The 55,859-nt window shown below is 64.6% G+C and carries 55 protein-coding genes (2 of these 55 running past the window's edge); 38 read left to right on the top strand and 17 right to left on the bottom strand.

Annotated elements, in window-relative coordinates; genetic code table 11:
* A protein-coding gene (locus IB235_RS03975; protein ID WP_192335686.1) for a peptidoglycan-binding domain-containing protein crosses the window boundary here: on the bottom strand, positions 1-1,113 show its 5' portion. 354 nt of this gene lie to the left of the window's left edge; only the first 1,113 of its 1,467 coding nucleotides appear in the window; it begins with the start codon at positions 1,111-1,113; its stop codon lies off the left edge, out of view.
* Between the two features lie 86 nt (positions 1,114-1,199).
* Here IB235_RS03975 and IB235_RS03970 point away from each other — a divergent pair, with 86 nt between their 5' ends.
* From IB235_RS03970 to glmM, 8 genes are all read left to right on the top strand, one after another.
* Complete coding sequence (locus IB235_RS03970; protein ID WP_192335684.1) at positions 1,200-2,162, top strand: glycine--tRNA ligase subunit alpha; 963 nt, start codon at positions 1,200-1,202, stop codon at positions 2,160-2,162.
* Position 2,163: 1 nt separating this feature from the next.
* Positions 2,164-2,634: a DUF6446 family protein gene (locus IB235_RS03965; RefSeq protein ID WP_192335682.1), complete on the top strand. Its 471-nt coding sequence runs from the start codon at positions 2,164-2,166 to the stop codon at positions 2,632-2,634.
* Positions 2,634-4,691 carry a glycine--tRNA ligase subunit beta gene (gene glyS / locus IB235_RS03960; RefSeq protein WP_192335680.1) on the top strand — a complete coding sequence of 686 codons (2,058 nt, stop codon included), beginning with the start codon at positions 2,634-2,636 and terminating at the stop codon, positions 4,689-4,691. The genes IB235_RS03965 and glyS overlap by 1 nt, the downstream gene beginning before the upstream one ends.
* Before the next feature lie 135 nt (positions 4,692-4,826).
* Positions 4,827-7,388, top strand: coding sequence for a putative PEP-binding protein (locus IB235_RS03955; RefSeq protein WP_192335678.1), 2,562 nt, complete (start codon positions 4,827-4,829; stop codon positions 7,386-7,388).
* A 217-nt stretch (positions 7,389-7,605) separates the two neighbouring features.
* Entirely contained in the window at positions 7,606-8,088 is a 483-nt protein-coding gene (locus IB235_RS03950) for a cell wall hydrolase (protein WP_155038292.1), read from the top strand.
* 69 nt (positions 8,089-8,157) lie between these two features.
* Complete coding sequence (locus IB235_RS03945; RefSeq protein ID WP_192335676.1) at positions 8,158-8,940, top strand: dihydroneopterin aldolase; 783 nt, start codon at positions 8,158-8,160, stop codon at positions 8,938-8,940.
* Positions 8,941-8,984: 44 nt separating this feature from the next.
* Positions 8,985-9,959 carry a dihydropteroate synthase gene (gene folP, locus IB235_RS03940; RefSeq protein ID WP_192335674.1) on the top strand — a complete coding sequence of 325 codons (975 nt, stop codon included), beginning with the start codon at positions 8,985-8,987 and terminating at the stop codon, positions 9,957-9,959.
* Positions 9,956-11,299 (top strand): phosphoglucosamine mutase, encoded by a 1,344-nt coding sequence (glmM, locus tag IB235_RS03935; protein ID WP_192335672.1) that lies wholly within the window; start codon positions 9,956-9,958, stop codon positions 11,297-11,299. Before folP ends, glmM begins: the two co-directional genes overlap by 4 nt.
* On the opposite strand, the gene IB235_RS03930 is transcribed toward glmM, so the two are convergent.
* Together IB235_RS03930 and dksA are read right to left on the bottom strand one after the other, a co-directional pair.
* Positions 11,296-12,435 carry an FAD-dependent monooxygenase gene (locus IB235_RS03930; RefSeq protein WP_192335670.1) on the bottom strand — a complete coding sequence of 380 codons (1,140 nt, stop codon included), beginning with the start codon at positions 12,433-12,435 and terminating at the stop codon, positions 11,296-11,298. The genes glmM and IB235_RS03930 overlap by 4 nt on opposite strands.
* Positions 12,436-12,511: 76 nt before the next feature.
* Positions 12,512-12,934, bottom strand: a complete 423-nt coding sequence (gene dksA / locus IB235_RS03925; RefSeq protein ID WP_155038287.1) for an RNA polymerase-binding protein DksA — start codon at positions 12,932-12,934, stop codon at positions 12,512-12,514.
* A 161-nt stretch (positions 12,935-13,095) separates the two neighbouring features.
* Here dksA and IB235_RS03920 point away from each other — a divergent pair, with 161 nt between their 5' ends.
* A complete protein-coding gene (locus IB235_RS03920) occupies positions 13,096-13,935 on the top strand; it encodes a MoxR family ATPase (RefSeq protein WP_192335668.1) in 840 nt (279 codons plus the stop codon).
* A complete protein-coding gene (locus IB235_RS03915; protein ID WP_192335666.1) occupies positions 13,932-14,372 on the top strand; it encodes a GNAT family N-acetyltransferase in 441 nt (146 codons plus the stop codon). Before IB235_RS03920 ends, IB235_RS03915 begins: the two co-directional genes overlap by 4 nt.
* 53 nt (positions 14,373-14,425) lie before the next feature.
* Here IB235_RS03915 and IB235_RS03910 read toward each other — a convergent pair whose 3' ends face one another.
* From IB235_RS03910 to mdh, 10 genes are all read right to left on the bottom strand, one after another.
* Positions 14,426-14,920, bottom strand: coding sequence for a lytic transglycosylase domain-containing protein (locus tag IB235_RS03910; protein ID WP_192335664.1), 495 nt, complete (start codon positions 14,918-14,920; stop codon positions 14,426-14,428).
* 154 nt (positions 14,921-15,074) lie between these two features.
* Positions 15,075-16,469 (bottom strand): dihydrolipoyl dehydrogenase, encoded by a 1,395-nt coding sequence (gene lpdA / locus IB235_RS03905; RefSeq protein WP_192335662.1) that lies wholly within the window; start codon positions 16,467-16,469, stop codon positions 15,075-15,077.
* Between the two features lie 46 nt (positions 16,470-16,515).
* Positions 16,516-16,908, bottom strand: a complete 393-nt coding sequence (locus IB235_RS03900; protein WP_192335661.1) for an MAPEG family protein — start codon at positions 16,906-16,908, stop codon at positions 16,516-16,518.
* Positions 16,908-17,165 (bottom strand): hypothetical protein, encoded by a 258-nt coding sequence (locus IB235_RS03895; protein WP_192335659.1) that lies wholly within the window; start codon positions 17,163-17,165, stop codon positions 16,908-16,910. The genes IB235_RS03900 and IB235_RS03895 overlap by 1 nt, the downstream gene beginning before the upstream one ends.
* Before the next feature lie 137 nt (positions 17,166-17,302).
* Positions 17,303-18,826: a 2-oxoglutarate dehydrogenase complex dihydrolipoyllysine-residue succinyltransferase gene (gene odhB / locus IB235_RS03890; RefSeq protein ID WP_155038280.1), complete on the bottom strand. Its 1,524-nt coding sequence runs from the start codon at positions 18,824-18,826 to the stop codon at positions 17,303-17,305.
* Between the two features lies 1 nt (position 18,827).
* The gene (locus IB235_RS03885; RefSeq protein WP_155038279.1) at positions 18,828-21,794 is read right to left on the bottom strand and encodes a 2-oxoglutarate dehydrogenase E1 component; all 2,967 of its coding nucleotides are present in this window, start codon (positions 21,792-21,794) and stop codon (positions 18,828-18,830) included.
* 20 nt (positions 21,795-21,814) lie between these two features.
* Entirely contained in the window at positions 21,815-22,978 is a 1,164-nt protein-coding gene (locus tag IB235_RS03880) for a glycosyltransferase family 2 protein (RefSeq protein ID WP_192335657.1), read from the bottom strand.
* 181 nt (positions 22,979-23,159) lie between these two features.
* A complete protein-coding gene (gene sucD, locus IB235_RS03875) occupies positions 23,160-24,044 on the bottom strand; it encodes a succinate--CoA ligase subunit alpha (RefSeq protein ID WP_192335655.1) in 885 nt (294 codons plus the stop codon).
* 6 nt (positions 24,045-24,050) lie between these two features.
* Complete coding sequence (sucC, locus tag IB235_RS03870; protein ID WP_155038276.1) at positions 24,051-25,244, bottom strand: ADP-forming succinate--CoA ligase subunit beta; 1,194 nt, start codon at positions 25,242-25,244, stop codon at positions 24,051-24,053.
* Between the two features lie 252 nt (positions 25,245-25,496).
* Positions 25,497-26,459, bottom strand: coding sequence for a malate dehydrogenase (mdh, locus tag IB235_RS03865; RefSeq protein ID WP_155038275.1), 963 nt, complete (start codon positions 26,457-26,459; stop codon positions 25,497-25,499).
* 224 nt (positions 26,460-26,683) lie between these two features.
* On the opposite strand from mdh, the gene IB235_RS03860 reads away from it, so the two are divergent.
* The 11 genes from IB235_RS03860 to IB235_RS03810 all read left to right on the top strand — a co-directional run bounded on the left by IB235_RS03860 (position 26,684) and on the right by IB235_RS03810 (position 33,839).
* Entirely contained in the window at positions 26,684-27,418 is a 735-nt protein-coding gene (locus tag IB235_RS03860) for a sulfite exporter TauE/SafE family protein (RefSeq protein WP_155038561.1), read from the top strand.
* Between the two features lie 73 nt (positions 27,419-27,491).
* Complete coding sequence (locus IB235_RS03855) at positions 27,492-28,331, top strand: CoA ester lyase (protein WP_192335653.1); 840 nt, start codon at positions 27,492-27,494, stop codon at positions 28,329-28,331.
* Positions 28,332-28,373: 42 nt separating this feature from the next.
* Entirely contained in the window at positions 28,374-28,925 is a 552-nt protein-coding gene (locus IB235_RS03850; RefSeq protein ID WP_192335651.1) for an NnrU family protein, read from the top strand.
* A gap of 1 nt (position 28,926) precedes the next feature.
* Positions 28,927-29,133, top strand: a complete 207-nt coding sequence (locus tag IB235_RS03845; RefSeq protein ID WP_155038272.1) for a DUF1737 domain-containing protein — start codon at positions 28,927-28,929, stop codon at positions 29,131-29,133.
* Positions 29,134-29,417: 284 nt separating this feature from the next.
* Positions 29,418-29,810, top strand: a complete 393-nt coding sequence (gene sdhC / locus IB235_RS03840; protein ID WP_155038271.1) for a succinate dehydrogenase, cytochrome b556 subunit — start codon at positions 29,418-29,420, stop codon at positions 29,808-29,810.
* A 14-nt stretch (positions 29,811-29,824) separates the two neighbouring features.
* Entirely contained in the window at positions 29,825-30,214 is a 390-nt protein-coding gene (locus IB235_RS03835) for a succinate dehydrogenase, hydrophobic membrane anchor protein (RefSeq protein WP_155038270.1), read from the top strand.
* A gap of 9 nt (positions 30,215-30,223) precedes the next feature.
* Positions 30,224-32,026, top strand: a complete 1,803-nt coding sequence (gene sdhA / locus IB235_RS03830) for a succinate dehydrogenase flavoprotein subunit (RefSeq protein ID WP_192335649.1) — start codon at positions 30,224-30,226, stop codon at positions 32,024-32,026.
* Positions 32,026-32,385 (top strand): hypothetical protein, encoded by a 360-nt coding sequence (locus tag IB235_RS03825; RefSeq protein WP_155038268.1) that lies wholly within the window; start codon positions 32,026-32,028, stop codon positions 32,383-32,385. The genes sdhA and IB235_RS03825 overlap by 1 nt, the downstream gene beginning before the upstream one ends.
* Positions 32,385-32,693, top strand: a complete 309-nt coding sequence (locus tag IB235_RS03820) for a hypothetical protein (RefSeq protein WP_155038267.1) — start codon at positions 32,385-32,387, stop codon at positions 32,691-32,693. Before IB235_RS03825 ends, IB235_RS03820 begins: the two co-directional genes overlap by 1 nt.
* Before the next feature lie 66 nt (positions 32,694-32,759).
* A complete protein-coding gene (locus IB235_RS03815) occupies positions 32,760-33,542 on the top strand; it encodes a succinate dehydrogenase iron-sulfur subunit (protein WP_155038266.1) in 783 nt (260 codons plus the stop codon).
* A gap of 132 nt (positions 33,543-33,674) precedes the next feature.
* Positions 33,675-33,839 (top strand): hypothetical protein, encoded by a 165-nt coding sequence (locus IB235_RS03810; protein WP_155038265.1) that lies wholly within the window; start codon positions 33,675-33,677, stop codon positions 33,837-33,839.
* A gap of 163 nt (positions 33,840-34,002) precedes the next feature.
* Here IB235_RS03810 and IB235_RS03805 read toward each other — a convergent pair whose 3' ends face one another.
* Entirely contained in the window at positions 34,003-34,695 is a 693-nt protein-coding gene (locus IB235_RS03805) for a metal-dependent hydrolase (protein WP_192335647.1), read from the bottom strand.
* Positions 34,696-34,835: 140 nt separating this feature from the next.
* Here IB235_RS03805 and gatC point away from each other — a divergent pair, with 140 nt between their 5' ends.
* Genes gatC through IB235_RS03785 form a run of 4 tightly spaced genes read left to right on the top strand, consistent with a single transcriptional unit; the run spans position 34,836 to position 37,813 of the window.
* Positions 34,836-35,123 carry an Asp-tRNA(Asn)/Glu-tRNA(Gln) amidotransferase subunit GatC gene (gatC, locus tag IB235_RS03800; RefSeq protein WP_155038263.1) on the top strand — a complete coding sequence of 96 codons (288 nt, stop codon included), beginning with the start codon at positions 34,836-34,838 and terminating at the stop codon, positions 35,121-35,123.
* Positions 35,120-36,604, top strand: coding sequence for an Asp-tRNA(Asn)/Glu-tRNA(Gln) amidotransferase subunit GatA (gene gatA / locus IB235_RS03795; protein WP_192335645.1), 1,485 nt, complete (start codon positions 35,120-35,122; stop codon positions 36,602-36,604). Before gatC ends, gatA begins: the two co-directional genes overlap by 4 nt.
* A 25-nt stretch (positions 36,605-36,629) precedes the next feature.
* Positions 36,630-37,190, top strand: coding sequence for a hypothetical protein (locus tag IB235_RS03790; protein WP_155038261.1), 561 nt, complete (start codon positions 36,630-36,632; stop codon positions 37,188-37,190).
* The gene (locus IB235_RS03785; protein WP_192335643.1) at positions 37,187-37,813 is read left to right on the top strand and encodes an N-acetylmuramoyl-L-alanine amidase; all 627 of its coding nucleotides are present in this window, start codon (positions 37,187-37,189) and stop codon (positions 37,811-37,813) included. Before IB235_RS03790 ends, IB235_RS03785 begins: the two co-directional genes overlap by 4 nt.
* On the opposite strand, the gene rlmJ is transcribed toward IB235_RS03785, so the two are convergent.
* Positions 37,804-38,574 (bottom strand): 23S rRNA (adenine(2030)-N(6))-methyltransferase RlmJ, encoded by a 771-nt coding sequence (gene rlmJ / locus IB235_RS03780; RefSeq protein WP_192335640.1) that lies wholly within the window; start codon positions 38,572-38,574, stop codon positions 37,804-37,806. The genes IB235_RS03785 and rlmJ overlap by 10 nt on opposite strands.
* Before the next feature lie 545 nt (positions 38,575-39,119).
* Positions 39,120-39,347, bottom strand: a complete 228-nt coding sequence (locus IB235_RS03775; protein ID WP_155038258.1) for a DUF1127 domain-containing protein — start codon at positions 39,345-39,347, stop codon at positions 39,120-39,122.
* A 320-nt stretch (positions 39,348-39,667) separates the two neighbouring features.
* On the opposite strand from IB235_RS03775, the gene IB235_RS03770 reads away from it, so the two are divergent.
* The 9 genes from IB235_RS03770 (at position 39,668) to murD (ending at position 50,613) form a co-directional block, all read left to right on the top strand.
* On the top strand, positions 39,668-40,783 hold the full coding sequence (locus tag IB235_RS03770; RefSeq protein WP_155038257.1) for an Mrp/NBP35 family ATP-binding protein: 1,116 nt from the start codon (positions 39,668-39,670) through the stop codon (positions 40,781-40,783).
* 688 nt (positions 40,784-41,471) lie between these two features.
* Positions 41,472-41,981 carry a division/cell wall cluster transcriptional repressor MraZ gene (mraZ, locus tag IB235_RS03765; RefSeq protein WP_192335638.1) on the top strand — a complete coding sequence of 170 codons (510 nt, stop codon included), beginning with the start codon at positions 41,472-41,474 and terminating at the stop codon, positions 41,979-41,981.
* Position 41,982: 1 nt separating this feature from the next.
* On the top strand, positions 41,983-42,957 hold the full coding sequence (gene rsmH / locus IB235_RS03760; protein WP_192335636.1) for a 16S rRNA (cytosine(1402)-N(4))-methyltransferase RsmH: 975 nt from the start codon (positions 41,983-41,985) through the stop codon (positions 42,955-42,957).
* Positions 42,957-43,358 (top strand): cell division protein FtsL, encoded by a 402-nt coding sequence (locus IB235_RS03755; protein ID WP_192335634.1) that lies wholly within the window; start codon positions 42,957-42,959, stop codon positions 43,356-43,358. The genes rsmH and IB235_RS03755 overlap by 1 nt, the downstream gene beginning before the upstream one ends.
* Positions 43,355-45,160 (top strand): penicillin-binding protein 2, encoded by a 1,806-nt coding sequence (locus IB235_RS03750; RefSeq protein WP_192335632.1) that lies wholly within the window; start codon positions 43,355-43,357, stop codon positions 45,158-45,160. Before IB235_RS03755 ends, IB235_RS03750 begins: the two co-directional genes overlap by 4 nt.
* A 29-nt stretch (positions 45,161-45,189) precedes the next feature.
* Complete coding sequence (locus tag IB235_RS03745; protein ID WP_192335916.1) at positions 45,190-46,659, top strand: UDP-N-acetylmuramoyl-L-alanyl-D-glutamate--2,6-diaminopimelate ligase; 1,470 nt, start codon at positions 45,190-45,192, stop codon at positions 46,657-46,659.
* Positions 46,656-48,041: a UDP-N-acetylmuramoyl-tripeptide--D-alanyl-D-alanine ligase gene (gene murF, locus IB235_RS03740; RefSeq protein ID WP_192335630.1), complete on the top strand. Its 1,386-nt coding sequence runs from the start codon at positions 46,656-46,658 to the stop codon at positions 48,039-48,041. Before IB235_RS03745 ends, murF begins: the two co-directional genes overlap by 4 nt.
* Positions 48,041-49,123 (top strand): phospho-N-acetylmuramoyl-pentapeptide-transferase, encoded by a 1,083-nt coding sequence (mraY, locus tag IB235_RS03735; protein WP_155038251.1) that lies wholly within the window; start codon positions 48,041-48,043, stop codon positions 49,121-49,123. Before murF ends, mraY begins: the two co-directional genes overlap by 1 nt.
* An 89-nt stretch (positions 49,124-49,212) precedes the next feature.
* Positions 49,213-50,613 carry a UDP-N-acetylmuramoyl-L-alanine--D-glutamate ligase gene (gene murD / locus IB235_RS03730; protein ID WP_192335628.1) on the top strand — a complete coding sequence of 467 codons (1,401 nt, stop codon included), beginning with the start codon at positions 49,213-49,215 and terminating at the stop codon, positions 50,611-50,613.
* 108 nt (positions 50,614-50,721) lie between these two features.
* On the opposite strand, the gene IB235_RS03725 is transcribed toward murD, so the two are convergent.
* Positions 50,722-51,852 carry an OmpP1/FadL family transporter gene (locus IB235_RS03725; protein WP_155038249.1) on the bottom strand — a complete coding sequence of 377 codons (1,131 nt, stop codon included), beginning with the start codon at positions 51,850-51,852 and terminating at the stop codon, positions 50,722-50,724.
* A 261-nt stretch (positions 51,853-52,113) separates the two neighbouring features.
* Between IB235_RS03725 and guaB the strand changes: the two genes are divergently transcribed.
* The 4 genes from guaB to IB235_RS03705 all read left to right on the top strand — a co-directional run.
* Positions 52,114-53,562 (top strand): IMP dehydrogenase, encoded by a 1,449-nt coding sequence (gene guaB / locus IB235_RS03720; protein ID WP_155038248.1) that lies wholly within the window; start codon positions 52,114-52,116, stop codon positions 53,560-53,562.
* Between the two features lie 95 nt (positions 53,563-53,657).
* On the top strand, positions 53,658-54,464 hold the full coding sequence (locus IB235_RS03715) for a hypothetical protein (protein WP_192335626.1): 807 nt from the start codon (positions 53,658-53,660) through the stop codon (positions 54,462-54,464).
* A gap of 54 nt (positions 54,465-54,518) precedes the next feature.
* A complete protein-coding gene (locus IB235_RS03710; protein WP_192335624.1) occupies positions 54,519-55,667 on the top strand; it encodes an RsmB/NOP family class I SAM-dependent RNA methyltransferase in 1,149 nt (382 codons plus the stop codon).
* Between the two features lie 52 nt (positions 55,668-55,719).
* Positions 55,720-55,859, top strand: partial view of an ATP-binding protein gene (locus tag IB235_RS03705; RefSeq protein ID WP_225612030.1) — the start only. 1,897 nt of this gene lie beyond the right edge of the window; only the first 140 of its 2,037 coding nucleotides appear in the window; the start codon lies at positions 55,720-55,722; the stop codon falls past the right edge of the window.

Below are 55,859 nucleotides of genomic sequence, written 5' to 3'. Positions count from 1 at the left end.
GATCAGCGCCGCGCCCGAGCCATCCTTGGGACCATAGATCGACAGCGCACGCTCGGCCCGGTCGAATTGCAGCCGGTCCATCGGTGCAGGCATGGCCAGCCCGGTATGGGTGTCGCGCAGCTCGGTCAGGCCCATTTCCGCCCGCCATGCCTCGCGGCGGCGGATGAGTTCATGCATCGCAGACGCGGTATCGGGCGAGGCGCGCAGCCGCACGATTTCCTCGGCGATGGCCGTCTGGGTCATCGGCCCGTCCTTGCCGTCGATGGCACCGTCGTAATGCCCGGCCCAACGCAGGGCGCGCTGGATATCCTCAAGCGCGGGCATTTCGGGCTTGGGGGCGTCTTCGGCAGGGGGCGCGCCCAGTTCGGGGGCGTGACCGGGAACGGCCGGGTCGCCCATGTCCGCAAGCGGGGCAAGGAAGGCGTCCTTGGGCACGGCGTTGGCGCGGCGGAAGGCGGCAAGCCATGCCTTGCCGGTCGCCTCATCCATCGGGCCAATCGCCACCGCCGAGCGGCCATTGGACAGGGTCCACAGCCCGGCCTCGGGCAGGGTCTCGCGGCGTTTGGCCAGCAATTCCTCGGCCTTGTCGCGATCGGGAGAGGATTCGATCCGCAGGTAATACTCGACGGGCGCTGGCTCCGGCATGGGTTCGGCGGCGATCACGGGGGCGGCGGCAGCGGCATCCGTGGGGAAGGTCGAGGCCGAACCGACCGCAGGTGCGGCTTCCGGCACGGCGGGGGCCGCGGGCGTGGGGGTCGCTTCCAGCGCGGCGGTCGGCACGGCGGCGGCGGGCTGGCCGCCGACCTGCGTGACATCGCGACCGGCAGCGGGCGAAATGAAGCTGTCGCCGGGAACCTTGCCGTCCGACTTCAGTGTCTGCAGGCGCGAGGTGGCCTGTTCGCGGGGCATCGGCCCCAGCGCGATTCCCGTCCAGCCGTCGCCCAGCGGGAAGGTCACGACATCGTCGAACTGGGCACGCCAGCGCTCGGCCGAGTTGCGGGCGACTTCGGTGCCGCGCTTGGCCTCGATACGGATGAGCACATCCTCGGCCAGTGCGGGCAAGACGCCGACAAGCGGCAAAGTCGCACCGAAGATGAACGCAAAGCGCCGCATGGGCAGTTCCCTCTCATTGACCCTGCGCCGCCCTCTGCCTAGAAGGCGGCTGACCTTACTTGCCAGTTATGCAAAAGGATGCAGCGATGACCAGCCCCCAGGACAATCAGACGGCGAAACCCGTCTGCTTTCAGGACGTGATCCTGCGCCTGCAGTCCTATTGGGCCGCACAAGGCTGCGCCGTGCTGCAACCCTATGACATGGAAGTTGGCGCGGGCACTTTCCATCCGGCGACCACGCTGCGTTCGCTGGGGGCGCGCCCTTGGGCTGCGGCCTATGTCCAGCCCTCGCGTCGCCCGACCGATGGCCGCTATGGCGAGAACCCGAACCGGCTGCAGCATTACTACCAGTATCAGGTCATCATCAAACCGTCGCCCGCGAACCTGCAGGATCTGTATCTGGGTTCGCTCAAGGCGATCGGTCTGGATCCGATGATCCACGACGTCCGCTTCGTCGAGGATGACTGGGAAAGCCCGACGCTGGGCGCATGGGGCCTTGGCTGGGAGGTCTGGTGCGACGGCATGGAAGTCAGCCAGTTCACCTATTTCCAGCAGGTCGGCGGACATGATTGCCGCCCGGTCTCGGGCGAGCTGACTTATGGTCTGGAGCGTCTGGCGATGTATGTGCTGGGCGTCGAGCATGTCATGGACATGCCGTTCAACGATCCCGCCAGCGCGATCCCGATGACTTACGGCGACATCTTCCGTCAGGCCGAGCGCGAATATTCCCGCTGGAACTTCGAGCAGGCCGATACCGAGATGCTGCTGACGCATTTCAAGAATGCCGAGGCCGAATGCGCCCGCATCCTTGATGCCGCCGAAACCGACAGCGCGGGCCGCAATATCCCGATGGCGCATCCGGCCTATGATCAGGCGATCAAGGCCAGCCATCTGTTCAACCTGCTCGACGCGCGTGGCGTGATCTCGGTCACCGAGCGTCAGGCCTATATCGGCCGGGTGCGCGCGCTGGCGAAGCGCTGCGCCGACCTGTTCGTGACCACCTCGGCCGCGACCGGCGCGCCGCTGCCGGCCTTCCCGGCTGGGGCGTGACGTGAACGGCCGCATTCCCGCGCTGCTGATCCTTGGCGCCGCAGTCTTTGCGGGCGTCGGGGTCTGGTATGCGCAGGAATACGGCTTTTACGACCAGCTTGACCCGGCGGGTGTCACGATCACCGTCATGGCGAACGGTCAGGCTGTCCCGCTGCAGGCTGGCGAGCTTGAGGCGATCGACGCCTCAAGCTCGCCCATCCGCTGGCGCGGCTGCTTCCGCGTAGACCAACCCTTGCCCGAGGGTGCCGAACCCTTTGCCAATCCCACGCCGCTGGTCGGCCCGAACTGGTTTTCCTGCTTTGACGCCGGACAAATCGGGGCCGATCTGCAATCCGGCGTGGCCAAAGCCTATCTGTCCCAGCCCGAGATCCGCCCTGACGTGGATCGCGTGATCGCCGTCTATCCCGACGGCCGCGCCTATGGCTGGCACCAATTCAACGACAAGACCCCCGAACGCGGAGTGATGGACTGATGCCCGACCTTCTGATCGAGCTTTTCTCGGAAGAAATCCCGGCGCGGATGCAGGCCCGCGCGCGTGAAGACCTGAAGAAACTGGTAACCGACGGGCTGGTCGGCGCGGGGCTGACCTATGCCTCGGCCGGTGCGTTTTCGACGCCCCGCCGCCTGACCCTGACCGTCGAGGGCCTGACCGCCGAAAGCCCGACCACCCGCGAAGAACGCAAAGGTCCCCGCACCGACGCGCCCGAGGCGGCGCTGGAAGGCTTCCTGCGCTCGACCGGACTGACCCGCGATCAGTTGGAAGCCCGCGACGACAAGAAGGGTCAGGTCTGGTTCGCCACTCTGACGAAGCCGGGCCGTCCCGCCGCCGAGATCGTGGCCGAGGTGCTGACCGCGACCATCCGCGACTTCCCCTGGCCGAAATCCATGCGCTGGGGCGCGGGTTCGCTGCGCTGGGTGCGTCCGCTGCATTCGATCATCTGCATCCTGACGGATGAGGCAGGCGCGAATACCGTGCCGCTGGAGATCGAGGGCATCACCGCTGGCAATACCACGCGTGGCCACCGCTTCATGGCCCCGGACGAGATCACGGTGTCCAGCTTCGAGGATTATGCCGCGAAACTCCGCCGCGCCCGCGTCATGCTGGATTCGTCCGAGCGCGAGGCCGCCATTCGGCAAGAGGCCGCGAACCTCGCCTTTGCGCGGGGCTGGGAGATCGTCCCCGATGACGGCCTGCTGACCGAGGTCGCGGGGCTGGTCGAATGGCCGGTGCCGCTGATGGGTGCCATCGAGGACCGCTTCCTGACCCTGCCGCCCGAGGTTCTGCAAACCTCGATGAAGGAGCATCAGAAGTTCTTCTCGGCCCGGAACCCGAAAACCGGCCGGATCGAGGGCTTTGTCACCGTCGCCAATATCGAGACCCCGGACCACGGCGAAACCATCCTCAAGGGCAACCAGCGCGTGTTGGCTGCCCGCCTGTCGGATGCCGCCTTCTTCTGGGATAACGACCTGCGGATCGCGAAAACGGGCATGGCGGATTGGGCCGAGGGCCTGAAATCCGTGACCTTCCAAAGCCAACTCGGCTCTCAGGCCGACCGTATCGCCCGCATCGCGGCGCTGGCGCGCGAGATCGCGCCGCTGGTCGGTGCCGACGCGGATCAGGCAGAGCAGGCGGCAAAGGTCGCGAAGCTTGACCTGCGCTCGGCCATGGTCGGCGAATTCCCGGAACTGCAGGGCACGATGGGCCGCTATTACGCGCTGGCCGCCGATTACCCTGCCGCCGTCGCCGATGCCGCCCGCGACCATTATTCGCCGCTGGGCCCGTCGGATGACGTGCCCTCCGCGCCGGTTTCGGTTGCCGTGGCTCTGGCCGACAAGCTCGACACGCTGACCGGCTTCTGGGCCATCGGCGAAAAGCCCACCGGCTCGAAAGACCCCTTCGCCCTGCGCCGTGCCGCGCTTGGCGTGATCCGGCTGGTGCTGACGAACAAGGCCCGCGTGAACCTGACCGAGATCATCGGCAAGGGTTATCCGGGCGCGGATGCCGCCGACCTGCTGGCCTTCTTCCACGACCGCCTCAAGGTCTATCTGCGCGACCAAGGCACCCGCCATGACATCATCGACTCGGTTCTGTCGATGCCGGGCAATGACGATCTGGTGCTGCTGGTGAACCGCGCCACTGCGCTTTCGGACGTGCTGAAAACCGAAGACGGCCCGAACCTGCTGCAGGGCCTCAAGCGCGCCTCGAACATCCTCACGCAGGCGGAATCCAAGGATGGCGTCGAATACAGCTTTGGTGCCGACCCGAAATTTGCCGAGACCGATCAGGAACGCGGGCTTTTCGCCGCCCTCGACACCGCCGAACCGGCGATCCGAGCGGCGGTCAAGGCCGAGGACTTCCCGGCAGCGATGTCGGCGATGGCCAGCCTGCGCGCCCCGATCGACGCCTTCTTCGAGGCGGTGCAGATCAACACGGACCACCAGATCGTCCGCCGTAATCGCCTGAACCTGCTGTCGCGTATCCGCGAGGCTGGCCGGCTCATCGCGGATTTCGGCCGGATCGAGGGCTGATTTCACCGTTTTCCAAATACCCGCAGGGGTGAAGGTGCGGGCCGCAAGGCCCGAACCGAGGGGGCGGCAGCCCCCTTTCTGCTACCTTCTTCGCGCTTGCGGCATAATGCTGCACACGCCTAATGTGAGGGCACCATGACCGCACTCACCGATCCCGATGCCATCGTCAAAATCACCCCCACGGCGGGGATTCAGGTCGCGCGCCACGGCTGGCGGGCGAAATGCCTGCAACGCCTCGTGCGGATGGATCTGCCCGTCCCGACCAGCTTCGCCATTTCGGCCGAGGCGGTGCGCGGCATCGCTGCCGGGCATTTGCCCGATCGCGGCGCGCTTGCCGCGCTGATCGAGCGGGCCGAAGGTCTGGTCAGCGTCCGGCCCTCGGCAGCGAACCCTGCTTGGGGCGGTCCCGGCACGATCCTGAATGTCGGCATCAACAATGAATGCCATGCCCGACTGGTGCAGTCGCGCGGCAAGCCTGCGGCCGATGCAATCTATCTGGGTTTCGTGCAATCCTTCGCGGTCCATGTCGCGCGGCTTGATCCGGACATGTTCTCGGATAATGGCGGCGACCTGCAATCGGCGCTGCGGGCATACGAATCCGAAACCGATGAGGAATTCCCCCAGGACCCCGCCCGCCAACTGGCCGAGGTGCTGCGTTCGATGGCGCGGGCATGGGATGGACCGACGGCGCGCCTGCTGCGACAGGCCAAGGGCGCGCCCTCGCAGGCGCCGCTGGGGTTGATCGTGCAGGACATGGCGCTGGCGATCGGACCGGGCGTGACCGGTTCGGGCTCGATCCAGCTGGTCGACAGCGTGACCGGCGGCCCCGGTATCACTGGCCGTTTCCGTGGGCAGACCCAGGGCCGGGCGCAGCGCGAAGGCACCGAGACGCTGTATCTGACCCGTGACCCGCGCGGCCCCTCGCTGGAAGAAGCGGCGCCCGAGGTCTTTGCCGATCTGGTCCGCTACGGCGTCGCCTGCCGCGAACGTCTGCGCGAGGAAATGCAGATCGAATTCGCCATTTCGGACAGCAACCTGTCGATCATCGACGCGGTGCGCGTCCAGCGCTCATCGCGCGCCAGCGTCCGGATCGCGGTCGCCCTGGCCCATGACGGCGTGATCCCCATCGAGGAAGCCGTGACGCGGGTCGAACCGCGCGCGCTGTCCGACCTGCTGCATTATCAGGTCGATCCGCGCGCCCCCCGCGACATCATCGCCAAGGGCATCAATGCCAGTCCCGGCGCCGCGACCGGGCAGATCGTCTTTACCGCCGCCGCCGCACAAGCCGCCGAGGCACGCGGCGAGCGTTGCGTTCTCGTGCGGCGCGAGACCGTCCCCGAGGATATTCGCGGCATGCATGCCGCCGTCGCCGTCCTGACCGAACGCGGTGGCATGACCAGCCATGCGGCGGTGATCGCGCGCGGCATCGGCCTGCCCTGCATCGTCGGGGCTTCGGGCATTTCCATCGACACCCGTGCCCGCACCATGCAGGTCGGCACCCGCAGCTTCCACGAAGGCGAACTCATCACCATCGACGGCACCTCGGGCGAGGTGCTGGCCGGAGAGGCCGAGATGCTGGAACCGGCGCTGGATGACAGCTTCACCCAGCTTCTGGAATGGGCGGATTCGCTGTGCCGTATCCGCATCCGCGCCAATGCCGACACCCCCGAGGACGCCCGCAAGGCGCGGATGTTCGACGCGCAGGGCATCGGGCTGTGCCGCACCGAGCACATGTTCTTTGATGACCAGCGCCTGCCCGCCATGCGCGAGATGATCTTTGCCGACAAGCCCGAGGATCGCCGCCTGTCGCTGGAACGCCTGCTGCCGATGCAGCGCAGCGATTTCGTCTCTCTGTTCGAAATCATGGCCGGCTTGCCCGTCACCATCCGCCTGTTCGACCCGCCTTTGCACGAATTCCTGCCCCATGACCGTGAGGGCATGCGGGAACTGGCGGAATCACTGGACCTGCCGCTGTCGGATGTCACCCGCCGGGTCGAGGCCCTGTCCGAATTCAACCCGATGCTGGGCATGCGCGGCGTGCGTCTGGGGATCACCGTCCCCGAGATCTACGATATGCAGGCCCGCGCCATCTTTGAAGCCACCATCGAGGCCAGCAAGAATGGCGAGCCGGTGGTCCCCGAAATCATGATCCCGCTGGTCAGCGCCCGGCGCGAGGTCGAGCTGGTCAAGACCCGCATCGATGCCGTCGCCGCCGCCGTCCGCAATGAGACCCGTCAGGATTTCACCTATCGCCTTGGCGTCATGGTCGAGACCCCGCGCGCCGCCTTGCGGGCAGGCGAGATCGCCGAACATGCGGCCTTCCTGTCCTTCGGCACGAACGACCTGACCCAGATGACCTATGGCCTGTCGCGCGACGATGCCGGGCGTTTCATGGGCACCTATGTCGGGCAGGGCGTCTTTGCCGAGGACCCGTTCCATATCCTTGACCGCGACGGCGTGGGTGAGCTGGTCGCGATCGGCGCCGAGCGGGCGCGGGCGCAGGCGCCGGGCATCATCATCTCGGTCTGCGGCGAGCATGGCGGCAACCCGGAATCGATCGCCTTCTGCCTGCGCGCCGGGGTGAATTACGTGTCCTGTTCGCCCTTCCGGGTGCCCGTTGCACGGCTTGCCGCGGCGCAGGAATCGATCCTGATGGCCCGCGAAAGCGCCGAAAGCGACCCTGCGGCAAAGTCGTAACAGTTTTCGCTTTTGGCCGGAATCTGCTTGTGGGCGTTTTTCGCCTCGGCGGGTTTCCGCCAAAACCCTTTGAATCCCTGTGGATAAGTCGATTCTCGAAAAGGACAGGTAGCAAACCCCGTCGGTTCTTTGGTCTCTGAGTCGCGAGAAGGGGGCCAAAACGGCCCGAGAACGTAACCGACCGGACAGTGAGCCGGATCCATTTAACGGGATCACCATGTCGACAATCATGTCGTGGCTGGCGCGCGTTTCCCTGTGTGTAGCCCTTGCAACCCCTGCTGTTGTTGCCGCTCCGGCGACCGCCGATACCAAATCGCCCAAGACTTCGGATCTGCAATGCCTGTCCGAAGCCCTGTATTTCGAAGCTCGTGGCGAAGGCCACAAAGGCCAGCAAGCCGTGGCCGAGGTCATACTCAACCGCGTAGATCATCCGAAGTTCCCCAAATCGGTCTGCGGCGTCGTGAACCAGAAGGGCCAGTTCACCTACAAGAAAAGCCGCATCCGCGAGCAGGGCGCCTTCAACCGCGCCCAGAAGATCGCGAAAGCCGCCCTGCAGGGCGCACCGCGCAACCTGACCAATGGCGCGACCTATTTCCACACTGGCGGCGTGAAACCCTCGTGGTCGCGCAAGTTCGAGCGCACGACCCGCATCGGCAGCCACACCTTCTATCGTTCGGATCGCCGTCTGGCCTCGAACTGATCTAATTCTACCGGATCTGTGACGGCCCCGTCCCTTGCGGCGGGGCCGTTTTCCTGTGAAATGCACCCCATGGACCAGCCCGACCGCATCCACTTGCGCGATTACGTCATCTCGGCGGAAATCGGCGCCTTCCAGACCGAGAGGGGCCATCCTCAGCGGCTGCGTTTCAATATCGATGTGGAACTGCGCGCCCATGTCACCGGCGTCGATGACGAGGTGGACCGCATCCTCAGCTATGACGTGCTGACCGGGGCGGTGGCCACAGTGCTGGCCGACCGGCGCTATGACCTGCTGGAGACGGTGGGCGAACGGATCGCAGCGCAGGTTCTGTCCCATCCGCGTGCTGCGCAGGTTCAGGTCTCGGTCGAGAAGCTGGACCGGGTACCCGGCGCGCTTGGCATCACGCTGGTGCGCAGGCAGGGCCGCGTCAAGGCGGCGGATGCCGCAGCGCCCGTCCGCGTAATCTTTCACGGGACCGGGATCGACCTGCCGAGTGGCGCGGTCGTCCTTGTTCCTGACGCGCCGGGTCTGCCCGTCCCGCAGGGGGGCAACGACCGCGAGATCGCATTGCTGGCGCTGGATCAGGCGGCATGGGCTCTAGCGGGCAAGCTGGGTCTGACCGTGGCCGACAGCCGGACCGAACTGGATTGGGCCGCGGCCGAGGCGCGCGCCGTGGTCTGGGCCCCCGCGCGGATGACGCGCGACGTGCCGCGCCTGTCGCCGCAACCGCATGCGCTGGCGATCTGGCTGGCCGACAAGCTGGGGGCCAACCGCCTTGACTGGGCGCTGCCCGAGGGAGAGCCCCTGCCGGAACTGCCGGCGATGTTTCACGTGACGACGGGCCGCCTGTAGCCCGCGGGTCGCGCGGGACCAACCGGCCCAAGCGAACGGACATGATGAGCCAGACCTATTACCGCCCCATTCCCGCCGAACATGGCCGCTGGCAGCTTGCCGGCGGCTGGGTGCGTTTTTCGCAATTCGAAATCCTGCGCCGGGGCGAGGCCGCGCGCATTACTGACACTGCCTCCGACGAGGTCATGGACGCGCTGACCACGCCGCGCGCCCCGGTTCTGGGGCTGGCGATGGACCGGCCGCGGATCATGGGCATCGTCAATGCGACGCCCGACAGTTTCTCGGACGGTGGCAGCTATGATGGCGTGTCTCATGCCCGCGCGCTGTTGGCCGAAGGGGCCGAGATTCTGGATATCGGCGGGGAATCGACCCGTCCCGGTGCGCAGGACGTGCCCGTGCCGCAGGAAATCGACCGGGTCGTCCCGGTGATTGCGGCGATGCGGGGCTTGGCCGGGATCTCGGTCGATACGCGCAAAGCGCAGGTGGCGCAGGCCGCGATCAAGGCCGGGGCAGGGCTGGTCAATGACGTGTCGGGCTTTGATTTCGATCCCGACATGGCGCGGGTGGTGGCGGATTCGGGCCTGCCGGTCTGCCTGATGCATGCGCAGGGCATCCCATCGACGATGCAGGACAATCCAAGCTACGGCGACGTGCTGCTGGATGTCTATGACGCGCTGGCGCAGCGGATCGCACGCGCTGAAGCGGCGGGAATCCCCCGCGACCGGATCGTCGTCGATCCGGGCATTGGTTTTGGCAAGACCGAAGCGCATAATCTGGCCATCCTGCGGCGGATCTCGCTGTTTCACGGGCTGGGCTGCGCTGTGCTGCTGGGTGTCTCGCGCAAGCGTTTCATTGGCAGCGTGGCTGGGGTCGAGAGGGCGGTGGACCGGGCGGCCGGGTCGCTGGCGGTGACATTGGCCGGGGTCGCGCAGGGCATACAAATCCACCGCGTCCATGACGTGGAAACAACAAGGCAGGGTCTGGCCCTATGGCAGGCTGTGACCGGAGGGGACAAATGAGCAGGAAACTTTTCGGCACCGACGGTGTCCGGGGCCGGGCGAACAGCTACCCCATGACCGCCGAAATGGCGCTGCGTCTTGGCGCGGCTGCCGGTCGCTATTTCCGTCGCAAGGGCGAGGATCACCACCGCGTCGTCATCGGCAAGGATACCCGGCTGTCGGGCTATATGCTGGAAAACGCGCTGACCGCGGGTCTGACCTCGACGGGCATGAATGTGCTGCTGCTGGGGCCGGTGCCCACGCCGGCGGTGGGCTTCCTGACCCGCTCGATGCGGGCGGATGTCGGCATCATGATCTCGGCCAGCCATAACCCGGCGGCGGATAACGGCATCAAGTTCTTTGGCCCCGACGGGTTCAAGCTGTCCGATGAGGCCGAGGCCGAAATCGAGGCCATCGTCGCCGGTGACATCGCCCCGGCCCAGCCGCAGAATATCGGCCGTGCCAAGCGGATCGATGACGGGCGCGGACGCTATGTCGAATATGCCAAGACCACCTTCCCGGCCGGGCACCGGCTGGACGGGCTGAAGGTCGTGGTCGATTGCGCCAATGGCGCCGCCTATCGCGCCGCACCCGATGTGCTGTGGGAATTGGGGGCCGAGGTCATTCCGCTGGGCGTCACCCCGAACGGCCACAACATCAACGATGGCGTGGGGTCCACCCATCCCGAGGCCTGCGCCCGCGCGGTGCTGGAACATGGCGCGGATCTGGGCATCAGTCTGGACGGCGATGCCGACCGGGTGATGATCATCGACGAAAAGGGCCAGGTGGCCGATGGCGACCAGATCATGGCGCTGCTGGCCGGACGCTGGGCCGAACAGGGTCGGCTGCGTGGCGGCGCGCTGGTCGCGACGGTGATGTCGAACCTTGGTCTGGAACGTTTCCTGCAAGGGCGCGGCCTGCGGCTGGAACGCACTGCCGTCGGCGACCGCTATGTGGTCGAACGCATGCGGGCCGAGGGCTTCAATCTGGGTGGCGAGCAGTCGGGCCATATCGTGATGACCGATTACGCGACCACCGGCGACGGGCTGATCGCGGGCCTGCAATTCCTTGCCGCCCTGTCCGATAGCGGCCGCAAGGCGTCCGAGCTGGTCGCGCAATTCGACCCGGTCCCGCAGATGCTGAAGAATGTGCGCTATGCTGCCGGGGCCGATCCGCTGTCGACCGAAGCCGTCAAGGCCGAGATCGCCCGGGCCGAGGCACGGCTGAACGGCTCGGGTCGCGTGTTGATCCGCAAATCCGGCACCGAGCCGCTGATCCGCGTCATGGCCGAGGCCGAGGACGAAATCGCCCTGCGCGAGGTCGTCGAGGGCATCGTCGCGGCGGTCGAGAAGGCGGCCTAGGCCACCTTCGTCGGATCGTAGTCGTAAAGCCAGGCAAAGCGCCCGATCAACTGGCCGGGCGCGATGCTGGAAATCATCCGCAGCCCGGCATGGGCGACGGTGCGGGCCGGGCCGGTCAGGTGATAGTTGCGGGCATTGGCATTGGCCGCATCGACAATGCGCTGGCAACGTGGGCGGCGCAGGCTCTGGAACCGGGACAGCGAGGCAGTCAGATCCTTGCGGTTCAGGCAGGCCGCCAGCACCCAGGCATCCTCGATCGCCATGACCGCGCCCTGCGCCATGAAGGGCAGGGTCGGATGGGCGGCGTCGCCGATCAGCGCCACCGCCGGTTCGTGGCCGGCCGGGCGGAACCAATGCGTGGCGACAGGATGGCGGAACAGTCCCCACAGGCCGACTTCATCGATCTGCTCCAGCCAGCCGCCAACCGGGTCGCCAAAGCGGGCAAAGGCCGCGCGCAGATCCTGCGGATCTCCGGGCTGGGACCAGCCCTCGTCCTGCCAGTCGGGACGCTCCATCACCGCCACGATATTGCGCAATCCTCCGGCCAGCGGATAGCTGACCAGATGCCGCCCCGGTCCCATGAAGACCTGCGCGACAGGGGGGGCGTCTGGTTCCGAGGGGATCAGCGCCCGCCAAGCCGATTGACCGGTGAAAAAGGGCGACTCGAACCCGTTCAGCAGCGGGCGGATGCGGCTTTTCACGCCATCCGCGCCAATCACCAGATCGCAATCGGTGGGCAGGGTGCGAATGTCATGGCCCAACTCGATGCGGACCCCGGCCTCAAGGGCGGCGGTTTCCAGCATCTCGACGAGCCGGGCGCGGTGGACAAAGCGGAAGCGGTCATGCGGGCGGTGGCGCGCCAGATCCAGCGGCGCGACCAGCGCCCCGCCCGAGTCGCGCAACTCCACGCGGGTCGAGGGCAGGCTGATCGATTCGAACCGTGACCACAGGCCAAGCGCATCGATCACCCGCACGGCGTTCGGGGAAATCTGCAGGCCGGCACCGACCTCGCGGATCGCCCCTGCGCGTTCCAGAACGCGCACCGAGGCACCGCGATGCGCCAGCGCGCAGGCCGCCGTCAGGCCGGCGATTCCCGCGCCGACAATGGTCACCGACAGGTTCAGTGAACCGGGCATGGCAGTTTCCCCAGGCATAAAAAAACCGCCCTTCCGGCGGCGTCGGACACCGCCGGGACTCGGGGGTGCGGTTTCGTCAATCGTCGCGGTAGACGCGTTCCTTGCGTTCGTGCTTTTCCTGCGCTTCCAGCGTCATGGTCGCTGTAGGTCGGGCATCGAGTCGCTTCAGACTGATCGGCTCTCCGGTTTTTTCGCAGTAGCCGTAGTCGCCGGTCTCGATCCTGCGCAGGGCTGCATCGATCTTGTTGACGAGTTTGCGTTGACGATCGCGGGTCCGAAGTTCCAGTGAGCGGTCGGTCTCCTCCGAGGCGCGGTCCGCAAGATCGGGCACGTTGCGTGCGCTTTCCTGCAGTCCTTCGAGCGTTTCAGCCGATTGATCCAGAAGCTCTTGCTTCCAGGCGATCAACTTGCGGCGGAAATACTCAAGCTGCCGCTCATTCATGAAGGGTTCATCTTCGGCGGGGCGATAGTCTTCGGGCAGAAAGGTCTGGGCTTTCATAGGTCCTCCGGGAGCCGGGCGCCTGTATGCCAGCTCCTTGCGGCCCCCATAAAGTATGGTAGGGCCTTTGTCACTAGGCCTTTCCGGCAGGAATGCATGCTGCGGTTGCGAAGACACGCCCTGCCCCCTAGGCTTCTGGATGTTGCGCAAAGGACAGGCGGATGCGGTTTTCCTCGACAGAGTCATATGTAGCCCCCCCGGATCTGACGGTCGCGGTGAATGCGGCGATCACGCTGGAACGTCCGCTGCTGGTCAAGGGTGAACCGGGGACCGGCAAGACCGAACTGGCCCGGCAGGTGGCGCAAAGCCTTGGCCTGCCGATCCTCGAATGGAACGTCAAATCGACGACCCGCGCCCAGCAGGGGCTGTATGAATATGACGCGGTTTCGCGCCTGCGCGACAGCCAGCTGGGGGAGGCGCGGGTCCATGACATCGGCAACTACATCCGCAAGGGCAAGCTGTGGCAGGCCTTTGAGGCAGATGCCAAGATCGTGTTGCTGATCGATGAGATCGACAAGGCCGATATCGAGTTTCCGAACGACCTTTTGCAGGAACTCGACCGGATGGAGTTCCATGTCTACGAGACCGGTCAGACGATTCGCGCCCGCCACCGGCCTGTCGTCATCATCACCTCGAACAATGAAAAGGAACTGCCGGACGCCTTCCTGCGCCGCTGCTTCTTTCACTACATCCGCTTCCCCGATGCCGAGACGCTGAAGAAGATCGTCGATGTGCATTTCCCGAACCTGAAGCCGCGCCTGTTGGATGAGGCGCTGACCCAGTTTCTGGAACTGCGCGAGGTGCAGGGGCTGAAGAAGAAGCCCTCGACCAGCGAATTGCTGGACTGGCTGAAACTGATCCTGGCCGAGGATCTGTCGCCCGAGGACCTGAAGCGTCCGGCGGGCGAGATGCTGCCCAAGCTGCATGGCGCATTGCTGAAGAATGAACAGGATGTGGCCCTGTTCGAACGCCTGGCCTTTATGGCGAGGAGGCAGAGATGATCCGCAAACTGCGTCCCGAGGATCGCGCGGGCTGGCAGCAGCTGTATCAGGGCTATCAGGCCTTTTACGGCTTTCACGAACGTCCCGCCGAGTTCTACGACAAGGCCTTTGCCCGGTTGATGGCCGATGATGCGCGGGACTTTCATGGCTTTGTCGCGGACGTGGACGGCCAGCTTCTGGGCCTTGTCCATTACGTCTTTCACCCGAACCTGTGGCGGGACGAAGGTGTCTGCTATCTGCAGGATCTGTTCACCGCCCCCGAGGCACGGGGCAAGGGTGTTGCGCGGGGGCTGATCGAGCAGGTCTATGCCGCGGCCGATAAGGCGGGCGTTCCGGCGGTCTATTGGCTGACGGCCGAGGACAATTATGCGGGCCGGATGCTTTACGACCGGGTGGCGGTGAAGTCCCCCTTCATCCGCTACAACCGCAAGGTATGAACGGAAACAGGCGGCCCGATGGGCCGCCTGTTTCCGTTCCGGGGGAGTCCTTGTCAGCGCAGGCCGGTTTCTTCCAACAGACCCTTGCGCTTGGCCTCGAAGTAATAGCCGCGCGAATACCATTTCACTGCGGCGTCGTGATTGCCGCCGCCGACCAGATAGGCACCGCGCAGGTATTTGACGCCGTATTTCAGGTTGGTTTCGGCATCCAGCAGACCACCAGCCGGACCGCGATAGCCCATGCCGCGCGCGGTGGCGGGCAGGATCTGCATCAGCCCGTAATAGGGGCCGTTGCGGGCGCCGGGGCGGTGATGCGATTCGCGGATGATGATGCGATGGATCAGTTCCGGGGGAACCTGATACTCGGCCGAATATTTGTTGATCAGCCGGCGCAGCTCCGGCGTTTCATTGGCGTGCAGGCGGGTGGTTTCCGCCTGCGAGGCGCGGGGCGCGACCAGATAGCGGCGGTCAGGATCGACCGAATTGTCACCGCATGCGCTCAGCGCAAGAACGCCGCCCAGCATGACGAGACTGATCAGAGATTTCATGACTGCCCTCGGTTTTTGGTTGGGCAGAGTTAGACACGGGGTTCCCCTTCAGGGAAACAATAAGATAAGGGCCGCCCGGTCAGGGGCGGCCCATCGGCAGAATCTCGCCACCCGCAAGTGGCCGATCCGGTGATATTTCGCCGAAATCGCGAAATCAGGCGTGAATCGCGCCGCCGCCGCAGGCAAGCGCTGCCTCGCGCACCGCTTCCGAGCAGGTCGGGTGGGCATGGCAGGTCAGCGCGATATCCTGCGCCGAGGCACCGAATTCCATCGCCACGCAGACTTCGTGAATCATCTCGCCGGCATTCGGGCCGATGATGTGGCAGCCCAGAACCCGGTCGGTTTCCGCGTCCACGATCATCTTGACGAAGCCGTCCGCCTGGAACAGCGCCTTGGCACGGGCGTTGCCCATGAAGGGGAACTTGCCGGTCTTGACCTTGCGGCCCGATTCCTTGGCGGCTTCTTCGGTCAGGCCGACCGAAGCCACTTCCGGCGAGGTGTAGATCACCCCCGGAATGACCGAATAGTTCACATGACCATGCTTGCCCGCGACGACTTCGGCGACGGCCATGCCCTCATCCTCGGCCTTGTGGGCCAGCATCGGACCGGGAACCGCGTCGCCGATCGCATAGACGCCGGGGACGCTGGTCTGCCAGTGATCATCGACGGCAACGAAGCCGCGATCGGTCAGCGCCACGCCCAGCTTGTCCAGACCAAGGCCCGAGACATAGGGACGGCGGCCGGTGGCGACCAGAACAGTCTCGGCCTCGATCACATGCTCGCTGTCATCCTTGCGCAGCTTGTAGGTGACTTTCGCCGCGCCGTTATCGACGGTGGTGCCCGAAACGGCGGCGCCCATGACGAATTTCATGCCCTGCTTGGTCAGCAGCTTCTGGAACTGCTTCTGGACTTCGCCGTCCATGCCGGGGGTGATGACATCGAGGAATTCGACCACGGTCACTTCCGCGCCAAGACGCGCATAGACCGAGCCCAGTTCCAGACCGATGACGCCTGCGCCGATCACGACCATGGATTTCGGGATCTTGGGCAGAGCCAGCGTGCCGGTCGAATCGACCACGATGCCAGCCGCGTTGTCGACCTCGACACCCTTCAGGGTCGAGGGCTCGGAACCCGAGGCGATGACGATGTTCTTGGTTTCATACACGGTATCGCCGACCTTGACGCGGCCCGCGGCTTCGATCTCGGCCCAGCCCTTGATCCAGTCGATCTTGTTCTTCTTGAACAGGAACTCGATGCCCTTGGTGTTCCCGCCGACGGTCTCGGTCTTGTAGGACTGCATCTTGGCCCAGTCGACATCGACATGGGCGTTCATCAGGCCCATCTTGGCGAAGTTTTCATGGGTTTCATGCAGCATGTGGCTGGCGTGAAGCAGCGCCTTGGACGGGATACAGCCCACGTTCAGGCAGGTACCGCCAAGCGTTTCGCGGCCCTCGACGCAGGCGACCTTCAGGCCCAGCTGGGCAGCGCGGATGGCACAGACATAGCCGCCGGGGCCGGCACCGATCACGATCAGGTCATAGGTGGACATTCAGGACTCCTTGCATCATCGGCGCGACTGTCCGCGCCGGGTCGGTTCATGAGAATAGGGTGGTGACGATCATCACCAGGGTGGCCAGGAAGCCCATGGCCCAGATCAGCGATCGCCATGGCGACCAACCAAGGGCATAGGCGGGAATGTAAAGCACGCGCGCCAGCAGGTAGATCCATGCGCAAAGCGCCGTCAGCAGACTGTCGGTATCGGTCAGCGCCACCAGAAGGACGGCGATGGTGAACAGGATCAGCCCTTCGAAATGGTTGTCGACCGCGCGGCGCAGCCGTCCCGTCCGGGCCGAGAATTCGGGCTGCTGGTCACGGGGGCTGGTGTTCCACTCGACGCCGGCATCGCGGTTCATCGAGGCGCCAGCCAATCCGATCTGGACGGCCTGCAAAAGTGCGGCAAGGGCAAGGGCGGTGGTTTCAGCTGACATCAGGCGGTCTCGACAAAGTGGAACTCGGTGGCCGAAACCCCGGCCTGACTGTTGAAAACCCCGGCCGCGCCGTCCAGATAGGCCCGCGCCCGCAGGGCATCCCCAACCTGAAAAAGCGCCCAGGCTGCGGTATCGCTTTCACGCCAAAGCTGCAGCAGCGACAACCCGTTATTGCCACGATCCTCGGCATCCGCGTCGAAGGCGGTGCGGAAGCGGGCGTAATCGGCGACTTTGTAATGGGCGATCATCTGGGTCATGGCTTCACTCCTGCGTTGCGGTCGGAAGCCGCCTTTGGCGAAAACGGGCGGTCCGTCGCGGTTCAACGGACCAGACCGGAAAGAGTTGCGCAGCCCCGAAACCGGGACTGCGCGCCGTCATGTTCCGCAGGACCGGATCAGAGATCCATCAGCAGGCGGCGGGGATCTTCCAGCGCTTCCTTGATGCGCACGAGGAAGGTCACGGCGCCCTTGCCGTCAACGATGCGGTGATCATAGCTCAGCGCCAGATACATCATCGGGCGGATGACGATCTGACCGTCGACGACGACCGGGCGGTCCTGGATCTTGTGCATGCCCAGAATGCCCGATTGCGGCGGGTTCAGGATCGGCGAGGACATCAGCGAGCCGTAGACGCCACCATTCGAGATGGTGAAGGTGCCGCCTTGCATTTCCGCCATGGTCAGCTTGCCGTCACGGCCCTTGGCACCGAGTTCGGCAATTTCCTTCTCGATCTGGGCGAAGCTCTTCTGGTCGGCATCGCGCACGACCGGAACCACCAGACCGTTCGGGGTGCCGACAGCCACGCCCATATGGACGAAATGCTTGTAGACGACATCGCCGCCGTCGATCTCGGCGTTGACTTCCGGGACCTCTTTCAGCGCGTGAACGCAGGCCTTCACGAAGAAGGACATGAAGCCAAGCTTCACTTTGTGCTTCTTCTCGAACTGGTCCTTGTAGGTGTTGCGCAGGTTCATCACGCCCGACATGTCCACCTCATTATAGGTGGTCAGCATGGCGGCGGTGTTCTGCGCGTCCTTCAGGCGGCGGGCGATGGTGGCGCGCAGGCGGGTCATCTTGACGCGCTCTTCGCGGGCCGCATCCTGAGCCGAGGAAGGCGCGCGCGGCGCGGCAGCCGGGGCCGGGGCAGCCGAAGCGACCGGGGCAGCAGCGGCGCGGGCCACGTCTTCCTTCATCACGCGGCCATCGCGGCCGGTGCCGGTGACGGCGTCGCGCGACAGACCGGCTTCGGCCATGGCTTTCTTGGCCGAGGGGGCATCCTCGACATCGGCACCCGATTTAGCCGGAGCGGCTGCCGGGGCAGCGGCTTTCGGCGCATCAGCCTTGGCCGGGGCGGCACCGACAGCGCCTTCGGTGATCACGGCCAGCTTGGCCACCGCATCAACGGTCTCGCCTTCCGGGGCCAGGATCTCGGCCAGAACGCCTGCGACGGGCGAGGGGACCTCGACTGAAACCTTGTCGGTTTCCAGCTCGCACAGCATCTCGTCCTGCGCGACGGTATCGCCGACCTTCTTGAACCAGGTCGCCACGGTTGCTTCGGTGACGCTCTCGCCCAGCGTGGGCACCATGACGTCGACGGATTTTCCGCTCATGTTTTTCTGTCCTTCCTGGGGCTTGGTGCCCGTTTCTGCCTTGGGCAACATTTCCTCGGGGCCGGCGTTGCCGACCTCCATGATCTGGGCAAGCAGGGCGTTCGGCGTGACCGTCTCGCCTTCAGCGGCGATGATTTCGGCCAGCTTGCCTGCGACGGGCGACGGCACTTCGACCGTCACCTTGTCGGTTTCCAGCTCGCACAGCATTTCGTCCACGGCGACCGTGTCACCCGGTTTCTTGAACCAGGTGGCCACGGTTGCCTCGGAGACCGATTCCCCAAGAGTGGGGACGCGCAGTTCCACAGCCATCTTACGACCCGACGGTGATGGCTTCGTTCACCAGCGATTCCTGCTCGGCCTTGTGGCGCGAGGCAAGGCCCGTGGCGGGCGAGGCGGCTGCGGCGCGGCCGACATATCGCGGACGCGAATGCTTGGCACCGATGCGGTTCAGGACCCATTCGATGTTCGGCTCGACAAAGGTCCAGCCGCCCATGTTCTTGGGCTCTTCCTGGCACCAGACGATCTCGGCGTCCTTGAAGCGCTCCAGTTCCTTCGACATCGCCTGAGCCGGGAACGGATAGAACTGTTCCAGACGCATCAGGTAGACATCGTCGGCCCCGGCGGCATCGCGGGCGGCCAGCAGGTCGTAATAGACCTTGCCCGAGCAGATCACGACGCGCTTGATCTGCGCATCGGGCTTCAGCGTCAGCGCCGAACGGCCGCGTTCCGCATCGTCCCACAACACGCGGTGGAAGTTCGAGCCGGTCTGGAACTCCTCGGCCTTCGAGATCGCCAGCGGGTGACGCAGCAGCGATTTCGGGGTCATCAGAACCAGCGGCTTGCGGAACGGACGCTTCAGCTGACGACGCAGGATGTGGAAGTAGTTCGCCGGTGTCGTGCAGTTGGCGACGATCCAGTTGTCCTCGGCCGACATCTGCAGCCAGCGCTCAAGCCGGGCCGAGCTGTGCTCGGGGCCTTGGCCTTCGTAACCATGCGGCATCAGCATCACCAGACCCGACATGCGCAGCCATTTCTTTTCGCCCGAGTTGATGAACTGGTCGAACATGATCTGTGCGCCGTTGGCGAAGTCGCCGAACTGGGCTTCCCATAGGGTCAGGGTGTTCGGCTCGGCCAGCGAGTAGCCGTATTCGAAGCCCAGAACCGCGTATTCCGACAGCATCGAGTCGATGACCTCGTAGCGGGCCTGACCGCCACGGATGTGGTTCATCGGGTAGTAACGCTCTTCGGTGACCTGATCGACAATGCCCGAATGGCGCTGCGAGAAGGTGCCGCGGGTCGAGTCCTGACCAGCCAGACGGACCGGATGGCCCTCGACCAGCAGCGAGCTGAAGGCCAGCGCTTCACCGGTCGCCCAGTCGAAGCCCTCACCGGTCTCGAACATCTGCTTCTTGGTCTCCAGCAGACGGCCAACCGTCTTGTGCAGTTCGAAGCCTTCCGGGGCGCGGGTCAGCGCGGTGCCGATCTCGGCCATGGTTTCCGGCGCGATACCGGTGGCACCGGCATTGTATTCCGCACCCTCGATCTCAAGGCCCGACCACTTGCCGTCCAGCCAGTCGGCCTTGTTCGGCTTGAAGTTCTTGCCGACCTCGAACTCTTCGTTCAGGTGCGCCTGGAAGGCGGCCTTCATTTCCTCGATCTCGCCCTCGGGGACAAGGCCGTCGGCGACAAGGCGGTCGGTGTAAAGCTGCAGCGTGGTCTTGTGACCCTTGATGGTCTTGTACATCGCCGGGTTGGTGAACATCGGCTCGTCGCCTTCGTTGTGACCGAAGCGGCGGTAGCAGATGATGTCCAGAACCACGTCCTTGTGGAACTTCTGGCGGAACTCGGTCGCGACGCGCGCGGCATGGACCACGGCCTCGGGATCGTCACCGTTCACGTGGAAGATCGGTGCTTCGACCATCAGCGCGATATCGGTGCAATAGGGCGAGGTGCGCGAGAAATGCGGCGCGGTGGTGAAGCCGATCTGGTTGTTCACCACGATATGCATCGTGCCGCCGGTGCGGTGGCCGCGAATGCCCGAAAGCTGGAAGCATTCCGCGACGACGCCCTGACCGGCGAAGGCCGCGTCGCCATGCAGCAGGATCGGCAGCACGGCCTGACGATGCACCTGATCCGACAGCTGGTCCTGTTTCGCGCGGACCTTGCCCAGCACGACCGGGTTCACGGCCTCGAGGTGCGAGGGGTTCGCGGTCAGCGACAGGTGCACGGTATTGTCGTCGAAGGTGCGGTCCGACGAGGCACCGAGGTGGTATTTCACGTCGCCCGAGCCGTCCACGTCATCGGGCTTGTAGCTGCCGCCCTGGAATTCGTGGAAGATTGCGCGGTAGGGCTTGTTCATCACATTGGCCAGAACCGACAGGCGGCCACGGTGGGGCATGCCGATCACGACATCCTTCACGCCAAGCGCACCGCCGCGCTTGATGATCTGCTCCATCGCCGGGATCAGGGCTTCGCCACCGTCCAGACCGAAGCGCTTGGTGCCCATGTATTTGACATGCAGGAACTTTTCGAAGCCCTCGGCCTCGACCAGCTTGTTCAGGATGGCGCGGCGGCCTTCGCGGGTGAAGGCGATTTCCTTGCCGTAACCCTCGATCCGCTCTTTCAGCCAAGCAGCTTCCTCGGGGTTCGAGATATGCATGAACTGGATGGCGAAAGTGCCGCAATAGGTGCGCTTCATCAGATCGGTGATCTGGCGGATCGAGGCGATCTGCAGACCCAGCACGTTGTCGATGAAGATCGGGCGGTCCATGTCGGCGGCGGTGAAGCCGTAGGTTTCCGGATTCAGTTCGCCATGATCGGGAACTTCGCGCATCCCCAGCGGGTCAAGCTGCGCATGCAGGTGACCGCGGATGCGGAAGGCGCGGATCAGCATGATGGCGCGGATGCTGTCCAGAACGGCGCGCTTCAGCACGTCGTCCGACAGTTGCACGCCCTTTTCGCCGGCTTTCGCGGCGATCTTGTCCAGCGCGGCTTTCGCCTCGGCCTTGGGCAGCATCGGCCATTCGCCGGTCAGCGCCGAGGTCATCTCGTCGGTGGGGGCCGGCGGCCAGTCGGCGCGGCGCCAGCTGGCACCCTTGGCTTCGCGGGTGACGGTGGTTTCGTCATCGCCAAGGCTGCGGAAGAATTCGTCCCAGGCTGCGTCGACGGCAGCCGGGTTCTTGGCCCATTGGCCGTAGAGCTGCTCGACATAGACCGCGTTCTGGCCCTGAAGGAAGCTGGAATCGTGGAATGTTGCGTTGGGGGATTGATCGTTCATGTGGATTGCCTCCGGGGATTCTATCCGTTCACGCCTTGATCACGGGCGGTCGCGTGGTTCGGGCCGTGACCGGAAGTCGTCTCGGTCATCAGCTGCATCTGAAAATTCTCGTACCAGTCCTGCAGGCCGTCGCGTGACTGGCGCAGCAGGGCGGGGATCTTGCGTCCGGCCAGAAGCGCGCCGCGGACCTGCGGCATGCTCCAGCGCCGCCCAGCCAGATCCTTGGGGATCTCGGCCAGCAGCATGCGCAGGTACCACAGCGCGTAACGCGCAAGGTCGCGGCCCTGCCGGGTCGAATTGCGGCGGACAAAATAGCCGATATTGAGCAGCGCCAGCGCGGTGTTCACCCGGCGCTTGTCGCGGCCCGCCGCCGCTTCGAGGTGATGGATCGGGGCATCGGGCGCAAAGGCCAGCATGCCGTGGCGGCCAAAGCGATAGCTCGCGTCCAGATCCTCGGCGATGGCGCTGCCGACCAGCCCTTCGTCGAAAGGTTCGCGCAGAGCGATGCTGCGGCGCAGGGTCAGGGCAAAGCCGACGATGAAATCGACGCGGGCCAGCCCCTCGGACAGGCGAGCGTCGCCCTGCCAGCGCTGGTCAGGCCGGTCATAGGTGACGAAGCGCTGATCGGCGGGGATCATCAGCAGATGGCGCAGCGCGAAGTCGATCGCGCGCTGGACAGGAGCCGGGCGGCCCTTGACCAGATCGCCGGCGCGGTTGGTTTGCTTCAGCGCCTGCACATCAGCAGGCACGAATTCGGCGGGCGTGTTGCAAGCCGAGATGGCGACGACATGAGCATCCGCATCGGCGCGGTAATATTCGACGATACGGCGCGCGCAGGCCGGGTGCAGCATGGCGTCGTCGTCGATGAGGAACAGGATATCCGCCCCGGCCAGAGCAATCGCCTGGTTGCGCTGCACGGTCAGGGATTTGCGCCGCGCCGGTTCATAGCGCAGCGGGCAGCCGCCTGCCTCGGCGATGGCGGCTTCGATCATCGCGCGGTTGTCCTGCCAGCTCGTGCTGGCATCGACGATGACGATTTCCGCGGGGGGCAGGTCCGAGGCCAGCGCATGACGCACGCAGTCGCGCAGCATTGCCGCCCGGTTGTAGGTCGAGACGCAAAGCGCCCAGTTCCGGGCCGCCGACTGGTCTGGCTCCGGCGGCGGAGGAGGGGGTTGCATGCTCATGCCGCGCTCCGCTGGCCGGAGGCGTTGGCGCAGGTCATGCCCGGTCGCCGGCCGGAACCGGTCGGGGTGATGCGAGCTGTCTGGCAAGGACGAACGAGCAATCTGACACCTGCTGAAAGGGGTTCGACGCAGCCCCAAGGTAGGTAGGGGCTGCATCTAAGTCAAAAGTCTTACGAAGACGTTACCGGCCGATGGCCTTCAGAACGGCTTCGCCCAGACCGGCGGGGCTGTCGGCAACGATGATCCCGGCCGATTTCATGGCCTCGATCTTCGATTCCGCATCACCCTTACCACCGGCGACGATGGCGCCAGCATGGCCCATGCGACGGCCCTTCGGCGCGGTGCGGCCTGCGATGAAACCGGCGGTCGGTTTCCAGCGACCCTTGCGCTTCTGCTCGGCCAGGAACTCGGCGGCTTCTTCTTCGGCCGAACCACCGATCTCGCCGATCATGATGATCGACTCGGTTTCCGGGTCGTCGAGGAACATGCGCAGCACGTCGATATGCTCCATGCCCTTGATCGGGTCGCCGCCGATGCCGACAGCCGAGGACTGGCCGAGGCCGACATCCGAGGTCTGTTTCACGGCTTCATAGGTCAGCGTGCCCGAGCGCGAGACCACGCCCACCGAACCGCGGCGGAAGATGCTGCCCGGCATGATGCCGATCTTGCATTCGTCCGGGGTCATGATGCCGGGGCAGTTCGGGCCGATCAGCAGCGAGTTCGAACCCTGCAGGGCACGTTTCACACGCATCATGTCCAGAACCGGGATGCCCTCGGTGATGGCGACGATCAGCGGAACCTGCGCGTCGATGGCTTCCAGGATCGAGTCAGCCGCGAAGGGCGGCGGGACATAGATCGCGGTCGCATTCGCGCCGGTTTTCGCCACGGCCTCGTGGACCGAGTTGTAGACCGGCAGACCCAGATGCTCGGAGCCGCCTTTGCCGGGGGTGACGCCGCCGACCATCTTGGTGCCGTAAGCGATCGCCTGTTCGGTGTGGAAGGTCCCCTGCGAGCCGGTGATGCCCTGACAGATGACTTTGGTGTTTTTATCTACGAGAACGGCCATGGAAAATTACCCCTTCACCGCTTTGACAATTTTCTGAGCGGCGTCCGACAGGTCGTCGGCGGCGATCACGTTCAGGCCGGATTTCGAGATGATCTCTTTGCCCAGCTCGACGTTGGTGCCTTCAAGGCGGACGACCAGCGGAACCTGCAGGCCGACTTCCTTCACGGCGGCGATGATGCCTTCCGCGATGATGTCGCAGCGCATGATGCCGCCGAAGATGTTGACCAGAATGCCTTTGACGTTCGGGTCCGAGGTGATGATCTTGAACGCCTCGGTGACCTTTTCCTTGGTCGCGCCGCCGCCGACATCAAGGAAGTTGGCCGGCTCGGCGCCGAACAGCTTGATGATGTCCATGGTGGCCATGGCCAGACCGGCGCCGTTCACCATGCAGCCGATTTCACCGTCCAGCGCGATGTAGTTCAGGTCGAACTTCGAGGCGGCCAGTTCTTTCGGATCTTCTTCGGTCTCGTCGCGCAGCGCCATGACGTCGGGCTGGCGGTAGAGGGCGTTGTTGTCAAAGCCCATCTTCGCGTCGAGGCACTTGATGTTGCCTTCGGGCGTGACGATCAGCGGGTTGATCTCCAGCATCTCCATGTCTTTTTCGATGAACATGCGATACAGGTTTTTGACCAGCGCCACGCATTGCTTGACCTGACCACCGGTCAGACCCAGCGCGAAGGCAACGCGGCGGCCGTGGAAATCCGACAGACCCGAAGCCGGATCGACCGAGAAGCTCACGATCTTTTCCGGAGTGTGGGCAGCGACTTCCTCGATGTCCATGCCGCCTTCTGTCGAGGCGACGAACGACACGCGCGAAGTCTGACGGTCAACCAGCAGCGCCAGATACAGCTCGCGCTCGATGTCGCTGCCGTCTTCGATGTAGATGCGGTTGACTTGCTTGCCAGCGTCGCCCGTCTGGTGCGTGACCAGCGTGCGGCCCAGCATCTGGCGGGTCAGCTCTTCGGCCTCTTCAACCGACTTGGCCAGGCGGACACCGCCCTTTTCGCCAGCTTCGGCTTCCTTGAAGTGGCCCTTGCCGCGACCGCCGGCATGGATCTGGGCTTTGACGACCCAAAGCGGCCCGTCGAGCTCGCCAGCTGCCGTTTTGGCCTCGTCGGCCTTCATCACGATGCGGCCGTCGGAAACCGGCGCGCCGTAATGGCGCAGCAGCGCCTTGGCCTGGTATTCGTGGATGTTCATGCTACTTCCCCGCAATTATCGGTTGGCGGGCTTTTTGCACATTCGGATGGTGCTCTAAAGCGATTAGGGCCGTGCGGGCGGTAAAATCCGCTTGTTTCGGCGGTTTGTGATCACACTCATTCTGGCTGTGATCGCAAATATTTCCATTGTTAACGCAAGCATGTCCGACGCGTCGCGACTCTGTGCGAAAGGGACGAAAAAACCCCGCGGCAGGATGCCGCGGGGTTTTCATCTTGTACGACTGGCGTCGGATCAGGCCAGCGAGCCGTCGATGCCTTTGCAAGCGGCGACCAGACCTTTGACGGCGTCGACCGATTTGTCGAACATCGCCTGCTCGTCCTTGTTCAGCTTGATGTCGATGACCTTCTCGATGCCGTTGGCACCGATCACGGTCGGGACGCCGACATAAAGACCGTTCAGGCCGTAAGCGCCGTCCACATAGGCCGCGCAGGGCAGGACGCGCTTCTGGTCTTTCAGATAGGCTTCCGCCATCTCGATGGCCGAGGTCGCCGGAGCGTAGAAGGCCGAGCCGGTTTTCAGCAGGCCAACGATCTCGGCACCGCCGTCGCGGGTGCGCTGGACGATCGAGTCCAGTTTCTCTTGGCTGGTCCAGCCCATCGAGACCAGATCCGGCAGCGGGATGCCGCCAACGGTCGAGTAACGGGCCAGCGGGACCATCGTGTCGCCGTGGCCGCCCAGAACGAAGGCGGTGACGTCGCGCATCGAGACGCCGAATTCCAGCGACAGGAAGTGACGGAAACGCGCCGAGTCCAGCACGCCGGCCATGCCGACGACTTTCTCATGCGGCAGGCCCGAGAACTCGCGCAGAGCCCAGACCATCGCGTCCAGCGGGTTGGTGATGCAGATCACGAAGGCGTTCGGAGCGTGCTTGGCAATGCCTTCGCCGACCGATTTCATGACCTTGAGGTTGATGCCCAGAAGATCGTCGCGCGACATGCCCGGCTTGCGCGGAACGCCAGCGGTCACGATGCAGACATCGGCACCGGCGATATCGGCATAGTCATTGGCGCCCTTCATCACGGCGTCGAAGCCTTCGGACGGGCCCGACTGCGCGATGTCCAGTGCCTTGCCCTGAGGCGTGCCCTCGGCGATGTCGAACAGGACGACGTCGCCCAGTTCCTTCATCGCGGCCAGGTGCGCCAGCGTGCCGCCGATCTGACCTGCGCCGATGAGAGCGATCTTGGGTCGGGCCATGGTAAACCTCCGATTTCCATGATTGGTTCGCGCGGTGGCGTATTCCCTTGCTTGGCAATTCGCAAGCCTTGCCCGTCAAATCCTGCATATTTCACCGTGATCCGGCAGGGTCCCGCCTGCTTTCCCAGCAGGTTAGCGATAGCAGGCCGCAAGGGTCCTGCGCATTGCATCGCGTCCAGCCATGGCCTAGTCCGGCAACGGGGCAGGGAGCATGCGCAATGGGACTGGATGTCTGGGGCTGGGTCTTGGGAATCGTCGCGGCCTTTGCGGTCGGGCTGGCCAAGGGCGGACTGGCGATGGTGGGGGTGATCTCGGTCCCGCTGATGTCGCTGGTCATGTCGCCGGTGCAGGCGGCGGGGATATTGCTACCTGTCTATATAGCGTCAGATATCGGCGGGCTGATCGCCTTTCGCCGCAGCTTTGACCGGCGGGTGCTGGCGACGCTGCTGCCCGGCGCCGTGGCAGGGATCGGGCTGGGTTGGGCTACGGCGCATCTGGTCGATGACAGTTTTGTCGGTCTGATCATCGGGGTGATCGGGCTGGTCTTTGCGCTGAACGCGCTGCTGCGTCCTGCGCATCTGGGGCTTGGCCGTGCGCCCGACATGGGGCGCGGCACCTTCTGGGGGCTGCTTTCGGGCTATACCAGCTTTGTGTCGCATTCCGGCGCGCCGCCCTATCAGGTCTATGCTCAGCCGTTGCGGCTGGAGCCTATGGTCTTTGCCGGTACGACGACGATCTTTTTCGCCATCTGCAATGCGGTCAAGCTGGTCCCCTATGCCTTTCTTGGCCAGCTTTCGCTGCATAACCTGTCGGTGGCGGCAGTGCTGATGGTGCCGGGGGTGATCGGCGTGATCTGCGGGTTGTGGATCATCCGGCGCATGCCCTCGACCGTATTCTACAAGTTCATCACCTGGGCGCTGATCCTTGTATCGCTGCGGCTGATCTGGGTGGCGCTGTGACGCGCCCGGCCAAGGCTTGCGATTCGACCGCTTTGCCGTCAGCGTCGCCCACGACATCCGACCCGAGGTAACGATGACCCGACCCTGCCGCTCAGTCCTTTATATACCCGCCGCAAATGCCCGTGCGATGGATAAGGCGCGCAGCCTGCTTGCGGATGCGATCATCTTCGATCTTGAGGATGCAGTGACGCCTGCCGAAAAGCCCGCCGCGCGGGCGCTGCTGGCGCAGGCTTTGCGGCAGGATTACGGCGGGCGGCTGCGCATCGTGCGGATCAACGGTCTGGACAGCGCGTGGGGTGCCGATGACGCCCGCGCCTTCGCGGCCGGGGCCGATGCGGTGCTGGTCCCCAAGGTGTCGCGTCCCGAGGATCTGGATGAGGTCGCGGCCCTGATCCCCGACACGCCGCTATGGGCGATGTTGGAAACCGCCGCGGGCATGCTGAACGCGGCACAGATTGCCGCCCATCCCCGGCTGCAGGGCATGGTCATGGGCACGAATGATCTGGCCAAGGAGCTGAACGCCCGTTTCCGGGCCGACCGGCTGCCGATGATGGCGGGTCTGGGCCTGTGCTTGCTGGCAGCCCGCGCACATGGGCGTATCATCGTCGATGGCGTCTTCAATGCCTTCAAGGATGACGAGGGCCTGCGCGCCGAATGCGAGCAGGGCCGCGACATGGGTTTTGACGGCAAGACCCTGATCCATCCCGCCCAGCTTTCCATAGCCAACGCGGTCTTTGGCCCGTCCGAGGCCGAGATCGATCTGGCCCGCCGCCAGATCGCCGCGCATGAGCAGGCCGCCGCACAGGGTCTGGGCGTCGCCGTTCTGGACGGCCGCATTGTCGAGAATCTGCATGTCGTGACCGCCCGCGCCACCTTGGCCAAGGCCGAGGCGATTGCCAAAATGACGGCCTGACGCCAACCTGCCCGCAAACGCATCCAGCAAGGGAATAGCCAGATGTTGATCCTGATCCTTGGCGTGGCCCTGTGGTGGGGCGCGCACCTGTTCAAGCGCGCCGCCCCAGGAACCCGTGCCGGCATGGGCGAAAAGGGCAAGCGGCTGGTGACGGCGGCGCTGATCGCCTCGGTCCTGCTGATGATCCTTGGCTACCGGATGAGCGACGGTCCCTATTGGTGGGGTGCGAGCGCCCCCCTGAAGGGCATCAACAACCTGCTGGTGCTGGCGGCATTCTATCTGTTCGCGGCGGCGGGGATGAAGACCCGCATCACCCGCAGCCTGCGCCATCCTCAGCTGACCGGCTTTGCGCTATGGGCCTTTGCCCATCTGCTGCCCAATGGCGACCTGCCCAGTTTCATCCTGTTCGGTGGGTTGCTGCTCTGGGCCTTGGCGGAAATGGCGGCTATCAACCGGGCCGAGCCGGGCTGGACCCCGCCCGCCGGACCCTTCCCGGTGAAAAAGGAAATCATGGCGGTGGTTGGGGCCGTCATCGTCATGCTGGTGGTGGGGCTGGTCCATCGCGGGCTTGGCTACAACCCATTCGGAGGCTGACATGCCCAAGATTTACCGCCTGCTGACCGAGGATGACACGTCGGAATTCTGCCACAAGGTCAGCGCGGCATTGTCCAAGGGCTGGGAACTGCATGGCGCGCCCTCGATCGCCTTCGACGCGGCGCGCGGCGTCATGCGCTGCGCGCAGGCTGTGACCAAGGAAATCGCGGATGATTATCACCCCGAGATGAAGCTGGGCCAGCAGTGACCCGCAGGGGGTGGCGCTTTGCGTGATGGAATCGCTCAGGTTTCCGCGTGAAGTTTCCGCTCCGTCACTGATACCGCAACCAGCCGCAGAGGTACTTGTCCGCTGTGATCACGGGCGGCAACAGCGTGATCACAAACCGCAATTTTTCGTGAATATCCCCCTTTCCGTCGGCTTCGTCCCGTGACAGTGACGGCAAAACGACTAGAAGCAGAGCCAATTTCTCGGCCAGCCCTTGCCGCCAGCCGCCGCGCGAGCTTGGGCCCCTGAACGCAGGAGAGCGCATCATGGCTGACGTCAACCGGGGCAACCGGCCGCTGTCACCCCATCTGCAGGTTTACCGCCTGCCACTCGCCGCCGTCACCTCGATCATGACCCGGATCACCGGTCATGCGCTGGTTGCCGGCATCGTGCTGATCGTCTGGTGGCTTGCCGCCGCCGTGGCCTCGCCGGGCGCTTTCGCCTGCGTCGACTGGCTGGTGCGGTCCTGGCTGGGCTTCATCATCCTGACCGGCTCGATGTGGGCACTGTGGTACCACCTGCTCGCCGGTCTGCGTCACATGTTCTATGACGCGGGTTACGGTCTTGAGATCGAGCAGGCGCAAAAATCCAGTCAGGCGATCATCGCTGGCTCGGTTGTGCTGGCCGTGCTGACCCTGATCATTTTCTTCGCGTTCTGAGGAAAGGCGGCACCATGCGTTACATCACCCCCCGCAAATCCGCCCAAGGCCTTGGTTCGGCCCATGAAGGCACCCAGCATCACTGGGCGATGACGGTTACCGCCGTCGCGCTGCTGATCCTGACGCCGCTGTTCATGATCACCATCGCCCGCGCCATCGGTCTGCCGCGCGAACTGGTTCTGGCCTATTTCGCCCGTCCCTTCCCGGCGCTGATCACCGGTCTTTTCGTCATCGTGGGCATGCTGCACTTCATCAAGGGCACGCGCATCATGATCGACGACTACTTCCAGGGTGGGGTGCGCAAGGGCGCCATCATCCTTTCCGTCATCTTCGGCTGGGCGGTCATCGCCACCGCCGTTTACGCGCTGGCCCGCATGGGCCTGGGCGCGATCGTCGTGCTTTGAGGTTCCCCAATGGCTGCTTATAAATACGAAACGCACGAATATGATGTCGTCGTCGTGGGCGCCGGTGGGGCTGGTCTGCGCGCGACGCTGGGCATGGCCGAACAGGGCCTGCGCACGGCTTGCGTGACCAAGGTCTTCCCGACCCGTTCGCATACCGTCGCGGCACAGGGCGGCATTGCCGCCTCGCTGTCGAACATGGGCCCGGACAGCTGGCAGTGGCACATGTATGACACCGTCAAGGGCTCGGACTGGCTGGGCGATACCGACGCCATGGAGTATCTGGCGCGTGAGGCCCCCAAGGCCGTCTACGAGCTTGAGCATTACGGCGTGCCCTTCTCGCGCACCGAAGAGGGCAAGATCTACCAGCGTCCCTTCGGCGGCCACACCACCGAATACGGTGAAGGCCCGCCGGTGCAGCGCACCTGTGCTGCCGCCGACCGCACTGGCCACGCCATCCTGCACACGCTGTATGGCCAGTCGCTGAAGGAAAAAGCCGAGTTCTTCATCGAATACTTCGCGCTGGACCTGATCATCACCGATGGCAAATGCACCGGCGTCGTCTGCTGGAAGCTTGATGACGGCACGATGCATGTCTTCAACGCCAAGATGGTCGTTCTGGCCACCGGCGGCTATGGCCGCGCCTATTTCAGCGCCACCTCGGCCCATACCTGCACCGGCGACGGTGGCGGCATGGTGGCCCGCGCCGGCCTGCCGCTGCAGGACATGGAATTCGTGCAATTCCACCCGACCGGCATCTATGGCTCGGGCTGCCTGATCACCGAGGGTGCCCGCGGCGAAGGCGGCTACCTGACCAACTCGGAAGGCGAGCGTTTCATGGAACGCTATGCGCCGACCTACAAGGATCTGGCCTCGCGCGATGTGGTGTCGCGCTGCATCACCATGGAAATCCGCGAAGGCCGCGGCGTGGGCGAGCACAAGGACCACATGTTCCTGAACCTGATGCACCTGCCGCCGGAAAGCCTGGCCGAGCGTCTGCCGGGCATCTCGGAATCGGCCAAGATCTTTGCTGGCGTCGACGTGACGCGCGAGCCGATCCCGATCCTGCCGACCGTTCACTACAACATGGGCGGCATCCCGACCAACTACTGGGGCGAGGTGCTGAACCCGACCGAGGATGCTCCGGACGCGACCTTCCCTGGCCTGATGGCTGTGGGCGAGGCCGGTTGCGCTTCGGTGCATGGGGCGAACCGTCTGGGCTCGAACTCGCTGATCGACCTAGTGGTCTTTGGCCGCGCCGCCGCGATCCGCGCCGGTCAGGTTGTCGACCGCGACTCGCCGATCCCGGTCACCAATACGGAATCGGTCGACAAGGCGCTGGACCGCTTCGACCGCATCCGTAACGCGAACGGTTCGATTTCGACCGCCGAGCTGCGTCTGGAGATGCAAAAGACCATGCAGGCCGATGCCGCCGTCTTCCGCACCGACGCCACGCTGGCCGAGGGCATGGAGAAGATGAAGGTCATCGCCGCCAAGATGGATGACCTGAAGGTCACCGACCGCAGCCTGATCTGGAACAGCGACCTGATGGAAACGCTGGAACTGACCAACCTGATGCCGAACGCGTTGGCGACCATCGTCGGCGCCGAGGCACGTAAGGAAAGCCGCGGCGCCCATGCCCATGAGGACTGGCCCGAGCGGGATGATGCCAACTGGCGCAAGCACTCGCTTGCGTGGATCGAAGGCAACGATGTTAGACTGGCCTATCGCCCCGTCCATCTCGAGCCTCTGACCACGGCCGAGGAAGGCGGGATCGATTTGAAAAAAATCGCACCCAAAGCGAGGGTTTATTGATGCGTCTTCCTCTTGTCCTGACCGTTGCCGCGCTGGCCCTTTCGGGCTGCGTGGTGCAAGGCCCGACGACCGCGCCGGCACCCGTGCCGCAGGTCCAGCCGCCGAAACCCGCGCCCGATGCGGCCGTGCGCTCGAATGCGCGCGTCGTCATCAACCGCGAGATGGCCAAGCGCCTGCCGGGTGCGAATGTCGCGCCCTATACCGATTGCGTGATCCAGAACGCGACCACGGCCGAACTGGCCGGCATCGCGGATTCGGGCGCGACCGGGGCCAGCGATGCGGTGGCCTCGATCGTCAGCCGTCCCTCGACGACGCAATGCATCGCGGGTGCGGCAGCCGCGGCCAAGACGGCCGCCTGATGGCAGGGCGCGGCGCGCTGATGGCCCTGATCCCCGGCTTTCTGGGGATGGCCGCCTGCGCGCCGGTGCCGGTCGAACAGGCCGAGCGGAACTGCCTTCAGGCCGCCCGCGACGCCACCGGACCCCGCACCGAGATCGGTCTGGGGTTGGGATCGGGCGGCTATCGCAGCGGCTATGTCGGCTTCGAGGTTTCGTCGGATTACCTTTACGGGCGCGATCCCGCCGAGGTGTTCGACGCCTGTGTCCGTCGCCGCTCGGGCCAGCCGCCTAAGCGGCCGCTACAAGAACAACCGGGCTGGAGCGCGTGATGTCGCCCCTCAGCCATGCTACCCAGCCTACCGCATGACGGCGGTCTGACCACCAGGAGTTACCCAATGGTCCAACTTACCCTTCCCAAGAACAGCCGCATGCGGGTCGGCAAGACCTGGCCCAAGCCCGAAGGCGCCAAGAACGTTCGCCGCTTCAATATCTACCGCTGGGACCCGGATACCGGGGAAAACCCCCGCATCGACACCTATTTCATCGATCTCGATAAATGCGGCCCGATGGTTCTGGACGCGCTGATCAAGATCAAGAATGAGATCGACCCGACCCTGACCTTCCGCCGGTCCTGCCGCGAGGGGATCTGCGGCTCCTGCGCGATGAACATCGACGGCGGCAACCGTCTGGCCTGTATCTTTGGCATCGACGAAGTGACCGGCAAGGACGTGAACATCTATCCGCTGCCGCATATGCCGGTGGTCAAGGACCTGATCCCGGACCTGACCCATTTCTATGCCCAGCACGCCTCGGTGAACCCCTATCTGATCACCGAGACGCCGACCCCGGACAAGGAATGGCGCCAGTCGATCGAGGACCGCAAGAAGCTGGACGGTCTGTATGAATGCGTCATGTGCGCGTCCTGCTCGACCTCGTGCCCCAGCTACTGGTGGAACGGCGACCGTTACCTCGGGCCAGCGGCGCTTCTGCACGCCTATCGCTGGATCATCGATTCGCGCGATGAAGCGACCGGTGAGCGTCTGGATGCGCTGGAAGATCCCTTCAAGCTCTATCGCTGCCACACGATCATGAACTGCACGAACACTTGCCCGAAGGGTCTGAACCCGGCCAAGGCAATTGCTTCGATCAAGCACATGATGGTCGATCGCATCGTCTGATTTGCCATCAGGGCATGGCCGCTATGCGGCCAATTGCCCAGGAAATCGCGGCGCCGCACTGGATTTCGGTGCGGCGCGACGCTATCTGACCGGGCAGGGAGGATTGGATTCGTTCGATCCCGGAGCTGCCAGATGACGACCCCCGAGACCCTGAAAGACGCCGCCAAGATCGCCGTGCTGAACCGTGCCGCCGCCCCGGCTGCGACCGAAGCCATGGCCGTCCTTGAACAGATGTATGGCTATTTCAGCTTTGAACCGCTGCCCTATGAGGCTGCAGAAGAACGCCTCGCCGCCTGATTGCGACGAATGGTTGATGATGATGGCGCGGCTTTTCGGCCGCGCTTTTGTCATTTCCCCGTGCTGCCCTGCCGGGTATTCGTGAAACGGTGAGTGTCACGCGGTTGGATTGATATTCACCGTTTTTCAAATACCCATGCCGAGCTTTCCGCAGGCGCGGCGGTCAGAACTCGATCGGTGCCATCACCACGGGCTCGATCACCTCGACACCGGGTAGGCCCGCCTTCAAGGCATCGGCTGACTGCTCCAGCAGCGGGAAGGTCTTGTAATGGCAGGGGATCACGGTCTTGAAGTTGAAGTATTTCCGTGCCGCCCATGCGGCGCGCTTCATGTCCATGGTGAAATGACCGCCCGCTGACAGGATGCCGATATCGGGCTGGTGATATTCGCCCATCCAGCCCATATCGGCCATGATGTCGGTATCGCCCGAGACATAGATCACATGGCCCTCGCCCGCGATCATGTAGCCGGATTCGTGACCGGCATAGATCGGGCCCTCATTGCCTTCGAGCGATGAGGAGTGGCTGGCATTCACCATGGTGACCTTGGCCCCGCCCAGATCGACCGTGCCGCCCTTGTTGAAGCCGACCCCCTGGATGCCCTGATGGGTTTCCCAGGTGCTGATCAGGTCATAGATGCCGACAACCGGGATTTTCAGCTCGCGCGCGATGGTCAGCGTGTCACCGGTATGGTCGCCATGTCCGTGGGTCAGCAGGATATGGGTGGCACCCGCAATGGCCTGATCGCGGCTCTCGGCGGGAAAGACCGGATTGCCGGACAGCCAGGGGTCGATCAGGATCACGGCGTTCTCGATCTCAAGCCGGAAGCCGGAATGGCCAAGCCAGGTCAGTTTCATGGGGAGGGTTCCTTTCCTTCGCCGTGGCATCCTGCCAAGCGGTGCCGCCGTCGTAAAGTTCCATGCGGGGCAGGGCCTCCCGGCGCTTGCCCCGACCCGGCGCGGGGGGTAAACCCACGCCCAAGCGAAAAGGAGCCCCCATGTCGATCACAGAGGACGAAGCCCGCAAGGTCGCGCATCTGGCGCGCATCGCGGTTGCTGATGCGGACCTGCCGGCCTTGGCGCAGGAGCTGAATGGCATCCTGCATTTCATGGAACAATTGAACGAGGTCGATGTCGAGGGTGTCGAGCCCATGACCGGCGTCGAGCCGATGCGCCTGAAGCGGCGCGAGGATGTCGTCACCGACGGCGAACAGCAGGATCTGGTCCTGAAGAACGCGCCCGATGCGCGTGAAGGCTTCTTTGCCGTGCCGAAGGTGGTGGAATGAGCGATCTGAACAAACTGACCATTGCCGGGGCTCGCGACGCGCTGGCCAAGGGCGAAACCACCGCGGTCGAACTGACCGAGGCCTGCATTTCGGCGATCGAGGGCTCGGGGGCGCTGAACGCCTTCGTCCATAACACGCCCGAGATGGCGCGTGACATGGCTGCTGCCGCCGATGCGCGGATCAAGGCGGGCGATGCCAAGGCCATGACCGGGATTCCGGTTGGCGTGAAGGATCTGTTCTGCGTGAAAGGCGTGCCCAGCCAATCGGCCAGCCGCATCCTTGAAGGCTTCGTCCCGCAATATGAATCGACCGTGACCCAGAACCTATGGGATCAGGGCGCGGTCATGCTGGGCAAGCTGAACCAGGATGAGTTCGGCATGGGCTCCTCGACCGAGAACAGCGTTTACGGCCCGACCGTCAACCCGTGGAAACTGGGTGATGGCGTGGACCGGACGGCAGGTGGCTCCTCGGGCGGCTCGGCGGCGGCGGTAGCGGCGGATCTGTGCCTTGCCGCGACCGCGACCGATACCGGTGGTTCGATCCGCCAGCCTGCGGCATTCACCGGCACGGTGGGCCTGCGCCCGACCTATGGCCGGGTCAGCCGCTGGGGCGTGATCGCCTATGCCTCGTCGCTGGACCAGGCCGGGCCGATCACCAAGACGGTGCGCGATGCGGCGATCATGCTGGGCGCGATGGCCTCGGTCGATGCCAAGGATTCGACCAGCGCCGACCGTCCGGTTCCGGATTACGAATCCGCCCTGACCGGCGACATCCGCGGCAAAAAGATCGGTATCCCGAAGGAATATCGCATCGACGGCCTGTCGGACGAAATCGACGGGCTGTGGTCGCGCACCGCGGAAATGCTGCGCGATGCCGGGGCCGAGGTGGTCGATATCAGCCTGCCGCATGCGAAATACGCGCTGCCCGCCTATTACGTCATCGCTCCGGCCGAGGCATCCTCGAACCTCGCGCGCTATGACGGCGTGCGCTATGGCCGCCGCGCCAAGCTGGGCGCAGGCGATGGCGTGGTCGAGATGTATGAGCGCACCCGCGCCGAAGGCTTTGGCCCCGAGGTCCAGCGCCGCGTCATGGTCGGGACCTATGTCCTGTCGGCAGGCTTCTACGACGCCTATTACAACCGTGCCCGCAGGGTCCGCGCGCTGATCAAGCGCGATTTCGATCAGGCCTATGCCGCCGGGATCGACGCGATTCTGGCGCCGACCACCCCCAGCGCGGCCTTTGGTCTGGGCACGGCGGATAAAAGCAATCCGGTCGAGATGTATCTGAACGACGTCTTTACCGTCACGCTGAACCTTGCCGGTCTGCCGGGGATTTCGGTTCCCGTGGGTCTGGACAAGCAGGGTTTGCCGCTTGGAATGCAACTGATCGGACGTCCTTGGGACGAGGGTGGGCTGTTGAACCTTGCGCAATCACTGGAAACTGCGGCAGGATTTGCATCAAAACCGGCGCGCTGGTGGTAAGCAGCCCGGAACTGGAGGGTGCGTGATGCAACGACTGGCGATCCTGACCATGCTGGCCTCGGTTCTGGCGGTGGCGGGCTGTAACGAGAATACCGGCTGGAATCCGAATTACAGCGCGATCCGCAATGGGACGCCCTATGCGGCCTATTTGCAGAAGCGTGAGGTCGCATTGGTCGGGCAGGGTCCTGTTCCGCAGGTGATCCCGGTCCAACTGCCAGCCAACGCCCCTTCGGTTCTGGATCTGGGTGCAACGCCCACCTCGACCACGCCCGCCAAGGCCGTTCTGGTCGAGGGCAGCCGCGCGCCTGTCACCACCACTGGTCCCTATGCCGGGACCACGCCGGTTCTGGTGAAATACGCCCATCAGGAACAGCAAAATCCCGGCACGTCGCTTTACAAGCGGACCGGCGGTTCGGTCGCGCAATCGGCGCGGCTGTGCAGCAACTATCCTTCGGTCGATGCGGCGCAGCGCGGCTTCATCGCCAATGGTGGGCCGCTTCTGGACCCGCGTGGCATGGACCCGGACGGGGACGGCTTCGTCTGTGGCTGGGACCCGCGCCCGGTCAGGCAGTCGAACGGGCTTTGAGCCCTTCGCCCAATCACGGCGACCGGCGCGGGCAGCGCCCGGAACTGGTCGTCCTGCACTATACCGGCATGGCGGATGGGCCATCGGCCCGGGCGCGTCTATGCGACCCGGAAGCCGAGGTCAGCGCCCATTGGCTGATCCATGAGGACGGCGCGACCGAGGCCTTGGTCCCCGAGGATCGCCGGGCTTGGCATGCCGGGGCTGGAAGCTGGCGGGGGCGTGAGGATGTGAACTCGCGTTCCATCGGGATTGAGCTGGTCAATCCCGGCGACCGGCCCTTTCCCGAACCTCAGATGGCGGCGCTGGAAGCATTGTTGCCTTTGATCATGGCGCGCTGGGATATTCCCGCCGCCGCGATCATCGCTCATTCCGACATGGCCCCGGATCGCAAGATCGATCCCGGTCCGCGTTTCGACTGGCGCAGGTTGGCCCTGCAGGGGCTGGCCGACTGGCCGAAAGCGCCGGGACCGGACCTGCCGCTAACCGCCAGCCTGACCACCATCGGCTATCCCGACAGCCCGGTTGCGCTGTCGGCCTTTCGCCTGCGCTTCCGTCCCTGGGCCGATGGCCCTGAGGATGCCACCGACCGCAGCTTGGCTGCGGGTCTGGCGGCTCAGCGGTAAAGTGCCGCGATCCTTCGGGCCTCGTCCTGCAAGCCATAGGGCGGGTTCAGCACGAACATGCCCGAGCCAACCATGCCGTGACCGGGCCGCGCGGGCGGGAAACGCACCTCTGAGAGCAGTGCCTGGGGGTGGTCCTTCATCAGGGCGCGAACCATCGGGGCCTGCCGGTCATCGGTCAGGATCGGATACCACAGCGCGATGACGCCGACGTTCCATTTGCGATGCAGCAGCCCGATCTGGCGGGGAACCGCGTCGTAATCGGCCTTGACCTCATAGCTGGGGTCGATCAGCAGCAGCCCACGACGCGGCATCGGCGGGCAAACCGCCTGCGCCATCGCGAAGCCGTCCTGCTTGTGCAGATAGGCAAAGCCGCCGACGCGGGACAGGGCCTCATGCTCGGCCGGGTGCAGCTCGGCCAGATGGGCATTGTCCTCGGGGCGCAGGAAGTAGCGCGCGATCAGCGGTGAGCCAGGATAGGCATTCGGCCCGTGCATATGGCGGATCTGCTCCAGCGCGGCTTGCAGCGGGTGATCCTGGGGCAACCAGTTTTCGGCCAGCGCCCGGGTGATGCCAGCGCGTGCCTCCCCGGTCTTTTCCGATTCCGGGCCGGACAGGTCGTAAAGACCGCGCCCAGCATGGGTTTCGATATAGCTCAGGGCTTTTGGCTTGGCGGTCAGGTAATCCAGCATCCACGCAAGCAGCGCGTGCTTGTGCAGGTCGGCCAGATTCCCGGCGTGATAGGCGTGCTGATAGGACAACATGTCCCGGCAATATCCGTCTTGTGCAGAAATGAAAAGCGGCGGTGCCCAGGGAGGAGGAGGGGCACCGCCGCGTAACGCCGGCCCAGGGAGGAGGAGGGGCCGCGTATGGGGTGCGGTCCATGGCAGGGAGGAGGAGCCATCGACCGCGAGCAGACGACCCAGGGAGGAGGAGGGGCCGTCGCATTCGAATTTCCCGAACGGTGGTTTTTCGGCGGCACCCTCAGGGAGGAGGAGGAGGGTGCCGCCTGAACCGCGAAGCCCAGGGAGGAGGAGGGGCTTCACCGTATAAGGTCGGCGACACCCTCAGGGAGGAGGAGGAGGGTGTCGCCTGAACTGCAAGGCCCAGGGAGGAGGAGGGGCCTTACGGTATAAGGTCGGTGGCACCCTCAGGGAGGAGGAGGAGGGTGCCACCTGAACTGCGAAGCCCAGGGAGGAGGAGGGGCTTCACGGTATTAGGGCGGCGACATCCTCAAGGGAGGAGGAGGAGAGGATGCCGCCTGAACCCGGACCCAAGGGAGGAGGAGAGGGTCGGGTATTCTATTCTTTTATTTCGACCCCCAGGCGGCTTCGTAAGCCACGCTGCGGATCATCGAGCGGTTGATCCCCAGATCGGCAAGCTCGCGACCAGTCAGGTCGTTCAGCTCGCGCACGGTCTGGCGAAACAGCGCCCGGCGAGAGAAGTAATCGCGCAGATCGGCCAGAAGGTTCCCGAAACGTCCTTCGGCAACTTCGTTTTTGCGAGCCGCGCCTTGGTTAAGTTCGATAACAGCCATATCAACCACTCTTACATCGTGTGAACTTCGGAAAAGCCCGTCGTTCTATTAGGGCGAACATGCTCTTTCTGCTGCAAATGCACAAGAGACGGGGGCGTGATGCTGCTATGCAGAAACGGAATGGCTTTCGATTAACGGGGTCGCAAATCCTTCATAACTATTAACTTTTTCTGAAGTCATTGGTTCAGTATCAACGAAACCATGATAATCCGGCGCAAGTTGCGCTAGGTTTCAGTGGGTTATCACGACCAATCGGGCCGTGCTTGCCGAGGGCAGTCAAAATTGACATGCTGCGGACGCTTTGAATTCCGGGGGTCGAAATGACGATATCACGAGAACGTGTGCTTTCCGAACTGCAACAGATCGCGGTTCCGGGGGGCGGGAATCTGGTTTCGGCCGACCTCGTGCGCGCACTTTCCATTGAAAACGGCACGGTTCGATTCGTCATCGAAGCCGCCGATGCCGATGCCGCCCGTGCCATGGCGCCCGTCGAGGCCGAGGCCGAACGCCGTCTGCGGGCGATTCCCGGTGTTGAAAAGGTGCAGATCGTCATGACTGCCCCCGCCGGGCCGCGCCGCGCGCCCCCTGCCGGGGCCGAAGTCGTTGCGCGCTCTGGTCAGGGTGAGCCGCCGCCCAGCCTCAAGATCGGTCGCCACCCGACCCCGCAGGCCGGACCCGCGCCGGTCAGCGGCGTTGCCCGCATTCTTGCCATCGGTTCGGGCAAGGGCGGCGTTGGTAAATCAACCCTGACCTCGAACCTCGCGGTGGCGCTGGCGCGCGCCGGCCGTCGGGTGGGCTTGCTGGATGCCGATATCTACGGTCCCTCGCAGCCGCGCATGCTGGGTCTGACCGGGCAGCGCCCGACCAGCGAGGGCGACATGATCCAGCCCCTGCATGCCCATGGCGTCACCGTCATGTCGCTGGGCCTGATGATGAAGGAAGGCGAGGCCGTGGTCTGGCGCGGCCCGATGCTGATGGGCGCGCTGCAGCAGATGCTGGGTCAGGTGAATTGGGGCGAGCTGGACGTGCTGTTGGTGGACCTGCCGCCCGGCACCGGCGATGTGCAACTGACGCTGTGCCAGAAGGCGCAGGTCAGCGGCGCGATCATCGTCTCGACCCCTCAGGACGTGGCGCTGATCGACGCCCGCCGTGCCATCGACATGTTCAACAAGCTGAAGACGCCGGTTCTGGGTCTGGTCGAGAACATGTCCACCTATATCTGCCCGAATTGCGGCCATGAGGCGCATCTGTTCGGTCATGGCGGCGTCGCCGCCGAGGCGCAGCAGCTGGGCCTGCCCTTCCTGGGTGAGATTCCGCTGAACCTTGAGGTGCGTCTGGCGGGCGATGGCGGCACACCGATCGCGGCGACGGACGGCCCGGTCTCGGACGCTTTCACGCGTCTGGCACAGCGGCTGATTGGCGGCGGGATGGCCTGAGGCCGATTCGCCCATAGGTAGAATAAGGCAAGGGGCCCGGCGCGGCCCCTTTGTCATGCCCGACATCCGGGATCATCGGCTGGGAATTCACGGGAATGAGGCGGGAATCACGAATCACCGTGGCGTGAGCCAATGTGAGTTGCCGGAATTTACCGCGAATCCCGAAGCGCGCAGCCGGCCCTGATAACGGCTATCCCGGCGCTTGGCAGCCCGTTTCATCCGCTTTCTGGGAAAATGTGGGATTTTTGCCGCAGCTATTTTTAACTACCATATGTAGTGGTCTGGTCCCGCAAGAATTCCAAACCTTCCATTTGTGAATCTGAGGTGACAATTCGTTCCCCCGGATTCGACGGGCGGAACCCCGCCAAGACAGGGTTTCGCGCCAAACAAACCCATTGCGTCCCATGCAATCCCATGTCATCCCTTTCATCACGGAAACGGGCTTCAAGGGGCAACAAGACCCCGAAGGCGACAAGCAGGCTTCATACAGGCAACCCGCTTCCGAAACGGCCCTGTGGCGCGCGAGCAGCACCTCCCCCAGGTGGCGCAAACACAGGATCGATCCCCGAAACTACGGGGCCCAGAGATGGGAACGAGGGCGGCGGATCGGGCAGTGGCAGCAGCCCGATCCGCCCTTTCCATTTTCAGAAGACCGGAAAGGTCGGGACAGTGGAAGGAGTGCGGGCCAGTGGCGCGCAGCAGGTTCAGAGGATCCGAGGAGGTCAAGGTCGACGCGAAAGGTCGCGTTTCGATCCCGGCCAAATTCCGACGGGTCTTTGAAGCCTGTGACGACGACTGGGGCACCGGCAAGCGGGCGCGTCTGGTCATCGTGTTCGGCACCCGCGACTGGAAACATCTTCAGCTTTTCACCATGCAGGCGATGGAAGAGATCGATCAGCAGATCTCGGAACTTCCGCGCGGCAGTGCCGAACGCAACCTGCTTGAAAACATCTATTACGGACATGCGGAAGAAACCGAGATCGATAATGACGGTCGTCTTGTGCTGCCGCAGAAGCTGCGCGACAGGATCGGCCTGAGCGACAGCGCCTTCTTCATCTCATCGGGTGACAGCCTCAAGGTCTGGAGCCCCACGAATTACGAAGCGCAGGAGAGCGCCCTGGAAGACCTCGTCCCCAATTTCGAACCGGGCGCCGACCCGCTTTCCCTGCTGTCCTCAGCACCCAAGGCCGAGGCCTAGGATGTCGAGCGTGGATGATCCCCATATCTCGGTTCTGCTTGGCCCGCTTCTGCGGGCAGTGGCACCTGTTTCCGGCACCTGGGTCGATGGCACTTTCGGCGCGGGCGGCTATGCGCGCGGGCTTCTGGCACAGGGCGCGGACAAGGTCATCGGCATCGACCGCGATCCTTCGGTGTTCAGCATGGCGCAGGAATGGGCCGGGGAATATGGCGACCGCCTGAAGCTGGTCGAGGGCACGTTTTCCGACCTCGACGCGCTGGCGGGTGAGCAGGTCGATGGCGTCGTGCTGGATCTGGGCGTCAGCTCGATGCAGCTGGATCAGGCCGAGCGCGGCTTTTCGTTCATGCGCGATGGGCCGCTGGACATGCGGATGGGCGGCGACGGGCCGACGGCGGCCGATCTGCTGAACACCATGCCCGAGCAGGTCATTGCCGATGTGCTGTATCTGTACGGTGAAGAGCGCGCCTCGCGCCGGATCGCCAAGGCCATCGTGGCCGCGCGCCCGCTGAGCCGCACCGGGCAGCTTTCGGATATTGTCGGTGGCTGCCTGCCTCGGCCCAAGCCCGGCCAAAGCCATCCCTCGACCCGGACCTTTCAGGCGATCCGCATCTGGGTGAATGACGAATTCGGCCAGTTGGTCGCGGGCCTGTCGGCTGCCGAACGCGCGCTTCGTCCCGGCGGCAAGCTGGCCGTGGTCAGTTTCCATTCGCTTGAGGACCGGATCGTCAAGCGCTTCATGCAGACGCGCTCGAACAGCGCCGGGGGTGGCAGCCGTCATGCGCCGGAAGTGGCGCAGGACGAAGCGGCCTTTACCCTGCCGTTCCGCCGTGCCATCGGCCCGGATGACTCCGAACTGGCCGCCAACCCGCGTTCGCGCTCGGCGCTGCTGCGGGTCGGGATCAGGACAACGGCCCCCGCGGGTCGGGTCGATTCCCAGATGCTGGGCCTGCCCCGGCTGAGTGAAAGGGGGGTCTGATGCGCTCGGTCCTGTATCTGCTGACAACCTTGGCAGTGATGGGAATGGCGTTCTGGGCCTATCGCGAGAATTACAGCACGCAGGCCGCGCTGACCGAAATGGGATCAGTCCAGCGCGAGATCGCCACGCTCCGCGAGGATCTGGGCGTGCTGCGCGCTGAATGGGCCTTTCTGAACCGGCCCGACCGGCTGCAGGATCTGGTCAACCTGAACTTCGACAAGCTCAAGCTGATGCCCTTTGATTCCAGCCAGTATGTCGATGTGGTGCAGGTCAGCTTTCCCACACCGAAACCGGCGGCCGCGCCGCTTGATCCGCTGGGGCTGCTCACCAGCCCGGACAATGTGCCCGTCGAACGTCCCGCGGGCTTCCCGCCCATCAGACCACAGGAGAGGACGCCATGATCCGCACCCCCCTGCGACCTCTGGCGCGCATCCTTCGCGCCCGCGAAACCGGCGAGAATCCCGACGCGATCGAGGCCGAGAACCTCGCCCAGCGTCACGCGGTCATTCAGGACGGGGCGCGGAACCGCGCGCAGGGCCGGCTGTTCATCATGGCGATGGCCTTTGTCGCGGCCTTCGCCACCGTGGGCATTCGCATGGGTGCGATGGCCGCCAGCCAGCCCAGCGAGCCGCGCGCGCAGGCGACGGGCGCGCAGATCATCTCGCAGCGGGCAGACATCACCGACCGTCATGGCCGCGTGCTGGCGACGAACCTGCTGACTCATTCGCTTTATGCCCATCCCCGGCAGATGGTCGATCCCAATGCCGCCGCCGAAAAGCTGGCCGCGATCTTTCCCGACCTGAATGCCGAGCGGTTGAAAGAGGATTTTTCGGGCAAGCGTAGCTTCCTTTGGATCAAGAAGAAGATCTCGCCCGAGCAGATGCAGGCCGTCCATGACATTGGCGAGCCGGGCCTGCTGTTCGGTCCGCGCGAAATGCGCCTTTACCCCAATGGCCGCATCGCCAGTCACATCCTTGGCGGCTCGACCTTTGGCAAGGAAGACGTGGCCAGCGCCGAGGTGGTCGGCGTCGCCGGCGTCGAGAAGGCCTTTGATCGCTGGCTGCGCGATCCGGCCAATGACGGCGCGCCGCTTAGCCTGTCGGTGGACCTGACCGTTCAGGCCGCGATGGAGGAGATGCTGTCGAACGGCATGAAGGTCATGCAGGCCAAGGGTGCCACCGGCATCCTGATGGAGGTCAAGACCGGCGAGATCGTCGCCATGGCCAGCCTGCCGGATTTCGATCCGAATGACCGTCCGCGTCCGCTGCTTACCGGCGACCCGTCGGACAGCCCGCTGTTCAATCGCGCGGTGCAGGGCCAGTATGAGCTTGGCTCGACCTTCAAGATTTTCCCGGTGGCGCAGGCGCTGGACCTCAAGCTGGTCAACGCCAACACGATGATCAACGCCAATGCTCCGATGCGGATCGGTAAGTATCTGATCAACGAATTCCGCAATCACAATTACGGCACGCTGTCGGTGACCGATATCATCGTGAAATCCTCGAACGTGGGGACGGTGCGGGTTGCGCAACTGCTGGGCGCCGAACGTCAGCGCGATTTCCTTGAGCGTCTGGGCTTCTTTGAGCCGACCCCGGTCGAAATGAGCGAGGCCCCGACCGGCAAGCCGCTGGTGCCCAAGCGTTGGCCTGCCGTTACCTCGGCCACCGTGTCCTTTGGCCACGGTCTGGCCGCCAGCCCGCTGCATCTGGCCACCGCCTATGCCACCATCGCCAATGGCGGCAAGCGCGTCTCGCCGACCTTGGTGCATGAGCGGAGCCGTAAGGAGGGCGAGCAGGTCCTGTCGCCGCAGGCCGCGCAGACCGCCGTGCAATTGCTGCGTCAGGTCGTCGTCCGGGGCAGCGGTCGCAGCGCCAATGTCGAGGGCTACGAGGTTGCCGGCAAGACCGGTACCGCCGACAAGCCGCGCCCCACGGGTGGCTATTACAAGAACAAGGTGGTCTCGACCTTTGCCTCGGTCTTCCCGGCCAGCAACCCGGAATATGTGCTGGTGGTGTCACTGGATGAGCCGACTTCGACCGGTGCGGGCGGCGAAAGCCGCACCGCCGGCGCGACCTCGGCCCCCGTCGCCGGAGAGATGGTTCGTCGCCTCGCGCCGCTTCTGGGCCTGCGCCCGATCACCGAGACCCCGCTTCCCGTGGTTGAACGCCCGCTGGCGGATGGGATAAAGCTCGTCTCGAACTGAGAAACGAGGTTTCCGTGACTGACCGGGCCATGCGACTGTCCCTTCTGGGGCTACGAGGGGACAAGGGGCGCGACCCCGATGTGACGGGAATCAGCGTCGATTCACGCGAGACAAGGCCCGGACATCTGTTCGCGGCCCTGCCGGGATCGGCACGTCACGGGGGCGAGTTCATCCAATATGCGCTGCGACAGGGGGCAGGCGCGATCCTGACCGACCGTCAGGGCGCGGACATTGCCGCGGCCGAGCTGGCTGCATCCGACGCCGCGCTGGTCGTGGCCGAAGACCCGCGCGCGGCGCTGGCAGGGGCTGCGGCCCTGTGGTTCGCGGCTCAGCCGGAAACCATGGTCGGAATCACCGGCACCTCGGGCAAGACCTCGGTCGCCACCTTCACCCGGCAGATCTGGCAAGAACTGGGGCATAAGGCGATCAGCCTTGGCACGATGGGGGTGCAGGGCGACTATCAGTCGAAACTGGCGCATACGACGCCCGATCCCCTGACCCTTCACCGCGTTCTGGCCGAGGCCGCAGCGGCGGGGGTCACCCATGCCGCGATGGAGGCAAGTTCCCACGGGCTGGATCAGCGGCGTCTGGACGGGGTCAGGCTAAAGGCCGGTGGCTTCACCAATTTCAGCCAGGACCATCTGGATTACCACAAGGACTTCGACGACTACTTCTCCGCCAAGGCTCTGCTTTTCAACCATATTCTGGATGAAGGCGCAGGCGCGGTCATCAATATCGACGATCCGCGCGGACGCCAGATGGCCCAGATCGCGCGGGATCGCGGGCTGGCCCTGACCACTGTCGGACGCGACGGCGCGGCGGATCTGCGCATTCTTGGTCAGCGCTATGACGCGACCGGGCAGGATCTGCGTTTCAGCTGGCAGGGACAGGCGCATCTGATCCGCCTGTCGCTGATCGGCGGTTTTCAGGCCGAAAACGTGCTGGCCGCCGCTGGTCTGGTGATCGCGGCGGGCGATGATCCGTCGCGGGTCTTTGACACGCTGCCGCAACTGACCACGGTGCGTGGCCGGATGGAACTGGCCGCGATGCGCGACAATGGCGCGGCGGTGTTTGTCGATTACAGCCACAAGCCGGGGGCATTGGCCTCGGCACTGCAATCCCTGCGTCCGCATGTGATGGGCCGCATCATCGTGGTCTTTGGTGCGGGTGGCGACCGTGATCGTCTGAAACGCCCGCTGATGGGCGAGGCGGCGCGCGAATTCGCCGATCTGGTCTTTGTCACCGACGACAACCCGCGCAGCGAAGACCCGGCCGCGATCCGCGCCGAGGTCATGGCCGGTGCAGGCCCCGAGGCCATCGAGGTCGGCGACCGGGCCGAGGCGATCCTGCGCGGTGTCGATGCCCTGCAACCCGGCGACGCGCTGTTGATCGCGGGCAAGGGCCACGAGACCGGCCAGATCATCGGCAATGACATTTATCCCTTTGATGACGCAGAGCAGGCCTCGGTTGCCGTGGCGGCGCTGGATGGCAAGATATGACGCTTTGGACTTCGCAGGACGCGGTTGCCGCAACCGGGGGCCGCGCCACCCGTGATTTCGTGATCACCGGCGTTTCCATCGACACCCGGACCATCCAGCCCGGTGATCTGTTCGTGGCGCTGGCCGCTGCGCGGGATGGGCATGATTTTGTGGCGCAGGCGCTGGAAAAGGGCGCGGGCGCGGCTTTGGTCAGCCGCATCCCCGAAGGCATCGCGGATGACGCGGCCCTGCTGGTCGTGCCCGATGTGCTGGAGGCGCTTGAGGCGCTTGGCCGCGCCGGTCGCGCGCGCATGCAGGGCAAGGTCATCGCCATCACCGGTTCGGTGGGCAAGACTTCGACCAAGGAAATGGCCCGCATCGCGCTGGCCGGGCAGGGGCGCATCCACGCCGCCGAGGCCAGCTACAACAACCATTGGGGTGTGCCGCTGACGCTGGCGCGGATGCCTGTCGACACCGATTTCGCCATTATCGAGATCGGCATGAACCATCCCGGCGAGATCGAGCCTTTGGCCCGTCTGGCCCGCCCGCATGTCGCCATGATCACCACCGTCGCCGCCGCCCATCTTGAGGCTTTCGGCGCGATCGAGGGCATCGCCCACGAAAAGGGCGCAATCTTCCGGGGGCTACTGCAACCCGGTACGGCCATTGTGCCCGAGGATCTGCCCGTGACCCAGATCCTGCGCGATTGTGCCGACGATTCGGGGGCCATCGTCATCGGCTTTGGCCAGCAGGGCATGGCCCGCCCGATCAAGGCCGAGACGGTCGACGGCGTGACGCAGGTCCGGGCGCGGGTGCTGGGCGAGACGATCGATTTCACCCTGGCCAGCGCCGGCACGCATTTCGTGATGAACGCGGTCGGTGTGCTGGCGGCACTGGGGGCCGCAGGGGCCGATGTCGCGGTCGCTGCCAAGGCGCTGTCCGACTGGCGGCCGCCGCTGGGTCGCGGCGCGGTCGAGGATCTGGACGGTCTGCGCCTGATCGACGACGCCTATAACTCCAACCCGACCTCGCTTTCGGCCGGACTGGCAACGCTGGCCCGGCTGACCGGGGGGCGCCGCGTGGCGATTCTTGGCGACATGCTGGAGCTTGGCCCCGATGAGATCGCCATGCATCGCGGCATGGCGGATGACCCGGCCATGGCCTCGGTTGATGTGGTTCATACCGCCGGGCCGCGCATGCGTGCCCTGCACGACGCGCTGCCCGAGGCGCGCCGCGGCATCCATGCCGAGACCGCAGCAGAGCTGGCCGCGCGGGTCGGAGAGCTGGCAGGCCTCGGCGATATCGTGCTGGTCAAGGGCTCGAAATCCTCGAAAGTCTCGACAGTGGTTGACGCCCTGCGGCGGACGCGGCAAAGCACGCCGCCTGGCGAAAGGAACAAGTAATGCTTTACTGGCTTGCGTCCCTCTCTGACGGCGGTGATTTTTTTAACCTTTTCAGGTATATCACCTTCAGGGCGGGCGGCGCTTTCTTCACGGCGCTGATCTTTGGATTTTTCTTCGGCCGACCTCTGATCGACCTCTTGCGTCGCAAGCAGAAAAAGGGCCAGCCGATCCGCGACGATGGCCCGCAGAACCACTTCTCCAAGGCCGGGACCCCGACCATGGGCGGGTTGCTGATTCTGGCGGCGCTGGCCGTCGGCACGCTGCTTTGGGCGCGGCTGGACAATGGCTATGTCTGGATCGTGCTGCTGGTGACGCTGGGCTTCGCGGCGATCGGCTTTGCCGATGACTATGCCAAGGTCACCAAGCAGCACCATGCCGGGCTGTCGGGCCGGGTGCGGCTGTTGATCGGGCTGTGCATCTCGGCGGGCGCTGCAGTGGCTGCGGCCTATCTGCATCCGCCGGCGCTAAGCGGCCAGCTGGCGCTGCCCTTCATGAAGGACGCGCTGCTGAACCTGTCGATCCTGTATGTGCCGTTCTGCGTTCTGGTGATTCTGGGCGCGGCCAATGCGGTGAACCTGACCGACGGTCTGGACGGGCTGGCGATCATGCCGGTGATGATTGCGGCGGCCAGCTTTGCCATCATCGCCTATATGGTCGGCAACGCGAACTTCGCGAATTACTTGGGCGTGCATTTCGTGCCGGGCACGGGTGAGTTGGCGGTCTTTGTCGCGGCGCTGATCGGCGGGGGCTTGGGCTTCCTGTGGTACAACGCGCCCCCGGCTGCGGTGTTCATGGGGGACACCGGCTCGCTGGCTTTGGGCGGTGCGCTTGGCGCCATCGCTGTGGTGACCAAGCACGAGATCGTGCTGGCCATCGTCGGCGGGCTGTTCGTGGTCGAGGCGCTGTCGGTGATCATTCAGGTTCTGTATTTCAAGCGCACCGGAAAGCGGGTCTTCCTGATGGCCCCCATCCACCACCACTTCGAGAAGAAAGGCTGGGGCGAGGCCCAGATCGTGATCCGCTTCTGGATCATCGCGCTGATCCTTGCGCTGATCGGGCTGGCGACGCTGAAGCTACGCTAAGCCCGCCGTTGCGGTGCGCTGAAGCGCACCCTACGATGCTGCGAATGTCCCGTAGGGTGCGCTTCAGCGCACCGTCCCTGAGGTGAAGAATGATTCCCGTCCAAGGCGTCGAAAACCAGACCATCGCCGTGCTCGGCCTTGGCCGCTCCGGCCGCGCCACCGCCGCAGCCCTTGCCGAGGGCGGAGCCACAGTCGTCGTCTGGGACGATGGCGCCGATACCCGCGCTCAGGCCGAAGCCGATGGCATGACCGTCCTCGACCTGACCCGCGACGCGAACTGGGATGGCGTCGCTGCCCTGATCACCAGCCCCGGAATCCCGCATCTTTACCCGAAACCCCACCCGGTCATCGCCAAGGCCTATGAGCTTGGCGTGCCGGTGGACAATGATATCGGCCTGTTCTTCCGCAGCTTTGCGACCCGCGACTGGGACCAGTTCGACACGGCCCCCCGCGTCATCGCCATCACCGGCTCGAACGGCAAGTCGACCACCACCGCGCTGATCCACCATATCCTGAAAGAAGCCGGTCGCCCGACCCAGATCGGCGGCAATATCGGGACCGGTGTCCTGTCGCTGGAACCGGCCATCGATGGCGAGGTGGTGGTGCTCGAACTGTCCAGCTACCAGACCGACCTTGCCCGCGCGCTGACCCCGGACATCGCGGTATTCACCAATCTCTCACCCGACCATCTGGACCGCCACGGTGGCCCCGGTGGTTATTTCGCGGCCAAGCGTCGCCTGTTTGCCGAAGGTGGCCCCGACCGCGCCGTGATCGGCGTCGATGAGGTCGAGGGGCGCTACCTTGCCGACCAACTGGCCATGGGGCCGGCTGACGACCGCGTCATCCGCATCTCCTCGGGACAAAAGCTTGAACGCTTCGGCTGGTCGGTTTTTGCCCGCAAGGGCTTCCTGTCGGAATACCGCAAGGGCCGTCAGGTCGCATCATTGGATCTGCGCGAGGTCACCGGCCTTCCGGGCGAGCACAACCACCAGAACGCCGCTGCTGCCTATGCCGCGATCCGCGCCGTGGGCATTGCCCCGCGCGAGATCGAGCGCGCCTTCCACAGCTTCACCGGCCTTCCGCATCGCAGCCAGACCATCGCCGAAATCGACGGTGTCCGCTGGGTCAATGACAGCAAGGCGACCAATGTCGATGCCGCGGCCAAGGCGCTGACCGCCTTCCAGAACATCCGCTGGATCGCTGGCGGCATGGGCAAGGACGGCGGGATCGAGGCACTGGCGCCGCATCTGGGTCAGGTGGTCAAGGCCTATCTGATCGGCCATTCCGCCCGCGATTTCGCCTTGCAGATCGGCCAGACCCCTTACGAAATCGCGGAAACCATGGATCAGGCCGTCGCCCGCGCGCGCGCCGAGGCCCAGCCGGGTGAAACCGTGCTGCTCGCCCCCGCCGCCGCCAGCTTCGACCAGTACCCCAATTTCGAAAAACGCGGAGAGCATTTCACCGCGCTGGTGCAGGCGCTGAAGCCCTGATTTCACCGTTTCTCAAATACCCGCCACGGCATCGCGGTCGGGCGCAGCGATGAATATGAAAAGGCCCCGGCGCGAACCGGGGCCTTCTTTTTCATGTTCGGGCAGGGATCAGAACGAATAGCCGACGCGGATACCCGCACCCCAAAGCTCGTTGTCATCGGTCTTGCCGACTTCGGTCTTGTTGCCGGAATAGCCGACGCCCAGATCCGCATCACCAAGCTTGGAATAGTTGATCCCGGTCGAGATCTTGATGTTGTCGATCGTATAGATCGCGGCAACCTGGATGCCCTTGCGCCCGTCATAGGGTGCCAGCGGCGAGATCAGCCCGCCCACGCTTGGCTCATAGATGAAGGCGACCGAACCCGACCAGTTCTCGTTGAACTTGCGGCCCACGCCGATGGTGTAGGTGGTGGTGTCTTCCAGCTCGACAAGCGGGATTTCCCCAAGCGGGGTCACGATCGGGAACAGGAAGTTGTCGACCTTGAATTCCGACCATTTCACCCAGCGGATAGAGCCGAACAGCAGCGTGTCCGCAGCCACGCCGGTCTGACCTTCCAGGGTCCAGCTGCGCGGCGTGGTGACCTCGTACGTACCATCCATGGTTACCGGCAGCGGGCCGCCGCTTTCGCTCTGGTCGAAGTCGTGGTCGATCTGCGAGTTATAGGTCAGCGAGACCCGCGCGGCATATTCCGGGATCTCATAGGCAACGCCTGCGACCCAGCCCATGCCCCATGCGCCGTCGATGTCCAGGTTGTAGCCCGCAGTCGACTGATAGCCTGCGCCGTCCAGCGTCACGCCGCCATCGGCATGCGAGGCGCGGATACCGCCATGGACCGAGAAATTGTTCTGGAACTTGTAGCGCAGCACGGCGGTATAGGTGGTCGAGTTCACCTCGACCCGCGTGCCGCCCAGGACCGGCGAGCCGCCATCGGTCGCCAGCGGGTAGCGCAGGTCCGAACCGAAGGGCTGCTCCATGATGAAGGCGCCCGACAGGTTTTCGGTGAACTGGTGCTTGTAGGCGAGGCCATAGAAGCCATAGCCCTGCGCCACGTCTCCGGTCTTGAAGCCCAGAATGTCATGGCCCTGAACGGTCGGGTTGACGCCACCAAAGCTCAGTTCGGCATAATTCCCATTTTCGAACAGAACGGCCAGCGACTGCGGTGCGCGCTCGATTCCCCCTGCCAGTGCCGGGGCCGTGCTGATCAGCAACAGGCCCAGCCCGGTCATCGTGTTTTTCATGTCTTCCTCCCATGCGTGGCCCGTGCGGGGGCCTCAATCGAGCATTTCGCAAGCTTTCCGTTCACGTCAATCTTATCGGGCAGTTGACGCGACGTCGCACCCCCCATTCACATCCTAAGAGTGTGACTGCGGCGCACATACAACAGCCTTTGGAGGGCCGCCGATGCGGCAAACTGACCGCCAGATTCGTTCTGAGGCTGGACATTCCTCGCGGCCCATGAAATGGGAAACTGCCAAACGAACCCCTGATAGGATGCTCCCATGCAGATTCGTGAGGCTCTGACCTTCGACGATGTTCTTCTCGTACCTGCGGCTTCCTCGGTGATGCCCTCGACGGCGGATGTGACGACTTTTGTCACCAAGCAGATCCGGATGAATATTCCGCTGCTCTCCAGCGCGATGGATACGGTCACCGAAAGCCGCATGGCGATTGCCATGGCCCAGGCGGGCGGGATCGGCGTGATCCACCGCAACCTGACTGCCGAACAGCAGGCCGACGAGGTCCGCCGCGTCAAACGCTTCGAATCGGGTATTGTCTATAACCCGATCACCCTGACGCCCAATCAAACCATTGCCGATGCGAAAGCTCTGCAGGAACGCTACAACGTCACCGGCTTCCCGGTCGTGGATGAAACCGGTCGTGTGGTCGGCATCATCACCAACCGCGACATGCGCTTTGCCAGCGACGACCGCACCCCGGTCGGCGCGATCATGACCGGCGACAACCTTGCCATCCTGCACGAGCCCGCCGACCGCGCTCAGGCGATCAACCTGATGAAGGAACGTCGGATCGAGAAGCTGCTGATCACCAATGGTGAAGGCAAGCTTACCGGGCTGCTGACCCTGAAGGATACCGAGCAGTCGGTGCTGAACCCCTTGGCCTGCAAGGACGATCTGGGTCGTCTGCGTGTCGCCGCGGCGTCGACCGTCGGTGAGGAAGGCTATGAGCGCAGCCTCGCGCTGGTCGATGCCGGGGTGGACATGGTGGTGATCGACACCGCGCACGGCCATTCCGAGGGCGTCGCCCGCGCCGTCAGCCGCATCAAGGCCCATTCCAATCAGGTTCAGGTCGTCGCCGGAAACGTCGCCACTGCTGCCGCAGCACGCGCGCTGATCGAGGCTGGCGCTGACGCGATCAAGGTCGGCATCGGGCCGGGCTCGATCTGCACCACCCGCATCGTCGCGGGCGTGGGCGTGCCGCAGCTGACCGCGATCATGGATGCGGTTTCGGGTGCGGGTGACATTCCGGTCATTGCCGATGGCGGCATCAAGTTCTCGGGCGATTTCGCCAAGGCGATCGCGGCGGGCGCAAGCTGTGCCATGGTCGGCTCGGCCATTGCCGGGACCGATGAAAGCCCCGGTGAGGTGATCCTGTATCAGGGCCGCTCGTTCAAATCCTATCGCGGCATGGGCTCGCTGGGTGCCATGGCGCGCGGCTCGGCCGACCGCTACTTCCAGAAGGACGCGGCCTCGGACAAGCTGGTCCCCGAGGGGATCGAGGGTCAGGTTCCCTACAAGGGTTCGGCCGCAGCGGTCATCCACCAGCTGGTCGGTGGTCTGCGCGCCGCGATGGGCTATACCGGCAACGCCACCGTCGCCGAGATGCGCGGCGGCTGCGAATTCGTGCGCATCACCGGGGCGGGGCTGAAGGAAAGCCACGTCCATGACGTGCAGATCACCCGCGAAAGCCCGAACTACCGTCTGGGCTGAGTTTGAAGGGGCGGCTTTGGCCGCCCTTTTTCATTGCGGAAACGGAATCTTAAGCTGTCGCGCCTAGACTGCCCTTGGTATTTCGGGCGGTGGGCATGGCGGCGATCATCCGGTTTCTTGTGCTATGTCTGGCGCTTGCCCTGATTGCGGGGCGGGCGCAGGCGCTGCCTGCTGCCGAGGTCTGCGAATGGGCGGCGATGCAGGCGGCCAGCGAAACCGGCGTTCCCTCGGACATCCTTGGCGCGCTGACCCTGACCGAAACCGGGCGCAGGATGGACGGCGCCGTCCGCCCCTGGGCGTGGAGCGCGAATTCCGAGGGGGAGGGGACATGGTTTGACGACCCCGAATCCGCGATCGCCTTTGCCCATGACCGGCTGGCACAGGGGCGCACCAATCTGGATATCGGGTGTTTCCAGCTGAACTATCGCTGGCACGGCCAGAATTTCGCCTCGGTCGAGCAGATGTTCGATCCGCTGGAAAATGCCCGCTATGCGGCGCGCTTCGTTGCCGGGCTGTTCGCCGAAACCGGTGACTGGCGGCGGGCCGCCGGGGCCTTTCATTCCCGCACAGCTCAACATGCCGACCGCTATCTGGCGCGGTTCGATACCCTGCATCAGATGCTGAACGCGCGCGGTTTTTCCGGCATGAGCGGTTCGCCCGAGACCTATAACCAGTTTGCGTCGATCGCCTCGGGTCAGCGCAAGGCGGTGCGGCAAAGGCTGATGTTGCTGGGGGCGCCGCTGGGCACGGGGGTAACCGGACAGCCGGGTTCCCTGGCAGCCATCGGTCAGGGCAGGGGGGCGACGCTGGTTGCGGCGCGTGGTCCGCTGATTGCCGCTCGGGCCGGCGGGCCGCTATTCGCGCAGGGCCCGCCCGCCGAAGATCCGGCGCTTCGGGATTGACAATGCGGGGCCAAGTGCCTTTTTGGGCGCAACCTCCCAGGAATTGTTATTGCCATGACCCCTGCCGCGCGCGCACAGGCCGCGATTACCATCCTTGACCAGATCCTTGCCGGTGACCCGGCCGAGGCTGCCCTGCTGCGCTGGTCGCGTGCCAGTCGGTTCGCCGGTTCGGGCGACCGTGCCGCAATCCGCGATCTGGTGTTTGACAGTTTGCGGCGGCGACGCTCTCGGGCGGCGCTGGGTGGGGCGCTGACCGGACGCGGTCTGATCCTTGGCATGTGTCGTGAAGATGGCGCCGATCCCGAGTCGATCTTCTCGGGCATCGGGCATGCTCCGGCAGCGCTGGACGATGCGGAACTGGCACAGGCGCGCGCGCCATCGGAAGCCGATGCGTTTGATCTGCCGGATTGGGTCATCCCCTTGTGGCGGGAAACGCTGGGCAATGACGCCGCAGCGATCGCTGCCGCCATGCGTGATCGCGCGCCGGTCTGGCTGCGGGCAAACGCCCTGCGCGCGACGCCGCAGCAGGCGATCGAAGCGCTGGCACAGGATGGGATTGCCGCCGAGGCCTCGCCTGATCTGCCGACCGCATTGCTGGTCACGCAAGGCGGCAGGCGGCTGTCGGCCTCTCGCGCCTATCTGGAGGGTCTGGTCGAGTTGCAGGACCTGTCGCCGCAACTGGCCTGTGCGGCACTGCCGCAGGCGCGCAAGGTGCTGGATTATTGCGCCGGTGGGGGTGGCAAGTCGCTGGCTATCGCCGCGCAAGTCGGGGTCGAGGTGACGGCGCATGATGCCAATCCTGCCCGGATGTCCGACCTGCCGCGCCGCGCCGAACGGGCTGGGGCGAAAGTTCGTCTGGCCCGTCCCGGTCAGTTGCGTGGTTCTTTCGATCTGGTCGTGACCGATGTGCCCTGTTCGGGCAGTGGCACCTGGCGGCGCACGCCCGATGCGAAATGGCGGCTGGACCCCAAAGGGTTGGACGGCCTGACCGAGCTGCAGGCCCGCATCCTTGATGAGGCATCGCACCTGGTCGCGCCGGGCGGCCATCTGGCCTATATGACCTGCTCGGTCCTTGATGCGGAAAATATGCGCCAGATCAATGGCTTTCTGAACCGCTCGGATTTTTGTCTGGTCAGTCACAGGCTATTCACGCCGCTCGATGCCTCGGACGGGTTTTTCCTTGCGATCCTAAGGCGGAATTAACCTCCGATTAATCGGCGGGATGCTATCACCACCTGAGAAAACGGGTGATGTGATGACGGCGGATATACCCTTTGCGAAACTTGCACTGTTGCTGGGCTTGGTGTCGGTGCTGCTTGGTGCGGGGTATCTGATGACACAGGGTGTGCCGCAGGCTGGTATTGCGGCCGGGGTGATCAGCGCCGGTATCGCCTT

Origin of the sequence: Paracoccus sp. PAR01 (assembly GCF_014851995.1) — a bacterium.
Lineage (GTDB): Bacteria > Pseudomonadota > Alphaproteobacteria > Rhodobacterales > Rhodobacteraceae > Paracoccus > Paracoccus litorisediminis.
The sequence above is the reverse complement of the archived record's forward strand: the minus strand, read 5'-3'. Positions and strand labels throughout refer to the sequence as shown.

Excerpts from the sequence above, each read along its gene's own strand:
- IB235_RS03805 (WP_192335647.1), bottom strand. The coding sequence starts at position 34,695 with ATGAAACTGACCTGGCTTGGCCATTCCGGCTTCCGGCTTGAGATCGAG.
- IB235_RS03895 (WP_192335659.1), bottom strand. The coding sequence starts at position 17,165 with ATGACCCAGATGATCGCCCATTACAAAGTCGCCGATTACGCCCGCTTC.
- murF (WP_192335630.1), top strand. The coding sequence starts at position 46,656 with ATGACGCTTTGGACTTCGCAGGACGCGGTTGCCGCAACCGGGGGCCGC.
- gatA (WP_192335645.1), top strand. The coding sequence starts at position 35,120 with ATGAGCGATCTGAACAAACTGACCATTGCCGGGGCTCGCGACGCGCTG.
- murD (WP_192335628.1), top strand. The coding sequence starts at position 49,213 with ATGATTCCCGTCCAAGGCGTCGAAAACCAGACCATCGCCGTGCTCGGC.
- IB235_RS03815 (WP_155038266.1), top strand. The coding sequence starts at position 32,760 with ATGGTCCAACTTACCCTTCCCAAGAACAGCCGCATGCGGGTCGGCAAG.
- IB235_RS03915 (WP_192335666.1), top strand. The coding sequence starts at position 13,932 with ATGATCCGCAAACTGCGTCCCGAGGATCGCGCGGGCTGGCAGCAGCTG.
- sucC (WP_155038276.1), bottom strand. The coding sequence starts at position 25,244 with ATGAACATCCACGAATACCAGGCCAAGGCGCTGCTGCGCCATTACGGC.
- IB235_RS03775 (WP_155038258.1), bottom strand. The coding sequence starts at position 39,347 with ATGGCTGTTATCGAACTTAACCAAGGCGCGGCTCGCAAAAACGAAGTT.
- IB235_RS03850 (WP_192335651.1), top strand. The coding sequence starts at position 28,374 with ATGTTGATCCTGATCCTTGGCGTGGCCCTGTGGTGGGGCGCGCACCTG.
- folP (WP_192335674.1), top strand. The coding sequence starts at position 8,985 with ATGAGCCAGACCTATTACCGCCCCATTCCCGCCGAACATGGCCGCTGG.
- glyS (WP_192335680.1), top strand. The coding sequence starts at position 2,634 with ATGCCCGACCTTCTGATCGAGCTTTTCTCGGAAGAAATCCCGGCGCGG.
- rlmJ (WP_192335640.1), bottom strand. The coding sequence starts at position 38,574 with ATGTTGTCCTATCAGCACGCCTATCACGCCGGGAATCTGGCCGACCTG.
- IB235_RS03845 (WP_155038272.1), top strand. The coding sequence starts at position 28,927 with ATGCCCAAGATTTACCGCCTGCTGACCGAGGATGACACGTCGGAATTC.
- IB235_RS03885 (WP_155038279.1), bottom strand. The coding sequence starts at position 21,794 with ATGAACGATCAATCCCCCAACGCAACATTCCACGATTCCAGCTTCCTT.
- IB235_RS03835 (WP_155038270.1), top strand. The coding sequence starts at position 29,825 with ATGCGTTACATCACCCCCCGCAAATCCGCCCAAGGCCTTGGTTCGGCC.
- glmM (WP_192335672.1), top strand. The coding sequence starts at position 9,956 with ATGAGCAGGAAACTTTTCGGCACCGACGGTGTCCGGGGCCGGGCGAAC.
- IB235_RS03820 (WP_155038267.1), top strand. The coding sequence starts at position 32,385 with ATGGCAGGGCGCGGCGCGCTGATGGCCCTGATCCCCGGCTTTCTGGGG.
- gatC (WP_155038263.1), top strand. The coding sequence starts at position 34,836 with ATGTCGATCACAGAGGACGAAGCCCGCAAGGTCGCGCATCTGGCGCGC.
- IB235_RS03745 (WP_192335916.1), top strand. The coding sequence starts at position 45,190 with ATGCGACTGTCCCTTCTGGGGCTACGAGGGGACAAGGGGCGCGACCCC.
- IB235_RS03910 (WP_192335664.1), bottom strand. The coding sequence starts at position 14,920 with ATGAAATCTCTGATCAGTCTCGTCATGCTGGGCGGCGTTCTTGCGCTG.
- rsmH (WP_192335636.1), top strand. The coding sequence starts at position 41,983 with ATGTCGAGCGTGGATGATCCCCATATCTCGGTTCTGCTTGGCCCGCTT.
- sucD (WP_192335655.1), bottom strand. The coding sequence starts at position 24,044 with ATGGCCGTTCTCGTAGATAAAAACACCAAAGTCATCTGTCAGGGCATC.
- mdh (WP_155038275.1), bottom strand. The coding sequence starts at position 26,459 with ATGGCCCGACCCAAGATCGCTCTCATCGGCGCAGGTCAGATCGGCGGC.
- IB235_RS03855 (WP_192335653.1), top strand. The coding sequence starts at position 27,492 with ATGACCCGACCCTGCCGCTCAGTCCTTTATATACCCGCCGCAAATGCC.
- IB235_RS03715 (WP_192335626.1), top strand. The coding sequence starts at position 53,658 with ATGGCGGCGATCATCCGGTTTCTTGTGCTATGTCTGGCGCTTGCCCTG.
- sdhC (WP_155038271.1), top strand. The coding sequence starts at position 29,418 with ATGGCTGACGTCAACCGGGGCAACCGGCCGCTGTCACCCCATCTGCAG.
- IB235_RS03810 (WP_155038265.1), top strand. The coding sequence starts at position 33,675 with ATGACGACCCCCGAGACCCTGAAAGACGCCGCCAAGATCGCCGTGCTG.
- IB235_RS03750 (WP_192335632.1), top strand. The coding sequence starts at position 43,355 with ATGATCCGCACCCCCCTGCGACCTCTGGCGCGCATCCTTCGCGCCCGC.
- IB235_RS03955 (WP_192335678.1), top strand. The coding sequence starts at position 4,827 with ATGACCGCACTCACCGATCCCGATGCCATCGTCAAAATCACCCCCACG.
- sdhA (WP_192335649.1), top strand. The coding sequence starts at position 30,224 with ATGGCTGCTTATAAATACGAAACGCACGAATATGATGTCGTCGTCGTG.
- lpdA (WP_192335662.1), bottom strand. The coding sequence starts at position 16,469 with ATGTCCACCTATGACCTGATCGTGATCGGTGCCGGCCCCGGCGGCTAT.
- dksA (WP_155038287.1), bottom strand. The coding sequence starts at position 12,934 with ATGAAAGCCCAGACCTTTCTGCCCGAAGACTATCGCCCCGCCGAAGAT.
- guaB (WP_155038248.1), top strand. The coding sequence starts at position 52,114 with ATGCAGATTCGTGAGGCTCTGACCTTCGACGATGTTCTTCTCGTACCT.
- IB235_RS03790 (WP_155038261.1), top strand. The coding sequence starts at position 36,630 with ATGCAACGACTGGCGATCCTGACCATGCTGGCCTCGGTTCTGGCGGTG.
- IB235_RS03945 (WP_192335676.1), top strand. The coding sequence starts at position 8,158 with ATGGACCAGCCCGACCGCATCCACTTGCGCGATTACGTCATCTCGGCG.
- IB235_RS03880 (WP_192335657.1), bottom strand. The coding sequence starts at position 22,978 with ATGAGCATGCAACCCCCTCCTCCGCCGCCGGAGCCAGACCAGTCGGCG.
- IB235_RS03710 (WP_192335624.1), top strand. The coding sequence starts at position 54,519 with ATGACCCCTGCCGCGCGCGCACAGGCCGCGATTACCATCCTTGACCAG.
- IB235_RS03920 (WP_192335668.1), top strand. The coding sequence starts at position 13,096 with ATGCGGTTTTCCTCGACAGAGTCATATGTAGCCCCCCCGGATCTGACG.
- IB235_RS03900 (WP_192335661.1), bottom strand. The coding sequence starts at position 16,908 with ATGTCAGCTGAAACCACCGCCCTTGCCCTTGCCGCACTTTTGCAGGCC.
- IB235_RS03930 (WP_192335670.1), bottom strand. The coding sequence starts at position 12,435 with ATGCCCGGTTCACTGAACCTGTCGGTGACCATTGTCGGCGCGGGAATC.
- IB235_RS03825 (WP_155038268.1), top strand. The coding sequence starts at position 32,026 with ATGCGTCTTCCTCTTGTCCTGACCGTTGCCGCGCTGGCCCTTTCGGGC.
- IB235_RS03770 (WP_155038257.1), top strand. The coding sequence starts at position 39,668 with ATGACGATATCACGAGAACGTGTGCTTTCCGAACTGCAACAGATCGCG.
- IB235_RS03725 (WP_155038249.1), bottom strand. The coding sequence starts at position 51,852 with ATGAAAAACACGATGACCGGGCTGGGCCTGTTGCTGATCAGCACGGCC.
- odhB (WP_155038280.1), bottom strand. The coding sequence starts at position 18,826 with ATGGCTGTGGAACTGCGCGTCCCCACTCTTGGGGAATCGGTCTCCGAG.
- IB235_RS03970 (WP_192335684.1), top strand. The coding sequence starts at position 1,200 with ATGACCAGCCCCCAGGACAATCAGACGGCGAAACCCGTCTGCTTTCAG.
- IB235_RS03755 (WP_192335634.1), top strand. The coding sequence starts at position 42,957 with ATGCGCTCGGTCCTGTATCTGCTGACAACCTTGGCAGTGATGGGAATG.
- IB235_RS03950 (WP_155038292.1), top strand. The coding sequence starts at position 7,606 with ATGTCGACAATCATGTCGTGGCTGGCGCGCGTTTCCCTGTGTGTAGCC.
- mraY (WP_155038251.1), top strand. The coding sequence starts at position 48,041 with ATGCTTTACTGGCTTGCGTCCCTCTCTGACGGCGGTGATTTTTTTAAC.